Consider the following 56053-nt stretch of genomic DNA (forward strand, 5'->3'; position numbering starts at 1 on the left):
GCAAGATATATAAGCAGTACGATCATCGTCATTACTATCGTTACATAATGCTTAAAATTATTGAACTGTATTGATTTTAATAAATGTGCACAGTAATTTCTTATTGGTGAGTATATTAAAATAATAGTAAGAAATGTTAAAGGCGGAATAAGATAATCTACATACCATGGATATAAGGAAGAGTCATATATAATGTTCAAAAAATCAATTCCATACATGACTCCAAAAATAATTATTATCATACTAATTACTTCGCGCATACTCATTTGTACATTCTTTTCTTCATATGTAGCTAATTCTGTATTCATCCTATCCCTCCAGTATAATTAAACCTTTTAATCCATTATATACCATATCCTAACACAAAAACAGACGATACAATCTAATGTATCATCTGTTTTTTTCCTACCATTTCTCTCTACATGTTTCAATTAAATGCAGTAAGTACTTCCTCGTCATATCTGCCCTTCTCCACCTTGAGAGCATTCGCTTTTCTTTTGGATTCTGCCGTATTCTCGCTACTTCTTTTAATAAAAGCCCCCATTCTTCCGCTGAACGTTCTAACAAGTATTGCAATCCACTATCTTTTGAAACGATTGTTTTATGATCCAGTGTATATAAAATACGGCCCATCGTAACGACAGCTGATTCTACCCACTCTTCTACGAAAAATAAATATGGCTGCTTTGCTTTTTCACTCCAGTATTGTTCTACGTTGTATTTCATCGTATTTACTACATCGTCCCACCTTATTTGAAACGAAAGATCTTCAGCTTCTTTCCCAGTAACTGTAATACCTTGATTTTTTAACGTCCACCATGTGACCGCATTAATATCCCAATGACCTATATTTGCTTTACCATCTGCACAATACACGTACTCATTCATTTCATCATTGTATTTTCCTAAATCAGCAAGCGGAATATACATACCATCCATTCTCTTACCTAACGTACTACCACTAATTTTCTTATGAAGTTCGACAAGTTGCTGTTTTTCAGCTTCATTCACGGAATCACTTATTACTGTAATAAAATCAACATCGCTCGTTTCTCCATGAAATGCACCGAGTGCGATGGATCCGTAAATATATACCCCGACTATTTTCTCATCTAAAAAATTTTCTTTTAATTCTATTGTGTACCGCTCCATTAACTGTTGTACTTCCGTTGGTAACGCATGCTTCACTCCATTTTGCACATCTATCCCTCCAATAAAAAAAGCCTTCGCAAATTCGCAAAGGCTTCCTGTTTTATAAATATTTCTCGATTTCTTCGTAAACATCCTTCAAACGAGGATTTCCTTCTCCAACAATTTCCCCATTTACAAGAACGACCGGATAAAATAAATCTTCTTCCACTACGCGCTCTGCGAATGCTTTTTTATCTTCATCTTCTTGTTCTTCTTGAAAATCAATATACTCGAAATTAAATTTATTTTCTTGTCCTTCATATTTACGACCAATCGCCGCTTGTAGCCACTCAAATGTTTCTGTTGAAGATGGCATTCCAACGCAGCTCGCACAAATTACTTTCGTCCCATACACTTGCACATTAACCATTTCTTCTCCCCCACTTCTTGTTTCAACAGTATATTCAGATGTCTTAGTACATAAGCACATCATTTTACAAACTTATTCCATACCCCTATACTGAAAAAACACGTTGTAAACATGATAAAAAATTTCGACATTAAAACAAGAACAGAAAAAATAGATTTTCCCCTCTATCTTGATTATAATAAAACTGATGAAAGGAGTCGATAAAAATGGAAAACCCACATATGGAAGAACAAGTACTAGAAGTATTAGATAAATTACGTCCATTCTTACTTCGCGATGGCGGAGACGTTGAATTAGTAGACATTGAAGAAGGTATTGTAAAATTACGCCTTATGGGTGCTTGCGGAAGCTGCCCAAGTTCTACAATCACACTAAAAGCTGGTATCGAACGCGCATTACTAGAAGAAGTACCAGGCGTTATTGAAGTAGAACAAGTATTTTAATTAAAAGCGGAAGCGGCTCGTTCAAAACAGGAGGTCATTGGAGCTCCTGACGAAGAGGCGCTTTTTGCCTCACAGGAAGGCGCGAAATGGCCGACTGTTCTAGCCGCTGGAGCTGGATATTAATCTAAAAGCGGAAGCGGCTCGTTCAGAATGTAAGGAGGATGGAGCTTTTGACATAGAGGCGCTTTTTGCCTCGGCGGAAGAAGCGAAGCCACCGAACATTTTAGCCGCTGGAGCTAGATATTAATCTAAAAGCGGAAGCGGCTCGTTCAAAATCGCTTCCTAGAAAGAGACCCATTTGGGTCTCTTTTTTTATTCAAAAAACACTTCTCCTTTAACATCATAAAACAAAATTGGAAATCCTTCTCAAAAAGTGAGATAATTAATACTATAGAATCGTTCACACATATAAAAGTAAAAAACATAGGGGGACGACACATGCCAAAAATGGGGAACACTTTCTTAACAATTCAAGAACTAGAAAAGAAAAAAGAGTATTTATTAGACCTTTCATCCGTTATACCAACATGGAATGCAAGTTATCAATTTTTATTTAAAGAAATTCAGCAAGAATTATTGAGTAAAGTAAATGAAAAAATCGAAAGACATCAATTCATTTTAAATATATGTGCAGATCAACAGGTAGGGGCATAATGTATTACATACAATTGTGATATATAAAAAAGAGACCTTAATCGGTCTCTTTTTTATATTTTAAGATAGCCAATCTAATTTCCTAATCCCTAACTTATCGACTGGTAAACGAAGTGAGCCATAAAAGTGCTTCATAAATTGCTCAGAGCGGTTCACATCGTGTAAAATGGCTTCTAAGCGATCTCTATATATGCTTTTTTGTTCTTCATTTCCTGTTTGGTAATATCGTTCGACTGTTTCAAAGTAGTGAAGCGGAAACAGGAGCCTTGCAAATAATAGGCGCCAACCAAATGAGGATAGCGAATAATTCCGTTCATAATCTGTAACAAATTGAACGATTGTTTGCTCCCAGTCTTTCTTTTTTTCTATCATCATATAGCGAATTAATTCTGCCATATCTCGAGTTGGGTGATCATACACCCAATCGAAAGGAAGTTTGAGACGCTTCGTTTGATGCCATAATAAAGGTGTGAATCGTTCTTGGCAAATTGTTGCTGCATCAGTCAGTTGCGGCGTATCATCCATCTCTGTATCGACAACATACTGAATTGCATTTTCTGCAACTCCTAAGTAATACGGGAAGGATTCAATAAACAATTGATCGAATACGTCTGTAGGGTGGTTCATCACTTGTGATTGCCAAAACTTTTCTAATTGATCGAGCCTTTTTTCCCATAACGCTTTCCATTCGCCTATGCGGCTTAATTGCTCGATTTCTTCTGGAAAGAATGCACCTCGTTTATGGAATATAGAAAGCTCACTTCCTAATGATGTAGCATGTCGTTCTAACGCACGCATACCTTTTAATAAGCAGTAATTTTGTTCTTCTATCTCACTTACATAGTACCCGTGTATAGTCGGAACGAAAGTCGCTACAGTTATATCCCCTTGCTGGTTCATATAATCACTGAGCTTTTTCATCTCTACAAGTACTTCTTCCTCCATTTCTCCAATTGGAACAAGTACATAAATTTTGTTGCGAATCCAAAAGCTTTTATAGGGGCCAAGGGGGATTAATTCTTTAACATGCATATGATAATGCTCATAAATATGATGAATCATCGCAGTCGCCACCTATGGTTTTTCTTTATATATATGAGCTTGTGCTCGCCTTTCATTCCTATGCACATGATAAAGCAACGAAACGTATACAAATACTAAAAAGAAAAAAAGGTGATAAACATGAAAGAATCAAATCAACTACAAGAAAGAGCATTACAACTATTACAAGAACGTGGTGTAACAATTGACGATATTGCTGAGCTTGTTCATTTTCTTCAAAAAAAATATCATCCAAATTTAGAGATGTCAGAATGCCGTTATAACGTTGAGCGTGTATTATCAAAACGTGAAGTACAAAACGCACTGATTACTGGTATCGAACTCGATGTCCTTGCTGAAAAAGGAATGTTAAGTGAGCCGTTACAAGATATCGTAAAACGTGATGAAGGCTTATACGGAATTGATGAAGTGATCGCACTTTCTATCGTTAATGTGTACGGCTCTATCGGTTTCACGAACTTTGGATATATCGATAAATTAAAACCTGGTATTTTAGAATTCTTAAATGATAAATCATCTGGAAAGGTGCACACATTCCTTGATGATATCGTTGGCGGGATCGCTGCCGCTGCTTCAAGCCGTTTAGCACACAGAGCTGAGCATTCGGAATAATAAAACATGAAAGACCGTCAGTTTCATACTGACGGTCTTTCATATTCCATGAGCATAAATTCTCTTCCGCGACTCAAAAAAATAGGACCTTGCTGAAAACCTATGTTTTTATATAGCGTAATCGCTCTTGTATTAAATGTCGCTACACTAAGTCGGAACGTTTTTGGCTTATATTCTTTCGCAGCAAACGCTATCCCAGCTTGAAAAAACATTTTTCCCAGCCCTTTCCCTGTTAACGATGGCTTCATGCCAAGTCCGATATCAATTACATCTTCTCCACCATATAAATGAGCATCTCTTCCACCTGGTACTTGTGCATTTTCCCCAAAACAAAAATAGCCGATAAACTCTCCCTTATCGTCACAACAGCCATAATATGTCCCATCTAATAATTCTTCTATTACTTCTTCCTCTCCTGAAAAACTATATAAATTATAAGGTTCTTCGTACTTCCACGTATTTATATAGTTTGCTTCTGCTACCGTTAACTTGTGTATATTCATCCTTCTCTCCCCTAATCAAATATTCTATATATACTCATTCATTTTTCGCGCCTCATTTCCCTCTAATTGGAATATGCATAATTACATACGCACACCTATGAAACAAATGGTACAATTTATTTGAATCGCTGTTGCTACACTTCTTGATCAAAGAAAAGGCGTTAAAACGGATATTAGCGCCTTATCAAACTCAAGCAATTGGCACATTTTGTCATCATGAAAGACACTCAAAAGAGTGTCTTTTTTTTATACCTCACAAGGACTTACTCATTTCAAAATATACACACATAAAATAATGTAACTCTTACATGCATGAACCCTTTTCTCAAAGTTTTGAAGTAGACTCAAAATAAAAAAAGCACTCTTGGCTAGAGTGCTTTTTACTTTCAAATAAGGAGGTTACATAATATGGATAGTACTCTCGTATTTAATTTCGGCATTGGTATTGTCATCATTTTATTTGTTTTCTTTGTTCTTTGTATGAGTGGGGTATAGAAAGACGATTTTTGCCGTCTTTTTATACATATGTATCATTTGACTTCCGCAAAAGAAGTAACCATAATTGTTACATAAATAAAAAACTATTCACATATCCACAAATAGGAGGCAGAACAATGAAACATGTAATCGTTTATGCACACCCAAATACAGAAAGCTTCAACCATGCGATTTTAGAAACTGTAAAACATGAGTTAGAAGGAAAAGGTCATGAAGTACGCGTTCGCGATCTATACGAATTAAACTTCGATCCAGTATTAGGCGCTTCCGATTTCATCTCATTTTCTCAAGGAAACACACCAGAAGATATTAAAGAAGAACAAGAGCATATCTCTTGGGCTGATAGCATTACATTTATTTACCCAGTTTGGTGGGCGGGTCTTCCTGCTATTTTAAAAGGATACGTTGACCGTGTATTTAGTCACGGCTTCGCTTATGCTTACGGTGAAAACGGTATTGAAAAGTTATTAAGCGGTAAAAAGGGCTTATTATTATCTACAATGGGAAATTCGAAAGAAGCATACACAGCAGGCGGTATGTTTGACGCAATGAAGAAAACAGCGGATGTTGGTATTTTTGAATTTACAGGCATTGAAACAATTGAGCATACATTCTATACGAGTGTTCCGTCTGTGGATGACAGTGTGCGTAAGGAATATCTTGAAGAGGTAAAAGAAGTAGTAAATCGTGCGTTTTAAATAAAATTATATCAGCGATTTTTTAAATATATCGGCGTAACTCAGATTATATCGGCGATTTTTTAAATATATCAGCGCAAATCAGATTATATCAGCGATTTTCTAGATATATCGACTTACCGACAAAAATCGACGCGATTCACAACTGATTATTAGCCCACACAAATCGGGTTGCTCGCAAATAACCAGAAAAAGGCTGTTCCCAAATTTGGAACAGCCTTTCTTCATTACATCTTCTCAATCCACTCCGTCAAGTTATGCACAACTTGCGTTGGTTGTACTTCATATTCTGTTAACTTCTCCACAGTTGTGACTCCAGTGTGGACAAGAAGCGTATGCATGCCAGCATTTATTCCCGCTAAAATGTCTGTATCGTAGTTATCCCCAACCATTAATGCTTCATTTTTTTCTATACCAAGCACTTTTAGAGCTTGTTCCATAATGATTGATTCTGGTTTTCCAATAAAGATTGGATCTACGCCTGTTGATACGGCTACAACTGATGTTAATGAACCGTTACCTGGTAATAATCCGCGCTCAGTCGGAATGGCAATGTCTCCATTTGTAGAAATAAACGTTGCGCCGTTACGTACAGCCAGACAAGCTTTTGCTAATTTTTCATATGTGATGTCACGATCTAAACCAACAACAACGAAATCAGGATTTTCATCCACAAGTTCAAATCCTTTTTCCACAAGTGCATCATGTAAGCCTTCTTCACCAATCATATATACAGTTGCGTCTTGTTTACGTTCATAAATGAAGTTCGCTGTCGCCATACTCGTTGTGAATACTTGCTCTGCTTTCGCTGGAATATCGAAACGAACAAGTTTTTCTGCCACTTGTTCTGGTTTACGCGTTGAGTTATTCGTAACGAATAAATAAGGAATGCCGCGCTCTCCTAATGCTTTTACGAAGTCGCTCGCTTCTTCAATTTGTTCTTCTCCGCGATACATCGTACCGTCTAAGTCAATTAAGTAACCTTTATACATCATTATGTCTCTCCTTCTATGCTAACGTTCTCACCTATCATACCACTCTTATATTACCCGCTTTTCAAAAAGAAAAAAACGCTTTACCTTAAAGCGCCCCATAACGTTCATTTTTTCTCTTTTACTTGGTAAGAACAACTACAATCGCCCTCACACATGTTTGCTAACGTCTTTACATCTGCTCCTGCAAATAAACGATTGTACATCTCTTTTTCATCTTCACATACTTGCGGGAATCTCTCTGCAATTTCTTTTAACGGACAGTTTTGTTTTTCAATTACGAAAGAGTTCTCTCCATCTCTCTTTATTTGAACCATATAACCATTTTTCTCTTGCATAGCTGCTATCTCTTGCACTTTATATGCTAAATTCTTTTGATTACTCACTCGCTTTTGCAACTGTTCTTCCATTCGCTTCGTTCTCTCTGTTAAAACGTAACGAAGTATTTTTTCATCACCCATTCGAGCTAAATCTTCTAGCATATCAATCGCAAATTGCTTATACTCCTTCGGGAATGTATCTTCTCCCTTTTCACTTAATCCATATAAATAAGTTGGTCTTCCGACATGTTGTCTTACCATCTTAGAATAAATGAAACCATCTTTCTCAAGATTACTTAAATGTCTTCGAATCGCCATTTCTGTAATCTCTAAAACGTCAGCTAGTTCCGCTACTGTGTGCTCTCCCTTAACTTTCAACAATTGTACAATTTCATCTTTCGTCGTACGTGCTTCCCCCATGCTTAACCCTTCTCCCTTTTCCCTTTACTTTCTCACATACAATATAAGATCCCCAAAAGGCAGTTCCGGGGATCTTATAAGCATAATTATTCTGGTACAAATGCAGATACAGGTCCTAATTCTTTCTCTAAATAACTGCGAATATTTGCTGGGTATTTCTCTACCACTGCAATATGTTTTTGAATCGTCTTATATAATTCATCATGATTCATTTGAATATAATCTTGCGTAAGCATTTTTCGAAGAAGGATAATTTCTTTCATTCCTTGTCCTTCTTCTGCACTTATCACTCGCTCGTCCATCAAAATATCGATAATATCTTCATAACTTCCTGGATCGCGCATAATAAATCCATCAATCATCGCATTCCCTACATCTAATACACAATCAATAATTAGATGAGCTATACGTTCTAATGCGTAAAATTCAAACTCGGTTTCATATATCTTTTTCTCTTGAAATGTACTTGTTGCTCGTTCTAAACATACTAGCATTTGTTCTATTTTCTTTCTGTCTACAAAATACATGAATGTCACCTACCTGGAAATTAAAGCATTTACATTTTAATTGTAACGCTTTCTTCTGAAAAAATCGACAATTTTTCGAATTCACCTTTTCTCCGTTATTTGTTATAGTTATATTTGTATGATTTTTGAAATTGGAGGAATGGAATCTTGGAACGTGAACTCGCACTAGAAATTGTCCGTGTAACAGAAGCAGCAGCATTAGCATCCGCACAGTGGATGGGCCGCGGAAAGAAAAACGAAGCAGATGATGCAGCAACTACAGCAATGCGTGATATGTTTGATTCGGTAAACATGGCAGGTACAGTTGTAATCGGTGAAGGAGAACTTGATGAAGCACCGATGTTGTATATTGGTGAAGAACTAGGAACAGGTAACGGTCCAGAAGTAGACATCGCCGTTGACCCATTAGAAGGTACAAACATCGTTGCAAAAGGTCTTGCAAATGCAATGGCAGTTATCGCAATCGCAGATAAAGGAAACCTTCTTCATGCTCCTGATATGTACATGGAAAAAATCGCGGTTGGTCCAAAAGCAGCTGGTAAAATTAGCTTAGATGATCCAATTGAAAAAACAATTGAAATTGTAGCAGAAGCTAACAATAAAAAGATTCGTGATCTAACAGTTATCGTGCAAGAACGTGAACGTCATCAAGATATTATTGACCGTGTTCGTGCAAAAGGTGCACGCGTAAAATTATTTGGTGATGGTGATGTTGGTGCGTCAATCGCAACAGCACTACCTGGAACGGGTATTGATTTATTCGTTGGTATTGGCGGAGCTCCAGAAGGTGTTATTTCTGCAGCAGCATTAAAATGCCTTGAAGGTGAAATGCAAGCTCGCTTAGTTCCAATGAACGAAGAAGAAGAAGCTCGTTGTCGTGAAATGGGATTAGAAGATCCTCGTCAACTTCTTATGTTAGATGACTTAGTATCTGGGGATGATGCAATCTTCTCAGCAACTGGTGTATCTGCTGGTGAGTTATTAGACGGTGTTAAATTCCTTGGCGGAGATTTAGCTGAAACATATTCTATCGTTATGCGTTACAAAACAAGAACGGTACGATTCATTAAAACGCATCACCATTTAGATCATAAACCACACTTAAACTTAGATATTTAATAAAGGAGCCATGTGTATGGAAGAACGTTTCTTTCTGTACGACGATACAGTCGCTACAAGAACTCGTTTCGTTAGCTTTATGGGAGAAAATGAGCGTCATGATTTAGCGCTTTTATACTCCGATCGTCATTACGGTAAAACAATTGTCCTTGATATACAGCGCAATAGATTTGCAATCATCGGTCCTGACGATTTAAACGAACCAGGCTACTTAGAGCATGCATTTTCTATGACTGAAGAAATTGCAGAAGAATTACGCTCATTTTTATTTGAACTTATATAATTTATCGTATACACCAGCTATTTTAGCTGGTGTTTTTCACTTCAAGAGTTTTGAATTTTCAATCTTCTGTGTTATTATTAAGAATAAATCTATTTGGATAGAAAGGACGTTATCTACGTATGCCAACAACTACTTTGTAATGGACCAGCAATTGGATAGCATTACTCTCAAAAAAGCACCATGCTTTTTCAAGGGAGTAATCTGCCCATTCCCATTACAAAGGAACGTAACGCATCTGTAGTATGATGTTTACGGAGGTTCCTCTTTGGGGAACCTCCTTTTATTTTTGTCTATTTCTCATGTCTTCATACTACAAGACATCCAAATAGCTGTATTACGTTTCTTTGCCACTACTATAAGAGGTGAAGAAAAATGCAGAAAGTACAACTTTCTTGGAGTTTATATGAAAATGAACAAAACACAATCGAAAAGTATTGTAAAAATTGCAGACGCACTACCCTATTTACTGACACGAATATTCGTAGGCATAACGCCAACGGAAAAAATATATATCGTTTTGCCATTTATAAATGTCCGAAAGATCATACGTGGAACCAAAAACTTCGTATTTATAAATCATTTACTGATCATGTGGAAACAGTCGACATGAATACGCAAGATCAAACAGAAACAACTACTACCATTTCCATTACACATCATAAAGAAAGTGGCGTAGCTGAAATTACAATCGTATTAGATATCGTTTTCGGTTCCCGCCGAATCGATAAAGCTTTATCCACATATATTTCTGACTGGAGCCGTACACGCATTGTGGATAAAATTAAAAATGGGGATATTCAATTGAACGGACAACAAATGAAACCAAATGCAATACTTTCTGAAGGTGATCATATCTCGATTTGTTTATAAGCGAAAATATGCAAAAAATCCTCTTACAATCGTAAGAGGATTTTTTTATTTCTTCACTTTTCGTAATACGAAGTGTGCACAACCAAAGTTACAGTACTCGTATAAATACTCCGTTAACGTACTAATTTTCGTATCATATGTCGAACGTTGATTACTATCATCAAAGAAACCGCGCAATCTAAGTTGCTCATAACCCCAGTCCCCAACGATATAATCATATTTATTTAAAATTTCTGCATAACGCTCTTTAAATGCTTCTTCACTAAAACCGTCACGAAAGTTTTTAATTACTTCGTACTGCACATTATTAATGCTCACCGTAGCATGCATCTCTTGCTCTTGCTTTTGCTCCATCATTAACTTCCTCTCTAAGCATTCTTCTTTTTATCGTATCACAAAGCATACCAACCAACAATTTCAAATACAAAAAATTGAAAATTAGTGCATGCTATGGAGAAGGAGGTGATACATCGTGAAAAAACAAATTATACTCTCTCTCCTCACTCTTTCCTTATTTGCAGGCTGTCAATCATCTAATAAAGCCGAAATGGAACGTGAAGAAGGAAGTCGTGTTCTTGTTTCCAATAAAAACGACATGTATCATACGGAAAATACAAACACAAGATTAACGAGAGTCGGTTATTCATCTAAACAAAAACATGAAGTATCTAACAAACAAGTAGGAGCCATTAACCGTGAGAAAGTCGCTGAAATGATTACAAGCATGACAGTCAAACTTCCTGACGTTACAAACGCTGCTACGCTCGTTACCGATGATGAAGTATTTGTTGTATACCGTGCAAACACAACGGATCCAAAACTCGTAGCGGATCAAGTATATAAAGCTGCTTTGTCCATCGTCCCTCGCTATTATAAAGCATATGTATCAACAGACCAAAAGTTGATTTCTCAAATTCAAGGGCTTCAATCTGGCGCGTTAAATGATACAGAATATACACAAAGCCTTGATATGCTAAAGCGAGAAATGAGCAAAAATCCTCATTTGAACAATACGGGGGATCAAACTTTGAATGATATGATAAAAAAATAAAGAAGGTGGAGAAAACCTCCACCTTTTTTACTATTTCTTACGATCCGCATAAACCGCCATCGCATCACACATAAACTGCGCTAACCCCTCACCAAACTTATCGATATTTTTCGTGAAGCGCTCATCAGCGACGTACATTTGACCGAGTCCTTTAAAAGCATCTAATGAATATTCTCCGAAGTTTTGCAAGTAATCGTACCATACCCCGATTGCTTCTTGTGCCTCTTTAGAATCTGGTGCGCCGTGTCTAAGCGCCGCCAAATTTCTATAAATCGTATTAAACTCTTCTTGATTGTCTTTTGACATACCTTTCGCGTATTCATTCGCTTTATCTACAGCTGCGTCTCCCCATCGTTCACGCGCTTCTTCTTCGTACGGATTATGGCTGAAATCGAAGCCTTCAAATTTCTCTTTATTCGTCATTTCAATCTCTCCTTTTGTATGCTGAATTGTTTTATCAATCGTCGCAATCACTTTATCTAACCTAGCACGCTTTTCAAGAAGCATTTTCTTGTGAAGCTGTAGTGCTTCTTCGTGGTCAAATGATGGACTCATAATAATTTCTTTAATTTTCTTTAAAGGGAAGCCTAGTTCTTTAAAAAATAAAATTTGCTGCAATGTCTCTAAATTTTCATTGGAATACAGACGATATCCAGACTCTGTCGTCTCGTCTGGGGTTAATAACCCAATTTCATCGTAATGATGCAGTGTGCGCACACTAATTCCAACTAAATTAGCTACTTCTTTTACCTTCATTGTCATGTGTATCTCCCCCTTAATACATACGATAAAGTATGACGCAACGTTAGAGTCAATAAGTAAATTCATTTTTTGTTAAAAGTTTCATCTCCACTATATTTCATGCATAATAGATATGTACATATATTAGAAAGCGGTGAAAGTATGGTTTCAAGTACGGTAATTGCCAGTATCACAATTCAACTTGTGATTTCGATTCTGGTACCTATTATTGCGTTTGTTTATTTCCGTAAAAAATATAATATTAATTGGAAAGTGGTCGGCGTTGGTGTTCTTATCTTTATTGGATTTACCCAAATTCTCGAAACACCGTTCCACCTATTTATGCGTGGTAATCCAGCAATCGCTCCATTTTTAGAAAATCCGTTTGTCTTTGCAATTTATGGCGGACTAACTGCTGGTATTTTTGAAGAATTAGGACGCTTCGTTGCCTTCTTCTTCCTACTAAAAAAATATCTAGAATATAAAGATGGCCTCGCTTATGGAATTGGTCACGGCGGGATTGAATCCATTTTAGTTGGCGGATTCTCTGCATTACAGACACTTATATTCGCTAATGCTATTAACAATGGTAGCTTCGCTCAAATGGCAGAAAAACTACCACAATTAAATCTTGTAAAGGATATGTTAATAGAACAACCTGCTTATTTATACTTCCTTGGCAGCTTGGAAAGAATTATGGCTCTTGTATTGCAAATTGCCTTTACAATGCTTGTCTTATACGCAGTAAAACAGAAGAAATATATCTTCCTTGTTTACGCTATATTATTCCACGCATTTGTAGACTTTTTCGCGGCACTTTATCAAACAAAAACAATTAACATCTTTGTTGCAGAAGGAATTACCCTTCTCTTCACAATTGGTGCTGTTATTCTTATTCGTAAAATGAAAGAGAAATTAATGAATGTACCGGCGTAAAAATAACCCACCAGTTGGTGGGTTATTTTTTATATGGATTATCATAATGATGATAGCTTTTTCCCCCTTGCAACTCCCTCCTTGTTTCTGCATCTATAACAATGTACTTATAAACCTCTTCTACTTCATTTTGAGAAAAGGAAGCAAAAAAATAAACTTGGCGATCAGGGTGAATAAAAAAATCTTGAAGCACCACTTCACCCCGGCAACCCACGGCTGTTTTTTGCCTGAAAGAAAATTCTTCATCGGGCACTTCTTTAAATAAAATCTTTTTCCGAACGCTATATGTTGCATTGTTGTATTCTTTATAGATTTTCTTATCTAACTGTTCGTAAAACACATCCTCACTCACAAACGATTTATTTCGATTGCTTGGATAATTTAATTTTTGATTGGATTCTGCATATGTTGTGGACAAGTGTATAAAAAAACAAAGACCGAATATAATACATATCATTTTTTTCATCATTACACCTCAATTATTCATTTATCCACATTACTTTTCCACATATTTAGATCAATATGCCGTTTCCAATAAAAAGGAATTTTTTCCACATTTGTCGAAGTATATAGCGTCAACTTGAAAGATGGGGATGAATTATGAAGAAATTGATTGTAATACGACATTGTTCAGCAACTGGACAAGAACGTGATGCCGAATTAACGATTGCAGGAAAAAATCAAGCAAACACTCTTGCTACATTCATCTTAGAAAACCAACCACAAATAGATCATATTATTTCAAGCCCATTTGTGCGAGCTATCGATTCTATTCGGCCCTATGCGCTTCAAGCTAACTTGTCTATCCAAGAAGATGAACGATTAGCTGAACGCATATTAAGCGACGTTCCAATGGATGATTGGTTGCAAAAACTAGAATCTACTTTTACAAATATAGATATTGCCTTTTCAGGCGGAGAGTCAACAAAACAAGCGACGGATCGAGCTATATCACTTATCCAAGACGTTTTAAAGTTAAACCATACTACAACACTACTCGTTACACACGGCAACTTACTTACGCTCATTTTAAAGCACTTTGATCATACGATTGGCTTTAATGAATGGAGAGCTTTAACGAATCCTGATATTTACGAAATTACACTCGATACACAATGCATCCTAAAACGATTATGGGGAGCACCGTCCAAGTAATATCTCTTTCCAACACATTCAGTTGACGCCACGAGAAGAAACTGTACTAACAATAGAAAGGGGTATCACTCCATATGTACGAAGATGTACTTGCTTTACTACATAAAACAAATGCTTCTTACGAAAAGTTTGAACACGAACCAGTACTCGATTATGAAACAGATCGTATCGTACGTGAAAGGCTTGGCTTACACGGCACTCCAAGTAAAAGCTTATTTTTAAAATCAAAGTCTGGAGATTATTACGTATTTTTCACGTTAGAGGGCACAAGGCTCAACCGAGGAGAGATGAAAGAAATAACAGGAGAAAGCTTATCTCTCTGTTCTCCTGATGAGCTAAGAGAAGAAACAGGCTGTACTCCAGGATGTGTAGCTCCTTTCGGTTATTCACAACATGTAACGATTATTGTGGATAGCGCTATTTATGCTTACGATAAAATTTTAATTACACCTGGTGTACCTGAATTTACAATTGAATTATCCACAGAGGAATTAAAGAAAATCTTATTAACATGCCCAAATACTGTTTTAGAATATAAACAAAAAGAGAGCCAATGATTAGCTCTCTTTTTTCATTATTTTGCTTCTGCTACTTTTTCTTTTGCAGAACGTACTTGCTCGTCCGCATGGTAAGAAGAACGCACAAGTGGGCCAGCTTCACAGTGGCTAAAGCCTTTGCTAAGTGCAATTTCTTTAAGCTCTGCAAATTCTGCTGGTGGGTAATATTTAAGAACTGGTAAATGCTTCTTAGATGGTTGTAGGTATTGTCCAAGAGTTAAAATATCCACATTGTTTGCACGTAAGTCATCCATTGCTTCAATTAAATCTTCTCTCGTTTCACCTAAGCCCACCATAATGCTCGATTTAGTTGGAATATCAGGCTGCATTTCTTTCGCTCGACGTAAAAACTCTAATGAACGGTCATATTTTGCTCTAGCGCGAACTCGGTTAGATAATCGACGTACTGTTTCAATGTTATGGTTTAAAATATCTGGTTTTGCATCCATTAACATTTTTAAGTTTTCTTCTACTCCACCCATGTCAGATGGTAATACTTCGATTGACGTAAATGGATTTTTGCGACGAACAGCGCGTACTGTTTCAGCAAAAACAGCTGCTCCCCCGTCTTTTAAATCATCACGTGCAACCGCTGTTATAACAACGTGCTTTAAGCCCATTTGTACTACAGAATCTGCTACGCGTTCTGGCTCTTGTAAATCAAGCTCAGTTGGTAAGCCTGTTTTAACCGCACAAAAACGACAAGCACGTGTACAAACCGCACCTAAAATCATAAATGTTGCTGTTTTCCTTACAGCCCAGCATTCATGAATATTCGGACATTTTGCTTCTTCACAAACTGTATGAAGATTCTTAGAACGCATCATTTTCTTCAAGCCTGTATAGTTTTCATTCGTGTTTAACTTAATTTTCAACCATTCGGGCTTGCGCTTATATTCTGTTTGTTTTGTCATGGTTATCAACTCCGCACAATATGAAATAGTTTACCGTGTTCGCTTCTTTCAATGTAACATATCTATTCTAACGTATGAAAGCGATTTGCTCAAATGAAGATTCTAAGATTTTTTCCAATCGTTCCCTATAATGAAATACTCCGTATATCCCACACTAAAAAGAGTGATGTTGTGAAAGGAGTCTATTTCATGCTTCGAAAAATTTCTCTTTTGCTTTCGATTTGCTTTCTTCTCCACCAAAACATCGCTTACGGTGAAGATAATCAGCAAAGCATATACGAAAAGCGCATGGCACTATATAAAGAAACAGAGCAATCTTCAGGCATTCCGTGGTATTACTTAGCTGCAATGGATCAATACGAAAGAAATATACGGAGCGTAAGAAAAGACATTCCGAAAAAACCAGATGCCATCATTTCCCTTTATTTCAAACCAGAAATATGGGCTGGACCCGTTAATGGTAACGACACTCTCCCTCATACAATTTCTTTATTTGGCGGATTGGGTTTAGATGGTGACAAAGATGGATTTGCAAACGCAAATAACGATCGTGATCTTCTGCATACAGCAGCAACGATTTTAAAGAAACAAGGAACGTCCGAAGACCGTATTCACATTATGCTTTGGGAATATTATAGACGTGCGAAAACAGTTGATTTAATTACCGAATACGCCGGAATTTATAAACATTATGGGCGTATTAATTTAGAAGGAAATGCTTTTCCTCTTCCGATTCGTAGTGACCATAGCTACCGTAGTACTTTCGGTGCTGGAAGAAGTTTCGGGGGAAGAAGAGTTCATGAAGGAACCGATATTTTTGCTGGCTATGGCGTACCAGTAAGATCCACTTGCTATGGCATTATTGAAACAAAAGGTTGGAATCGTCTTGGCGGATGGCGCATCGGCATTCGTGACCTTCATAATAATTACCATTATTACGCTCATTTAGGTGGATTCTCAAAAGAAATACAGCTTGGACAAATTGTCGAGCCTGGAAAAGTAATCGGATTTGTCGGTAGCACCGGTTACGGCCCTCCCGGCACAGCTGGAAAATTCCCGCCCCACCTACATTTCGGCATGTATAAAGACAATGGTTATACAGAATGGGCTTTCGATCCATACATGCATTTAAGTCTTTGGGAGCGAAAAGAACGCACGAATACAAAGCGATAACCGTAGCAATATGCTACGGTTATTTTTTTAATTCGGCTAACTATCCGTTTTCTTTTTATCAGGTACAACAACACTCCCGCTTCCATAATAAGTAGGTACTTCCCCTTGAACAATGCGCGTTGCAATCGGAACGTCTTGTTTTACCTTTATTTCTTTCGTATGAAATGGAATAATTACTTGCAACGTAACTTCCATCTCCATAATAATTTGAATCGCTGTCGTATTGATCCCGTGCGGTTCAATTTTTTGTTTAATATCCGTATTCACATGACCAATCGTCGTGAAATCAATTGGAATATCGGGACCTATATTTCCAAGAAGCGCATTATCCGTTACACGACCAAAAGGAACTGCCATCGTTGCTCCATTTTTTTCAGAAATACCTAGCCCCTTCAAATCACCTTGTTCTACTTGCTGTAAATATTTTTCTATGTATGTGGTCGTTGACGTTACGATTTCATTTACTTGCTTCGTATTTAAATTAATTGTGGATACTTTTCCGTTTTTATCATTTTGTACTTTCATTAATGAATCGACATCAAACCCTTCATTAATTCTATCTTTTACCGCCTTCGTCATAACCGCTGTCGCCATTTTATGTGTCTCTACTTCCCCATATTTAAGTAATGTCGGCTGAATGCTTTTATTCACAATCCATAATCCTTGCACGAGTAATATGACAAAAAGAATAAACGACATAAGCAGTATGTGCCGAAAGGAAATTGGTCCCCTTCGAAACCGCGAATTTTTCGAACGAAATATACTCATAAAAAACCCTCCTTCTTATATCATTTCTATGCAAGAAGGAGGGACGATATATGCTTATCTCATTTTTAATAATGCTTCTTTTCCGATTGTGCCTGCCGTAATACCTAATGCTTCGGCTTCAATCGTTACTGATTCTAGCGGTGCTTCAAGAAGTTGTTCAATCGTTCTTACACCAACCGCACGGCCAGCAATAATACCTCGATCACCTAACTTCTCATTTAAAAGACCTACATCTAATGCACCGCACATAATATATCCTTTATCGCTCATTACAGCTAGCAAATTTGTCTTTGGAAGTTTGACGCTAACCGCAATAAACGTATAATTATCGATTATAATTGGCTCCACATTAACCATAGTTCACACTCCTCTCTTTCTTATCTGTATGACAAGAGAAAAATGAGTGTTACAAGTTAACTAGCCTATAGTTTGACAGAAGATGTATGAGTTATCAACACGTCTGTTAACACATCTCTGAGTAACTCTGGCATATAATATTGTTTGTCAGAAAGTGTGGATAGCTCTGGGTATAAGTATCCGAATGTAAACATATCAATCGTTCCTACCGTATATATACGATCTAATTCCAGCGATTCCCCGTTAATCAATACATCTTCCAGTAAAATTTTATTCCCAGGAATCGTATCTGGAACGACTTCTACACCAGCATAAATCATTTTTCCCATCACTTTTCCGCGAAATCCGAATCCTTTTACCTCAAGGTTCTCCATATTCGGGCGACGCGCTTTCAAAATAACTTCTCGTAACGTTTTTCCTGGCACTTTTAATAAACATGGATTAATTGGATGTGGACAAATTCTGTGAATATCTCCGCGCGTCACAACACCTTCATTTAATCCCTCTAATAGCACACCAGCGTTCACCATTCCAATTTCTGCATCGCACCACGTTTTCAGCGCACTTGCTAACATGTGCGAAAATACCGTCTCATGAAACCAATTGACCGGTAATGATTCCTTTAAATGAACGACAGGCTCTGCCATAATATGTTTACTTTCTTCCTGTAGCAATTCAATTGTGGATAACGGTTTGCTATAAGCACCTAAACGTTCTGTCTTAATCGCTCTACCGTCCTTTTTCAACAGCTTCTTCGTCTCTTTATCCACAGTAAGCTGAACGTGCCCAACGTAACGTCCCCACTTTTCACAACAACAAAGTAAAGTATTATTCATAAGAATGCCACGCTCAAATAAATGGTGCGTATGTGCACCTAAAATAACATCTATATCATAATGCTCTGCCATATACTCATCCATGCTTTTTCCAAGATGAGAAAGGACAACGGTAATATGAGCCTCATCTCGCACTTCTTCTAAAATAGACTCTAAATGGATAAGCGGATCTTCAATATGCCAATCGAGCATATGATAAAACTCTGGGTACGCTACTGTTAATCCGATAAAGGCAATCGTAATTCCATCTGTTGTTGTATGTAATTTATAAGGCTTTGCCCACTCCGGACGTACACCTTCTTTTTCAAATAAATTCGCAACGAGCACCTCAAATCCAGCATCATCATATAGACGATTCAAATGCTCCTTCGCTAACGTAATTCCTTCATTATTTCCAATCGTTACATAATCATATAACGCCTCATTCAAAAGCTTCGTATTGCCAAGTCCATTCGTCGCTTCCGAAATACTATGAAAACGATCCACATGATCGCCGATATCAACCGTCAAAACGGTCTCTCCCGCTTCCTGTCTTCGCTTTTTCTCCCCTTGTACAAACCGAGAAATTTGCGGCCAATTTTCAAAATGACTATGTATATCGTTTGTATGATAAAGGTGGATGATTGTTTCTTTATTTATATTCAGAGAAAAAACCTCCTCTCAGTTCCTTACTGCCATTTACGCTACACGTACGCAATAATCCTGTAAATACTTTTCGTCTTTTCTTGCTATTTTACATTGTACTCGCATTATAAGAAAAAGCCAAAGGTTGCCCTTTTAATATGAGAAATTTTATTTTTTCAAATCTGTGGATTAGTCAGAGGGGCGACATTTGTCAGTAAGTTTGTTGGGCGGCTTGGCGAAGAGTGTTTTACCAACTCCTATATGGAGGATTATTCTACATATATACCTTGTAATACGACATATGTCGTGTTACAATTTCCTCATAAGGTGGTGAACCATAAAATGGATAAAGAGATATTAAAAGGAAGTATTGATATTTTACTTCTCTCCATCATTAAACAACACGATACGTACGGATATGAAATTATTCAAAAGCTAAAAGAAAACAGCAACGATCTATACACGATGAGCCAAGGTACACTCTATCCAGCACTCAAACGTATGGAACAAAAGGATTTAATTAATTCCTACTGGGGTGAATCTGAAACTGGTATGAAACGAAAGTTTTATCGCATTACTACGAGCGGAAAGAAAATTTTAGAAGAAAAACTAACAGCGTGGGATTCAGTTACAGCTCTTATTAAAACTTGTCAGAAAGGAGCTTTAAATTAATGACGATTGAAGAATACATAACGAGTATTGTTCAAAAAACAAACCTAGCGCAATCTGATAGAGACGAACTATACTTCGAAATTTATGATCATCTTACAAGTTTAAAACAAGAATTTCTCGATCAAGGAAAATCTGAAGAAGAAGCTATTACATTAGCCATTCAAAACTTCGGAGAAGCCTCTACTTTAGGAACTGAAATTGAAAAAGCGATGCAATCTTCTACGCAAAAATATGTACAGTGGATTGGTTGGGGATTATTTTTACCGTATTCATTTGTTTTATTATTTAAACTGTTGCTCGGGAGGCCAGCTTTTTACTTTGGTAATCTGAAGTACTTCTTTGAAACAGGTGACTGGCATTCTATACACGGTGGGTTAATAAACTTAATTCCGCTCAAAAGTACAATCCGCTATTTAAGTGGATTCGATCCTACTCATTTACTAGATCCTTATAATATAGAAATCATACTTATGAATACATTAGGGAACGTCATCATATTTATCCCATTTGGATTCCTTCTGCCGTTATTATTTAAACAAATAAACAATGTAAAAATGGCATCAAAAATTTTCATTAAGTTTATTTTATTAATTGAATCATTACAACTCCTTACTTTTACTGGTGTTTTCGATATTGATGACATCATATTGAATATGTTAGGTGCTTTAATTGGGTATGGTTCTTTCATTGGGATGAAACATATTTGGGAGCGTATTAAATCTGTGGATAAGGTGGATACGATATAGGTTCGGGGTATACAGCCTGTTCTTCCTGTCGTAATTTGTTGATAAGTCGATATATTTAATTAAACACCGACTGGATAGCCCAGCCTGCCCTGAACTGACCTAAACTGAACCCAATCAAGCACAACATAAAAAAGCGCCCTGCATAGCAGGGCGCTTTCTTCATACATATATTATCCAGTTCCAGCGGCTAGAATGTTCGGTGGCTTCACTTCTTCCTATGAGGCAAAAAGCGCCTCTACGTCAGAAGCTCCATCCCCCTCACATTCTGAACGAGCCGCTTCCACTTTAAATATTAACCGATAGAACCTTCCATCTCAAACTTGATTAGGCGGTTCATTTCAACTGCGTATTCCATTGGAAGTTCGCGAGTGAATGGCTCGATGAAGCCCATTACGATCATTTCTGTAGCTTCTTGCTCAGAAATACCGCGGCTCATTAGGTAGAATAATTGTTCTTCTGATACTTTCGATACTTTCGCTTCGTGTTCAAGTGAAACGTAATCGTTTTTGATTTCGTTGTAAGGAATTGTATCAGATGTAGATTGGTTATCCATGATTAACGTGTCACACTCGATGTTAGAGCGAGAGTTTTTCGCTTTTGGTCCGAATTGTACGATACCACGGTAAGTTACTTTACCACCATGCTTCGCAATCGATTTAGAAACGATTGTTGAAGACGTGTTTGGTGCTAAGTGAATCATTTTCGCACCAGCATCTTGATGTTGGCCTTTACCAGCAATCGCGATAGATAATGTTAAACCACGAGCGCCTTCGCCTTTTAAGATAACTGCTGGGTATTTCATCGTTAATTTAGATCCGATATTACCGTCAATCCATTCCATCGTTGCGTTTTCTTCACAAACCGCACGTTTTGTAACTAGGTTGTATACGTTGTTCGCCCAGTTTTGGATTGTTGTATAACGGCAATATGCATCTTTCTTAATGATGATTTCTACTACCGCACTGTGAAGTGAGTTAGTCGTATAAACAGGTGCTGTACAACCTTCTACGTAGTGTACGTGTGCGCCTTCGTCTACGATGATAAGCGTACGCTCGAATTGTCCCATATTTTCAGAGTTAATACGGAAGTACGCTTGAAGTGGTGTATCCACTTTAATACCTTTTGGAACGTAGATGAATGATCCACCAGACCAAACTGCAGAGTTTAATGCAGAGAATTTGTTGTCTGTTGGTGGGATTACTTTTCCGAAATGCTCACGGAAAATATCTTCGTTCTCTTTTAATGCGCTATCTGTATCTTTGAAGACGATTCCTAGAGCTTCTAGGTCTTCTTTCATGTTGTGATATACAACTTCAGATTCGTACTGTGCAGATACACCAGCTAAATATTTTTGCTCAGCTTCAGGAATACCTAATTTATCAAATGTCGCTTTAATTTCCTCAGGTACTTCATCCCAAGACTTCTCAGATTTCTCAGATGGTTTTACGTAGTACGTAATTTCATCGAAATCTAAGTCGTTTAAGTCGCCGCCCCATTGTGGCATTGGCATTTCATAGAACTTATCCAGTGATTTTAAACGGAAGTCTAACATCCACTGTGGTTCTTCTTTCATACGTGAAATCTCTTCAACGATTTCTTTTGTTAAACCGCGTCCAGCACGGAAAATCGAAACGTCTTTGTCTTTGAAACCATATTTATAATCGCCGATATCTGGCAGTTGCTTCGCCATGTTGGTGTGTCCCTCCTTAGATAACCTCGTTTTTAGGAACCTTTAACATTACTTATCTTCGTTTAAGCCCTTTTCTAACGCTTTCCACGCTAATGTTGCACATTTAATACGTGCAGGGAACTTGCATACGCCTTGTAATGCTTCAATATCTCCTAAATCAATGCTGTCATCGTACTCTTTTCCTAGCATCATGTCAGAGAAAATTTTAGAAAGCTGAAGTGCCTCTTCAATTTTCTTACCTTTTACTGCTTGTGTCATCATCGAAGCTGAAGACATTGAGATAGAACACCCTTCTCCTTCAAACTTCGCCTCTTGTACAATACCTTCTTCTACTTTCATCGTAAGTTGAATACGATCGCCGCAAGTTGGATTGTTCAAGTTAACAGTAACACTATCTTCTAACACGCCATTGTTACGAGGATTCTTATAATGATCCATAATAACTTGACGGTATAACGTATCTAAATTATTAAATGACATTTGTGAAATACTCCTTTGTCTTGATTAGTGATTCAACAAATGTATCAATTTCTTCTTTTGTATTATATAAATAGAAGCTCGCACGTGCTGTAGAAGAAGCTTTCAGCCACTTCATAAGCGGTTGTGCACAGTGGTGTCCTGCGCGAACCGCAATGCCTTCTACATCTAATACAGTTGCTACATCATGAGGATGTACGTCTTCAATATTAAATGTAACAAGACCAGCGCGATGCTTTGGACCATAAATTGTAACGCCATCTACTTCTGATAGTCTTTCTAAAGCATATTGCGCTAATTCATGTTCATGCTTTTCAATATTATGAAGACCGATTTCTTCTAGGAAATCAATTGCCGCACCAAGTCCGATTGCATTACCGATAATCGGTGTACCTGCTTCAAACTTCCACGGAAGCTCTTTCCAAGTAGATTCTTGTAAATCTACGAAATCAATCATTTCACCGCCAAATTCAATTGGCTCCATATTGTTCAGCAATTCTTTTTTACCATATAATACGCCGATACCTGTAGGTCCGCACATCTTATGAGCAGATAATGCGTAGAAATCACAGTTTAAATCTTGTACATCCACTTTCATATGAGGTGCACTTTGTGCTCCATCAACGATCATGATTGCACCGTTTTCATGTGCAATTGCTCCGATTTCTTTTACAGGGTTAATCGTTCCAAGTACGTTTGATACTTGCATAATAGAAACGATTTTTGTATTCGGTGTAACTGTTTGACGAACATCTTCTAAAGAAATTGTACCGTCTGGTTGAAGCGGAAGGTATTTTAAAGTTGCACCAGTTTTCTTCGCAACTTGTTGCCACGGAATGATGTTACTATGGTGTTCCATGTAAGAAATAACGATTTCATCGCCTTCTTTTACATTTTCAAGACCATAGCTAGCCGCTACTGTATTTAATGCAGTTGTCGTTCCGCGCGTGAAAATAATCTCTTCCATTGATTTCGCGTTAATAAACTTGCGAACTTTCTCGCGTGCACCTTCATACGCGTCGGTAGCTTTCGTACCGAGCGTATGAACACCGCGATGCACGTTAGAATTATATTCTTTATAGTAACGTTCTAACGTTTCAATGACTTGAATTGGTTTTTGAGAAGTTGCTGCACTATCGAAATATACAAGTTGTTTGCCGTTCACTTTTTGATCAAGAATTGGAAACTGTTTGCGTATTTCATGAATATTCATTAGCGAACTTTCCTTTCAATTACCTCAACAAGCTGTGATTTTACTCCTTCAATTGGAAGCTCATTTACTACAGGTGCTAAGAATCCATGGATGACTAAACGTTCTGCTTCGCGTTTTGGAATACCACGGCTCATCAAGTAGTATAATTGGTACGGATCTACGCGGCCTACTGAAGCTGCGTGACCTGCCATTACATCATCTTCGTCGATTAAAAGAATTGGGTTTGCATCACCGCGAGCTTTTTCATCTAACATAAGAACGCGAGAAGATTGTTGTGCATTTGATTTAGATGCACCGTGTTCAATCTTACCAATTCCGTTAAAGATAGATGTTGCACTATCTTTTTGTACACCGTGTTTTAAAATCCAACCTTCAGAGTGTTTACCGAAGTGAACAACTTTAGTTGTAAAGTTTTGTGTTTGGTTACCACGACCAATTGTTACTGTTTTCGTATCAGCATATGATCCGTCGCCCATTAAATTCGTAACGTTCTCTGAAATTGTGTTTCCGTCATTCATAAGGCCTAAAGCCCAATCAATGCGGCCGTCGCGTCCAACAATTCCGCGGCGGTTAACGTAAGTTGTTACGTCTTTTGCTAATAGATCAACCGCACCAAATTTAACTTGTGCGCCTTGTTCCACGATTACTTCTGCTACGATATTTGCAATACCTTTAGCATTTTCATTTGCAACGTAGTTTTCTACATAAGTTGCAGTACTGTTCGCATCAGCTACGAATAATACGTGGTTATATACGTTAGCTTCTTCGCCGTCTACTAAGAATACAGCTTGAAGTGGAGTTTCAAGAACAACGTTTTTCGGAACATATACAAATGCACCGCCGTTGATTAATGCAGCATGAAGTGCAGTTAAACGATGCTCGTCTACCTTCACGCCGTCTTTCATTAAATACTTTTGTAATAGTTCAGCATGCTCTGTTGCAGCTGTTACGATGTCTGTAAAAATAACACCTTTTTCTTTTGCTTCGTCTGCTAAAGAAACGAATGCAGTTGTACCAGTACGTTGTACTAATACGCTGTTATTTTCATCGATTAAGTTTTTCACTGCTTCTGGAAGCTCTGTTAAAGAACTTACAGGCTCTTGCTTAGCAGCGTCGCCTTTTCCGATAAAGTCCCATTTTTCAATTTTCGTTTTATCAGGCGTTGGCATTGGAAGTTCAGTTGCTTGTGCAAGAGCTTGTAAGCGGAACTCAGTCAACCAAGCAGCTTCGTTTACTTCGCTTGCGCGTTGACGGATTGTTTCTTGATCGAAAGGTAATGTACCGATTGTCATGTTTATGCTCCTCTCTTACGCTTCTTGCTCTGTTGTTTCGTCTTCAATACCTAATTCTTTTTTAATCCAGTCATAACCTTCAGCTTCTAGACGTTGTGCAAGCTCAGGACCACCAGATTTAACGATACGACCGTTCATCATAACGTGAACGAAGTCTGGAGTGATGTAGTTTAATAAACGTTGGTAATGCGTAATCATTAGGCAACCGAACTCTTCGCCGCGCATTTGGTTAATACCTTTAGATACAACTTTTAATGCATCGATATCAAGACCTGAGTCGATTTCATCTAAGATTGCGATTTTTGGCTCAATCATCATTAATTGAAGGATTTCGTTACGCTTTTTCTCTCCACCAGAGAAACCTTCGTTTAAGTAACGTTGTGCCATTTCTGGATCCATTTCTAGGAATTCCATGTTTTTATCTAATGTACGGATAAATTTCATAAGAGAAATTTCATCGCCCTCTTCACGACGTGCATTAATTGCAGAACGTAAGAAGTCAGCGTTTGTTACTCCGCTAATTTCACTTGGATATTGCATTGCTAGAAATAGACCTGCTTGTGCGCGCTCGTCTACTTCCATTTCTAATACATCTTCACCGTCGATGATGATGCTACCTTCTGTTACTTCATACTTTGGGTGACCCATAATCGCAGAAGATAAAGTTGATTTACCTGTTCCGTTAGGTCCCATAATTGCGTGGATTTCTCCACCTTTTACTTCAAGGTTTACACCTTTTAAAATTTCTTTGCCATCAATTGATACGTGTAAGTCTTTAACCGTTAATGTAGAACCAGCCATCTCAATACCTCCATTAATCCTATATATACATTTTAAAAATTCCTAAAACGTTCATATTCTCATTTTATTCTCATTCTAATCTTATATCAAATAAAATGATATCGCAAACGACGAAAAAAAGTAACAATTTTTTCACAAATGTATATAAGTATTTCCCTTGCATCCTTATATAATACACCTTTCTTCTTATTTATATAAAGAAAAAAGGACTGTAAATTTCCCAGTCCTTTCCTTGTGTTTATTCACTTACCGGAAGTACAGCACCTTTATATTCTTTATTAATAAAGTCTTGAATTTCTTTTGAATGCAATACTTCTACTAATTCTTTAATTTCTTTTTTCTTCTCGTCACCTTTACGAACTGCAATAATATTTGCATACGGAGAGTCTGATCCTTCAATCGCAATTGCATCCTTTGCTGGATTTAATTTCGCATCAATTGCATAGTTTGAATTAATGAATAAAGCATCACCTTCATTATTTTCATACAGCTTTGGTGACAATCCAGGCTCTACATCTGTTTTAAACTTTAAGTTTTTCGGATTTTCTACAACATCTTTTACTGTCGCTTTAACAACATCTACACCGTCTTTTAATTTAATAACGCCGCCTTTTTGTAACAATGCGAGCATACGGCCACGCTCCGCTACGTTATTACTCATAATAACTGTTCCGCCATCTGGCAATTCTTTTAAACTTTTATATTTCTTAGAATAAATGCCCATTGGCTCTAAATGGATTTTTCCTGCGTTTACAATTTTATATCCCTTTTCTTGAATTTCTTTATCTAAGTAAGGAATGTGTTGGAAGTAGTTCGCATCAATTTCCTTATCCGCTAACGCTTTATTCGGCAAAACATAATCCTGGAACTTTTTAATCTCTAATTTAATGCCCTTTTTCTCTAGTATCGGCTGTGCCTTTTCTAAAATAACAGCGTGCGGCACGTTAGAAGCTCCCACAACAAGCTTATTCTCTTCTTTCCCTCCGCAAGCAGCTAATGTAAATACAGACAGTGCTGTAACAACTGACAGTAGAATCTTTTTCATATGATGTCCCCTTCTCCCCTATAGTTATGTAGTTATAAAAAAGGGCCGGCATACACCAGCCCTTTTCAGCAATTATTCTTTTACAGGAACAACCGCTCCTTTATATTCTTTATTAATAAAGTCTTCAATTTCTTTAGAATGCAATACTTCTACAAGCTCTTTAATCGCTTTTTTATCTTTATCACCTTTGCGAACCACTAATACGTTTGCGTACGGAGAATCATCGCCTTCAATTGCAATTGCATCTTTTTCTGGATTTAATTTCGCATCAATTGCATAGTTCGAGTTAATTAAAACAGCGTCGCCTTCTTTATTGTTATACACTTGTGGTAATAAACCAGGCTCAATATCCGTTTTAAACTTTAAGTTTTTCGGATTATCTGCAATATCTTTTGGAGTTGCACTAACTGGATCTACTCCGTCTTTAATTTTTAAAATGCCTTCTTTTTGTAAAATTGCTAAACCACGTCCATGGTCAGTAACGGAATTACTCATAATAATTGTCGCCCCGTCCGGAAGTTCTTTTAAGCTCTTATATTTTTGAGAGTATACACCAATTGGCTCTAAATGAATTTTCCCTGCTATTTCAAAATCATATTTTTTATCTTTAATTTCTTTTTCTAAATATGGAATGTGCTGGAAGTAGTTTGCATCTAAATCCTTATCCGCTAACGATTTATTTGGTAATACGTAGTCTTGGAATTTTTTAATTTCTAATTCAATTCCTTTTTTCTCTAATAAAGGTTTAGCCTTTTCTAAAATTTCAGCGTGCGGTACGTTAGAAGCCCCCACAACTAGTTTTGTTTCATCTTTATCTTTCCCGCCACAAGCAGCTAACCCAAAAATTGAAGTTGAAATAAGTGCTGTAAGTAATAATTTTTTCATTTGAAACATCCTCCCGTTTTTTATTATCGTTTATCTATTCGAGTCGTTAAACTATCACCAATCCACTGAATGAAAAATACAACTAGTAATACACAAATTGTCGCAACGATTGTTACATCGTTATTTCCTCGCTGGAATCCTTCTAAATAAGCAAGTGTTCCAAGGCCACCAGCACCAACAACTCCCGCCATCGCTGTATAGCCTACTAAAGCAATTGTCGTAACAGTAATACCAGATACTAATGCTGGTAACGATTCTGGAATTAACACTTTCAAAATAATTGTGCTTGTTTTTGCTCCCATTGCTTTCGAAGCTTCAATTACACCTTTATCAATTTCACGAAGCGCAATTTCAACCATTCTCGCGTAAAATGGTGCCGCTCCAATAATTAAAGCTGGAAGTGCTGCACTCGCTCCAAGAATTGTTCCAAGCAGAATCTTTGTGAATGGGATTAATAAAATGATTAAAATGATGAACGGTATCGAGCGGAAAATGTTTACGAACGCTCCAATCCCCGTGTTAACCGCTTTGTTTTCCCATAAATTATCTTTCGCTGTCATAAAGAGTAACAATCCTAAAATTAGTCCTAATACAAATGTGGCAAGAGCTGCGATTGCCGTCATATATAACGTTTCACCAGTTGCTTCTAACATTTGATTCCAATCAACATTTGCGATTAACTTATCCATGTGCAATCACCTCCAGCTCTACTTGATCTTGATGTATTCCCTCTATTGCTTGCTGAATCGCTGTTTCCTCACCATTTAAATGAACAACTAAACTACCGTAAGAGCCGTTATTTGTTTGGGCGATGTTTCCTTGCAAAATGCTAACTTCTATATCACTGCGTTGCATTAATCTTTGAAGTACTGGTCTTTCTACAGCTTCACCGATAAACTGCAAACGAACTACTTTACCATCTGGATACTTTTCAATTAAACTTTCAATCGTTTCATTTGTATCTTCAGAATCCGTTAACTGCTGTACAAATCGCTTTGTAATGTCTTTCTGCGGATTGCGGAATACATCAAGTACTGGACCCGTTTCTACAATCTTCCCTTTCTCCATTACCGCCACTCGATTACAAATCTTTCGAATCACGTGCATCTCGTGTGTAATGAGTACAATTGTTAAACCGAGACGCTTATTAATATCTAATAATAAATCTAAAATTTGATCTGTCGTTTCTGGATCAAGAGCTGACGTTGCTTCATCACATAAAAGCACTTGCGGGTTGTTAGCTAACGCTCTTGCAATCCCAACACGTTGCTTTTGTCCTCCGCTTAACTGAGATGGATACGCGTCCCCTCTTCCTTCTAATCCAACAAGATGAATTAACTCGTCGACGCGTTTTCTTCTCTTCGCCTTATCGACACCTGCAATTTCAAGTGGGAACTCGATATTTTCGCGTACAGTTCGTGACCAAAGTAAATTGAAGTGCTGAAAAATCATTCCAATTTCTTGCCTTGCCTTACGAAGTTCACTCCCTGTAATTGCTGAAATCACACGATTTGCAATTGTAATTTGGCCAGAAGTTGGTTTCTCTAACTGATTGAATAATCTGATTAAAGAACTTTTCCCAGCGCCACTATATCCGATAACACCAAATATTTCACCTTTGTCTATTTTTAAATTGGCATTATCTACAGCAGTGACATCACCGCTTTTTGCTTTATATATTTTCTTTACATTTTCTAACAAGATCATGATGTTCACCCCTTTTTTTGTTTAAAAAGCGTAAGCGGCTCGTTTAGAACAAGAGGACGCCCGAATCCCTGACGTAGAGGCGCTTTTTGCCTCATAGGAAGGGATGAAACGACCGACTGTTCTAGCCGCTGAAGCTAGATTTTTGGTCGACTCCGCAATTTTTTATGTTTAATGCGTGTAGTCCACCGTTATCACTACTTTTATTATTTGAATGTCCTCCACATTCAAACAATAAAAAAACCTTTCCGCTTTAGAGAAGCAGAAAGGTTTATATGCGTATATAACAACATTATCCCTCTCTCTCATCTCTCAAAGCATTTGCTTTGCAGGAATTGGCACCATTTCAACATAAGTTGACGGTTGCCGGGCTTCACAGGGCACAGTCCCTCCACCTCTCTTGATAAGAGAAATCAGATTACATTTTCGTCTGATTTGTAATTTATGAAATTGTCTATATTTTATGAATTGAATTGTATCAATATCCACACACCATGTCAACAGAAATTTTCATAAAAAATGAAACTTCAGAATTTTAAGCACCTACTGACATCGGTTTACATATATGGAACATCGATTCAACTAATAGCATCGTTCGATACGTTCCCGAATATTGTACACGTCCATCGTTCATTAGTGTTTGCAATCGTACATTTCCGTTCACCAATTGTTTTACATCTTCCTCATCTACACAAACGATTTGCTCCGTTCCTCTTTCCTCATGTAGCAGCTCTATATAATCTCTTGAAATTTGTAACGAACAACTTTCATCTCCAAAGCGGAAATTAACAGTTTTTTCTCCTTGTCTTAAAAGCGGCTCTAAATGATATTGACCATTAGCGTAATTTACAAATGATTGCAGCAAAGAATATAATTTCACCCTAAATCACATCCTTCATATCACTTTCTATTACACATACCATTCCCTCTCACTAAAGAGCAATCCTGTTACTTTCGCTCGACAAATACTGTAACCACCCTGCATCTCGACATATTTCCCGAGAAATATGTCGAGGCGGCAAAAACTTTGCCGCCTACTTTAATTCCGTATATAAATATTCAACCGAATGAAATGCATATATCTTCTTCATGAGTGTCCCATTTTCAAAAACAAGTAAACACGGTACACTTTCGATTCCATACTCTTTCGCTAAATGCGGAGCATAATTTAAATCTAACATTCCAATTTTCAAGTCTTCAATTGTCATCTCAACAACTGTTAACATCTTTTTTGCTAATTGGCATGTTCCACACATTGGAGTATATACATATAACACTGTTTTTTCTTCGTTCTCTATTAGGGCTGTAGCTTCGGCTCCTGTCCAATCAATCACTTCTATCATTCCTTACCGTAAATATTCTGTATAAACGTCAATGTCAGCTCCCCATAATACATTTGCTAAGTGTGAAGATGGCGCAGTTGCCACTTCTCGGTACGAGCGATCAATGTAAATATGCTCTGCTTGCGGAAATTCTTTTCGAAATTGCTTCCTTAACTTTTCTCCAGCATCATCAGCATCCACTAGTACATACACTTCCTTATCAAAAAACTGATCAATGAGCTCATCCATTTTCGATAAACCAATTGTACCATTTGTACAAACAATTTCCACCGGTTCACGAATAATAGATTCAATCTTTCTTCTATCTGATTTACCTTCTACAATAATGACTTTTTCTACATAAATCATATGTCATCACCCGATCACCATATACTATACAACCTTTAACTTAGTATATAGTATATTCGTTATTTTCATGTTGTTTCCTGTTTATTTTTGCAAAAGAAAAGCAGAAGCGGCTTGCTTAGAACAAGAGGGCATTGGAGCTTCTGACGTAAAGGCGCTTTTTGCCTTGCAGGAAGCAGCGAAGCCACCGAGCAATCTAGCCGCTGGAGCTGGATCACAAAGAAAAGCGCAAGCGGCTCGTTCAGATTGTGAGGGGGATGGAGCTTCTGACGTAAAGGCGCTTTTTGCCTTGTAGGAAGAAGCGAAGCCACCGAACAATCTAGCCGCTGGAGCTGAACAATAAAAAATTAAACGAAATCGTTTTTTCAAAAACACTCTCCTACACGATAATTAGTATATGATTCTACGTTCATTATTTTACACAAAATAAAAAAGGACAGCACAAAGGCTGTCCTTTAGTCGACTATAATTAGTCTTGGTTTGTCATTTCTGCATATTTTTCTGCAGTTAATAACTTCTCAACTTGGCTTGCATCAGAAAGTTCAACTTTAACCATCCATGCACCCTCGTATGGAGATTCGTTAACAAGTTCTGGTTGGTCACTTAATTCTTCGTTTACTGCTACAACTTTACCACTTACAGGTGCGTATAACTCAGAAACTGTTTTAACAGATTCTACGCTTCCGAATGGCTCGTCAGCTTCGATTGTTGCACCTACTTCAGGAAGTTCAACGAATACGATATCGCCTAGCTCACCTTGTGCAAAGTGAGTAATACCGATAACAACTTCATTACCTTCAGTTTTTACCCATTCGTGTTCTTCAGAGTAACGTAAATTATTTGGAATGCTCATGACTGTACCTCCAGTGAATGTATTAATTATGTAAAAATACCTTATTGGTACTTTTTCCACACACTTTCAAACTGCTCTTCGTTAAAACCAAGTGTTACATTCGTTCCATTTGTTACGATTGGACGTTTAATCAACATGCCATCAGATGCTAAAAGTTCGTACATTTCGTCTTCACTTGCATCCTTTAACTTATCTTTCAGACCAAGTTCGCGGTAACGCATTCCACTTGTATTAAAGAATTTTTTTAATGGTAATTCACTTTTTTCATGTAAATTACGTAAATCTTCTTTTGACGGTGGATTTTCAACAATATGAATCATCTCATATGCTACATCGTTTGCCTCAAACCATTTCTTTGCTTTTTGACATGTGCCACACTTTGGATATGAATAAAATGTTACTGTCATAAATTCACCTACTTTTTTACTAACCTTTACCTTTATCATATAGAAAACGTTTTATTATTTCAAACGATTATTCGCTAAACTTTTACTTATTTCGTGATAAATTTTAATAATCCTGCGAATTTTCCTTATTTTCCCGCCATTTGTTAAGAAAAAAATAAATATATAATTTTTTTAGATTTTTCTCTCATTCTGTACCGAACGTATATATTAAACAAGCGTTTGATTAATTTCTTATTTTTCGTTGTTAACCTTTGAACTGCATTGATCCTTTCTTACCGAACATACATCTTAAACAAACGTTTGATTAATTTCCTATTTCCCTTTGTTCACCCTTGAGCTGCATCGATTTCTTCCTACCGAACATACATCTTAAACAAACGTTTATTTAACCATTTCAGCCTATAGTCACAAAACCTGGAAACAATCTAAATGACAAAAGCTTACAGATAAAAGGAACTAACGATTTTGACCGTAGTAGTGAGCCCGCAAGAAAGTTATTAAACCTATCATCAATAAAGCCAAAGTAACTGCTCCTGAGAATATGAAATTCAAATTACTGACTGAAATATAAAAAGAAGTACCCTTGATTAGAGACAGAGGTAATTCTTTTTTTATCATGAATCTAAAGGTAAACGTATCCTTTATTAAAGTAGAAATGTATACTTTTCTACTTTTTCGTAGTTTATTCAAAATCTTTGCGGAACCGCCACTAGCTCATTTACATAATTATCGTTAGGTGAAGTTAATTATATTTTTCTACGCACTAAATAAAAAGCTAAGGAACCCATAATAATAGGTGCAACTAAACTAGAAGAATATGCACTAGTAATAGTAAAAAGAGAGAGTATAAATATATAGATAAGAGCTAGTCCAATAAATACAGGAATTCCAAATCGAAACTTCCTACATTGTTTTATGTTCCTGTATAACATTTCTCCAATTAGGCAAGCTATAAGATCTAATATGCTACCAAATATAATGAGAATTACCATGAATCCTAATATGTTAGGTAAATCATTCTCGTAAGAATAACTAGGATCAGAAATATACGGTATCAAGAACCATATGATAATAAAAGTAAGCAGGCTTGCAGCATAACTAATTAAAAATTTCCCCAACGTAATCATCCTCATAATTTTCTAATATTATCTTCATTGTATGACATAATGTCCTATTATTAATAGCAAGACTACCATCCACGAAATTGCTAATTGCATGAAATAAAAAAGACGCATTTAAATTGATGCGTCTTTTGGCGATGTTTCTTTTGTGAAATCATATAAAGCAATCGCGCCTAAAATAACCAATATACCTTCAGGAGCATCCAATAAAACAGTTCTCCAAGTTTCTGATATTACCCATTTAATACCTGCTGCTGATTCAAGATATACTTGAAAATAACCAATTGTAAAATCAATTCCCCATAAACATACAAGTAATGTTAGACCAAACCGAATTAATTTCTTGTTTTTAAACATGTAACACCTCTCAAAATTCATTGGATATTTCTGTTTTCAGTTCTTTATATACAAAAATCCCTATATTTAATTTTAACATGCAAAATATCCAAATAAATACAATATGCACATTTGCATATTTCATGAATATTTAGGAATTACTGTTAATAAAAACCCCCTACTAGTGTAGGAGAAAATAGCTTTAGCAATCCCAACAAGTAATCGCATAAACAACGAAATCATTTGAACCACTATATAGACAATCCCAGCCCTTGAAATAAGGGGAAATCCCTGTTCCTGGCTACCTACCATAATGAATAGCCCGCCGCATAACGCTACAGCGGACGTGATAGAACCAACAGGTAAGAAATTACTGCAAAGAAAAAGCCATGTATACACATGACTTTCATAGCATAATCACTTCTATATTCAATAGAAATTAAAGTGAATTAAATTTCTTTACTTTTAAAGGAATAGATATTACATATAAATCTATAGCATAAGTAATAATCAAAATCCTTTTTCCTTCATCAGCAAATTTTGCTTGCAGAAACTTTTCTGAAACTTTCCTTTTTCCCCATCTCTTTGGAAGATATCCGAATCCTAAGAACATAATAATAGCCCGATACTCATTAACTTAACTACTTTTCTTTTTTCCATGATATTTCAAATTCTCCACCATGTTCTTCTGTTATAATTTTAACTTTATATGTATCATCTTTAGACACTTTAATATTATTTTTATTGTTTCCACTAGTAACTTCCAATATTGTATTATCATTTGAATCTAAAACATAAGCCTTTATGGTTCCTTGTTTAGTTTTATCAGTAAAAGAAAAGATCCAATTCTCCCCTTTTTTAACTTTCCTATCTTGAGTTGCATATCCAGTAAATTTCCTATAGTCCCCAGATATACTACCAGATACGCTATCTGAAGAACCATGAACCTTACCACCAACAATCGTTCCCTCTCTTGTAAAACAACCACTAAGAACCACCAAACATAGAACAAATAATAATGTGTTTTTAATAGTTTTCAACATCATTCCCCCTTATCCTCACAATAAATATCCTCTTATTTACATTTTTTCTTTCATAAAGAAAAATGGACCTATGACCCAGTAAATAACATGATGAATGTTGACAATCCCCTTGTTAGAGTATCATATAAAAAATAAAAAGGAGTAATAAGCAATGAATATTAAAATAGTGGATATATCAGACAAATTATTAGATGGATATAAAGTTTTAGTTCAAGTAGATAGCAATCAATTTATCGCTGAGTGGGATGGCGATAAGCCAGAAAAACACGAAGACTATAATGTAGAAATACATATAGATAATGAATTTATATGGAATACAAATATAACCTTTTCAGATAAAAATGCAAATGCAATAATTCAGAATAGTAAAGGCTTTAAAGTAATTGCTAAGCTAGATTATAACAGTGAGGATAGCTTAGCAACACTAAATATCTACGATAGTATAATACTAATTAATGTAGAAGGAATCGAGCAAGATATAGCAAATGAATGGGTAGAAATGCAGTGCACTTCAATTAAGATATTTAATACTAATTTTTAACAGAAACCTATTACATAACTATGGCATAGTCGTTATGATGTAGTGAGATATAGAAAGAGTAAACGAGTATATAAATAAACATGTTTATATGCATATGAATATCCTACTGCAATTCCTGCTCAAGCAGACGCCACTAACCATACCGTAGCCACTCATAACCGCAAGTTCAATCTCAACAGGAACGATTATTGGCCATAATAAAGCTAAAACTGCTTGCATACCTGCCCACAAACCAATACCAATCGCAAAGGGAGATGTGGAACTAACATTATCACCCCTTGATAAAACGAACTAATACTGGATGCACTTCATTAAAACTTTATAATAAAATCCGCAATAGCTGATATAAAATTATAAATCGGTATCATTACATCTCGCATACGTTGTAAAGCTTGCTTGAACTTCTCAATCATATTTTTATCTGTGCTTCTGCATAAAAAATAAGAAGCCTCTTATACAGGCTCCTTCATCATCTATTCAAATAATCTGCGATGGTTTGAAATACGACAATATACATATTACGAATACTTTCTTCTGTATTTCCGCCATTAGACAAACCGACTGCCCATTGTTGTCCTTCACCACTTCCGATATTTGCAAAGCCTTGCGTATACATAGCATTTACATCTTTTCGTGCACTGTTATACTCTATCCCCTTTGTAATAAACGTTGAATATGATTTATCTTGCAAACCGATAAAAAATACTGGTTTCTTTAGCGATGAAAATACATTTTTATACTGCTCTGTTGAGGCTTCTTGAAAGTGATCTTTCATTATTAAAAAACCATCCACTTCCTTAGACTTCTTTTCCAGTTCCTCTAACTTTATTTCCTCAAACTTTATATTCCTAAACGTATCTTTCGGCTTTTCTCCAATAACTCCAATTACGAGTGCTCTTCCGTTATATTCTAATTTCTCTCCTTCTTTATCCTTTGCACACCCAGCACTCACTAGGCATATCAATATAAAAAATAAGAAATACGATAAACGCTTCATATAGCACCCTCCCCTTCTTTTCAGTCAAGTGACAAAAACGTAAGGTGAATTCAAGAAAATGTAAGTAAAATCGATAGCTCAAATGACGTTTCTATATTATAATCAATTGAATTTACTTACATTACTAAACATAGGAGATTATCATGAAGAAATTTAAACTTTCATCTTTTCTTCCGTTAAGTTATATACTTCTACTCGTACTCGTAAGTCCCCTTTACGATGTATTAAATAAATCGGCTGTTCACGCAGTAGATGTCACAACTGTAGTAGATGATTGGATTCCATTTGTGAAAGCATTTATTATTCCTTATTTACTTTGGTTTCCTTACTTATACGGCGCACTTATTTATTATTGCTTTGCGGATCGAAAACAATATTATGTCACTTTAAGTAGTATAATTCTTGGAAAACTTGCTTGTTTTTCTATTTATTATTTTTGGCAAACAACTGTACCACGTCCAACAGTCGTTGGATCCGACGTATTTTCCGAACTAGTCCGCTATATTTATAGTATCGACCAACCGGTAAACTGTTTCCCTAGCATTCACGTTCTTACTACCTTTGTGATTATGCTAGCTGCCTTTAAACGTAGAGAACAACATGCTTTTGAATATTATATTCTTACCTTCTTCGGTACGCTTATTATTTTATCAACGCTATTTACGAAGCAACACGCATTTGTAGACGCCATTTCTGGAATGACGCTTGCAAGCATACTTTACTTCGGCGTTCAGCTTTTATTAGCAAAAGAAACTGTACGTGTTCCAGTAAAGCAAAATTACAAAATGTAAAAAGCAGACTGTGGCTTCCAGTCTGCTTTTCTCTATATAAAAGGAGATTTTCAATTTAAGATTGCGGTACAGTCATATCACCAGAGTGAATACGACCTGCTTTTTTAAGAGCAATGTAAAGTATATAAGAAACAGCTACTGGAATGATGATATAAGTGATGACCATCGCCGGGACAACTTCCCATCCTTCGCTAGAAATTAAATTAATTGGTGCGATAAGAGAACTTAATCCAAGACCTGCAATTTCTTTTCCTGCTTCTAGTTGAAAAATTAATGCGGATACTGGACCAACTATAGCACTGGCGACGACAGTTGGGACGAGAATCATTGGATTTTTAGTGATATTTGGCAACTGCACTTTCGGAGTACAAAGCGCTTGAGCTAATATGCCGCCTAAATTATTTTCTTTCGCTGAGATTACAGAGAATCCGATAAACTGAGCAACGCAGCCTGCAAGAGCAGCACCACCTGCAACACCGTCTAAGCTAAGTGCGATCGCTAACGCAGCTGATGAAGCGGGAGAGATAAGTAATAGTCCCCAAACGACTGCAATGACGATAGAAGCGATGAACGGGCTACCAGCTGAGCTATCTTTAATGAATGCTCCAACTGTATTTAACACAGGAGTAATATTATGAGACAACCAAATACCAACTAAACCAGAACCTAATATTGCCGCAAATGGAACGAGCATCATATCTAACGCAGTTTTTCCACTTAAACGTTTACCAATATATACAGCTAAAGTCGCTGTTAATAATGCACCGATTGGCTCACCTGTTTTAATAATTAGACCTGCTTCAGTAATTGAAATGGATCCGGCACCAATCGCTCCAGCTACCATAGCCGAGAAGATTACAAGACCATTTGCACCGAGCATAAAGGCAATTCCGGCACCAATGGCTGGTGCCATAAGTGATTTTGCAACAACTCCGATTGTAATCAGCAATGGAATATCAACAATTCTTCCTATATTTTCGATTAGTAAACCAATTCCAAGGGATACGAAAATACCTTGTGCGATTCCAGCAGATGCTTTAAATACACGAGACATTATATATTCCTTCATTTGTTTCACCTTCTCCTATAAGTTAGTAACCAATTGTTTTCATATAATCACGTAAAATATCGTTTGATTTTGCGAATCGAGATTCTTCATCCTCTGTTAAATTGAGTTCTACAATTTCTCTTATACCGTCTCTAGTAATAATAGCTGGTACTCCTGTACAAATATCATATTCACCGTACTCACCATCTAAAATGGCTGATACAGCAATGACACGGTGATCATCATTAAAGATTGAGCTTGCAATATATGCTAGAGAATTTCCGATTCCGTAATAAGTAGTTCCTTTACGTTTATAAATTTCCCAGCCAGCTTTTGCAGTCTTCTCAACAATCTCATCTAAATCTATTTCACCAAATTTGTCTTTTTTCTCTTCTAAAATTTGCAGAATTGGCTTTCCACCAACAGTTACGTGAGACCAAGCAACCATTTGAGAATCACCATGTTCTCCTAATGAATACCCATGAATACTACGAGGATCTACATGTAACATTTCAGATAAAATTGTTCTTAAGCGAGAAGAATCTAGTGATGTACCAGTACCGATTACGCGATTTCTAGGTAATCCAGATAATTTCCACACCTCATATGTAATAATATCAACTGGGTTCGATGCAAGTAAGAAAATACCATCAAATCCACTTTCCATTACACCACTAACAACACTTTCCATAATCTTCGCACTCGCTCCTAAAGTATCTAAGCGACTTTGCCCTGGTTTTGGTGCTGGCCCTGCTGTAATAATAACAATGTCCATATCTTTGCATTCTTCATAGCTTCCTGCATATACTTTTGTTCTTGTATTTGTAAAGTTAATGCAATGTGATAAATCCATTGCTTCCCCAACTGCACGTTCATGATTTATATCAATTAATAATAGCTCTTCGCAAATTCCTTGATTTACAATGGAATACGCACAACTTGATCCAACTAATCCAGTACCGATAATTGCAATTTTTCTTGTATTTCTTTTCATAGCAATCTCTCCTAATTGATCATATAATCTATTTCTTTTGTTCTTTACACTCCTCATTATATAGATTCCCACGATATAAACCATGGATACTTTGTGAAATGTTGAGCAAACCTTTGTCCTTTTTGTGAATTGTTATATTCCATTTTCGTCATATTTGTTACAACTGGAAAAATATTTATTATATATTTATTGACATATATAAAGTGAAGCATTAATCAGTGGGGTTTTACCGCCCAGTAAATAGCGGGACAAAACAAAAAACGAGCGACTTCATTCGCTCGTTTTTTCATCCCATTATTCCGCACTTAATTGACCTTTTAATTGCTGTACAATCATTGGGTTAGCAGGTGCTGCCGGTTTGTAATAACTCTTTTGCTTTGCGTACTCATACATATTACGTTGGCGCATTTCATCTTGATTACGAATTTGAATTAACGTTTGGTGTAACTGTTCATTATCAGACTGAGCAATATAATTTGCATAGCTTGTTAAACTTGCATTTAATCCTGCTAAATAATCATTTACCATATCTTTTTCATTCATCTTTCTCTTCCTCCTATCCTAGGAAAGTCATTAATTGCTGTTTCGTATTTCGTGCATCTTGTGCATCTTTTTGTAGCATTTGTTTCAGTTGTGGATCCGTACACGTCTGTGCATACTGCTCCAACTTGTTAATAATTGTTGCGTGTCCACCAATTAAATGACGTAAGTTTTCTACTTCAAGCTCTGTTAAATTTTGCATAGAATACTCCTACCTTTCTTTATTCGTTCACTGTTAGTATTTAGCTATTTTTTGATTGTATACATAAATTAACTTTTTCACGTGCATACAAAATAAAAGATGAATAGCTAAGCCATTCATCTTTTATACTAGTTATGTATTCATTTTTATAGAGATACGATCATACTTATACTCACAAGTAAGTTCCATACAATGTGTAAAATAATACTAGGTATAATAGATTGCGTCTTTTTGTATAACATTGCAAATACCATTCCCATAATCGTTGCCGTAATTAGAAGACCTCCATGAAGAATTCCAAAAATGAAGGAAGAAATAATGATACCAACTAAAAAATTATATTTCTTTTCTAAAAATCGATATAAAATACCTCGAAATAGAATTTCTTCTTTAATCGGTGTAATGATAGCAACACTTAACACATATATAATACTTTGTATGCTATTTTGAAGCCCTAAACTCCCTAATTGTTTCTTTTGTTCTGCTGCACTTTCAAAACTAAACACATGTAACATTAAATATTGTGATAACGCAATGACAATAAAACCAATTAATAGATATAAATATGTCTTCCCATTCTTCAAAACGGATAAATCCCAAATATATTTAATAAAATGAAGAACTGGTTTATAAGCTAATAAAACGATGGCAACAACAGCTGCATCAAATAAGAGTAAATAATATCCTTCTAAATTGGTACTTAATACTTCTTCTCCATAAATCTCAAAGGCTAAACCAAGGAATAATCCTCCTAGGAGTGAAATCCCTATAATCATTGCTATCGTTACAAATAGATTTTTATATGTTATATTCTCTATTTTTCTTTCCACACTATACGCTTCTAACACTGTTTTACTCACAGTATCCCTCCAGTTATTCTCATTTATCTTAATAAAACCCTTTAATTGAAATATAAAGATAATATAACAAAATTTCCAAAAAGAATAATATGCAATTTTACATATTATGAAAACTTTATATTTTATAGTTTTAGGAATAGGATTGCTATGCAATAATTATTATATGAAATTTCAAAAAACACTTCCTATCCACCATAACCCTCGCATCATATAAAATTTATTAGTTAAAGGAGCAATAAACATGAAAACACATGACTTCCTTACAGAAATCCAGAAGGGCTCTGAGCCTAGCCCATATCAAGATCCTATTGCATTTATTTTCGTTTTCCTTTCCGTAGCCATATACACATTTTTCAAACCTGCAAAATAATATCATTTAATGAGAAAAAAACTACCATTCTTTTGGAATCATATGCACTAAAAAACCTTAGAATCGCTTCTAAGGTTTTTAGTTGCCTCGCTTCTTATTTAATTTCTCATTACATGTAATCCTTTAATAAACGTTTCCAATAATACATGTAAACTTGTATCTAAATCTATTGGCAAACCAAATCCACCCTGCTGTTCAATCGACGCAAATCCATGACAAATACTTCTGAATCCGCGTGTCGCATGAAGTGCATTCTCTCCTTCTAATCCGTACTGTTGTAAAACCTGAAGACAAAGCTTTACAATTTCGTCACCTGCTTTTCTTACTTCTTCATCTCGTAAAAAGGTTGCTTCATACAGCCCAGGATGTTTTCGGACAAATGCTACATATGCTTCTCCTAATGCATGAATTGCTTCATCCATATGTTTATCCTCAGCCGCTTCTTCCAGTTTGTTATGCAGCTGTTTTATTCCGTAAATACCGAGATTTTTCCGTACATCTTGTAACCCTTTCACATGATTGTATAGCGAAGGTGAACGTATCCCTAACCTTTGCGCTAATGAAGCTAACGTTACTTCTTGTATTCCATTTGTATCTGCAATTTCTGCCGCTGTTTCTACAATTTTCGGTAATGTAAGTCCGATTCTCGGTGACATAAATTAACCCTCTTTCCTACTTTCTATATTCCGCTTCGCTTCCTTAATAGCAAGCTCTATGACAGCCCCTGGATCCTTTATCATTTTCCCATGTCCTGCCGCAAGCAAGGAAGGCTCATATTCGCTTAACTTCTCTGCACTTTGTAATGATATTTCTTTGCTCCACGTTGCCATCGCAGGAAACGGAAACCAAAATTTCATTTGTCCCGAAACAGCTATACCTCCTCTTGTTTGGAAGGCATCCCCGACAATAAGAGCTTTATTTCGTACATCAAGAAGCGACATGGACCCTGGCGTATGTCCCGGTGTCATAATCGCAAGAAGCGATCCAACTCGGTCGCCATCTTCCAATAAAACATCAGGTACCGTTTTTACCTTTTTAGGTACACCGCCTTTTATCGGTATATTCGGTTCATCCTTTTGTAACGTCGTATCTCCTTCTAAAAGCTTTGCGTCCCGTTTAGAAATATAGACTGGAACATGCGGAAGTACTTCCTTTAATGCGTCTAATGCACCGATGTGATCATCATGCGCATGTGTTAATACAATCTTAGTAATTGGTTTTCCTATTTTCTCAGCCGCCTGTAAAATCCCTTTTGCGCTATATGGCAAAGCCGCATCAATTAAAGTTAAACCATCTTCTTCCTCGACAAAGTAACAATTCACAGGAAACACTCTTGGCAAAAATGACAATTGATATACCGTTTTTTCATGTATCACTCTCATATTTCCAGCTCCCTTTTCACGAAAACTAATACCGTTAGTTTCATTATACTAATGGCATTAGTTTTATGTCACTAAAAATTTCTTTTTTTCAAAAAAAAAAAGAACAGTAGCCGTATAAACGACTACTGTTCTTTAAAGATATTAAACTGTGTAACGCTCATCTTCTAAAATTTTCGCAGCGATTTCACGTTTCTTCGGAATTACGTTAAGTGGTGTGTGGCGAGTTAATTTACGTAATGATGATAACATCATGCGCAGCATGTCGCCGTTTTCAACTGCAATAAGTGTTTCTTTCGCATCTGCTTCGATTTCGTTGAATGCTTCTTGGCAGAATACTTCAGTGTATAACACTTTTTGTTTATTCTTTTCAAGACCAGTTGCTTTAATTGCTTTTTCTGTACGAAGAACAGCTGACTCCATTGCGTATAGGTTGCTTACGATGTCAGCGATATTCACAAGAATTTCTTGCTCTTTATCTAATGCTTTACCGTATTTTTGAGCTGCTAATCCAGCTACCATTAAACCAATTTTCTTCGCGTTAGTTACTAAATATTTTTGAAGTGCTAATGGCTCATCGCCTACTTCTTCTGGCATCATCATCATTAACTCTTCTTGTAATTTTTGTGCTTTTTGAAGAAGTGGTAATTCACCTTTCATCGCTTTACGTAAGAACGTACCTGGTACGATTAGGCGGTTAATTTCGTTCGTTCCTTCGAAAATACGGTTGATACGAGAATCGCGGTACATTCTTTCAATCTCGTACTCTGCCATAAATCCGTAACCACCGTGAATTTGAACACCTTCATCTACTGTATAATCTAGTACTTCAGAACCGAATACTTTGTTTAAAGAGCACTCGATTGCATATTCAGCGATAGAAGCTGCTACTGCTTTACCGTCCTTTACTTCTTCTTCAGATAATGTGCTCATGCGGCTTTCGAATAAACCTACTGTACGGTATACAGAGCTTTCAGCTGCATATGTTTTCGCTGCCATATTCGCAAGTTTCTCTTGAATTAATGGGAAGCGAGCGATTGGTTGTTTGAACTGTTGACGTTGGTTTGCATATTGTGCTGAAATTTCTACTGCACGTTTTGCAGATCCAACTGTACCAACACCTAATTTATAACGACCGATATTTAAAATGTTGAATGCGATAATATGACCTTTACCGATTTCACCAAGTAAGTTTTCTTTCGGTACTAATGCATCTTCTAAAATTAACGTACGCGTTGAAGAACATTTAATACCCATTTTCTTTTCTTCTGGGCTTGTAGATACGCCAGCATATTCTTTCTCTACGATAAATGCTGAGAAGTGCTCTCCATCAATTTTTGCGTATACGATAAATACGTCAGCGAATGCAGAGTTTGTAATCCATTGTTTTTCACCATTTAATACGTAATGTGTACCTTCTGCATTTAAACGTGCAGTTGTTTTTGCACCTAATGCATCAGAACCTGAACCTGGCTCTGTTAATGCGTATGCAGCCAATTTTTCACCAGTTGCAAGTAATGGTAAATACTTTTTCTTTTGCTCTTCGTTACCGAATAACACGATTGGTAATGATCCGATACCTACGTGAGCACCGTGAGTAATTGCAAAACCACCAGCGCGCGAGAATTTCTCTGCGATTAACGCTGAGCTTACTTTATCAAGGCCAATTCCGCCGTACTCTTCTGGTACGTCAGCGCCTAATAAACCAAGTTCCCCAGCTTCTTTTAAAAGACGAACAGAACGATCAAACTCGTGTTGCTCTAAATATTCAAGCTCTGGAAGAACTTCATTTACGATAAAGTCCTCTGTCGTTTTTGCAATCATTTTATGCTCAGATGAAAAATCCTCTGGCGTAAACACTTGATCAATCGTAATCTCATCAACTAAAAAGCTACCGCCTTTAACCGCATTTCCTACTGTTTTTTCCATAAAAATTTCCTCCTTCATATTTTCATGAGCCGCTCCTTTCTTTTTGAAAGAAGCTGGCTCTCAATTTTATTTTTTATAAACCTTTGCTGCTTCCATTCTTTGCTTTAGTGTCCTCTCGTTCTGAGCAAGCCACTTCCACTTTTTTTAATCTAGTTCCAGCGGCTAGAATGTTCGGTGGCTTCGCTTCTTCCTGCGAGGCAAAGAGCGCCTCTACGTCTGAAGCTCCATCCCCCTCACATTCTGAGCGAGCCGCTTCCACTTTTTTTCATAATCCAGTTCCAGTGGCTAGAACAATCGGTCGTTTCATCCCTTCCTGTGAGGCAAAAAGCGCCTCTTCGTCAGGGCTTCCAACGCCCTCTCGTTCTAAGCAAGCCACTTCCACTTTTTATAGTAATTCAAACACTCCTGCTGCTCCCATTCCGCCGCCGATACACATTGTTACGATACCGAATTGTTGGTTGCGGCGTTTCATTTCGTGAATAAGAGATAGTGTTAGTTTTGCTCCTGTACAGCCAAGTGGATGTCCAAGTGCGATTGCACCGCCGTTTACGTTTACTTTTTCTTCATCTAAACCAAGCTCACGAATAACTTGGATTGATTGAGAAGCGAATGCTTCATTTAGTTCGAATAGGCCGATATCAGATAGCTCTAAACCAGCTAATTTTAACGCCTTTGGAATTGCAGCGATTGGACCAATTCCCATTACTTCTGGTGGTACGCCAGCTACTGCAAATGAACGGAATTTCGCAAGTGGTTTCATGCCATCACTCACTGCTTTTTCACGATCCATTAATAGTACAGCTGCTGCACCGTCACTCATTTGTGAAGAGTTACCAGCTGTTACAGAACCACGAACGTTAAATGCTGGACGTAATTTACCTAAAATGTCTAGCGACGTTTCTGCTCTTACACCTTCGTCTTGCGCGAAAATGATTGTTTCTTCTTGCAGTTTATTGTTTGATCCAACAGTACGTAACGTTACATCTACAGATACTGTTTCATCAGCAAAGTTCCCTACAGCTAATGCTTTCGCAGCACGTTGATGACTTCTTACTGCAAATGCATCTTGTTCTTCACGAGAAATTCCATATTTCACAGCAACTTGCTCTGCTGTATGTCCCATACCCATATAATATTCTGGAGCTGCTTCAACAAGGCGACTATTTGGACGAACAACGTGTCCCATCATCGGAACTAAACTCATTGATTCCGCTCCGCCTGATAATACAGCTTCCGAGTGACCAAGCATAATACGCTCCGCTCCGTAAGCAATACTTTGTAACCCTGAAGAACAGTAACGGTTAATTGTAATAGCTGGAACATCGTAAGAAAGTCCTGCTAGTCCGCCGATATTACGAGCCATATTTAACCCTTGCTCTGCTTCTGGCATCGCACAACCGAAAATTAAATCATCGATTGGTCCTTCATAATTCGCACGCTTTAATGTTTCCTTTACTACTAACGCCCCTAGATCGTCAGGACGAACTGTTTTTAATGAACCCCTCTTTGCTTTTCCAATTGGTGTTCTTGCTCCCGCAACAATGACAGCTTCTCTCATGAACGATATCTCCCCTCGTTATTAGTTACGTAATGGCTTTCCTTTTACAAGCATGTGCTGCATTCTTGCTTGTGATTTCATCTCACTTACTAAGCTAATAAATGCTTCACGTTCTACATCTAATAAATACTGCTCATCAACTTCTGTTCCGTACGGCACTTTTCCGCCCGCAATGACATATGCAAGTTTCTTCGCAATGTGAAGATCATGTTCAGAAATGTAACCTGATAAATGCATTGCTTCTGCACCAAGTACAAGCGTTGCATAGCCTGTTTCACCAACAACTGGTATCTTTTTGCGAATCGGCGCTTTATAACCTGCTTCATATAAAGAAAGTGCTTTTTGTTTCGCATCATATAGTAAGTGATCACCATTCACACTAATACCGTCTTTATCGCCTAAGAAGTTGTTCGATACAGCTTCTTGTGCTGATGTAGAAACTTTCGCCATCGCTACAGATTCGAATACTTTATTCGCAACTTTTTGCAGATCAAACTCTACACCATTTGGCATTTTATTTAAGTGTTTAATGTATAGCTCTTTATTACCGCCTCCGCCAGGGATTAAGCCAACACCAACTTCTACTAAGCCCATATACGTTTCGCTAGAAGCTTGAATGCTAGCTGCTGGTAAACAAACTTCTGTACCTCCGCCAAGCGTCATACCATATGGTGCTGCTACAACTGGCTTAGAAGAATATTTAATTTTCGTCATTGCATCTTGGAAGTTTTTCACAACCAACTCAATTTCAAAGTAGTTGTCATCTTGTGCTTCCATTAAGATCATTGCTAAGTTCGCACCAACGCAGAAGTTCTTCGATTGGTTACCGATAACAAGACCTTTATAATTCTTTTCTACTTCATCAACAGCGTAGTTAATCATTTGCGTAATATCCATACCGATTGCATTGCTCTTCGAATGGAATTCTAAGCAAAGGATACCGTCGCCTAAATCGATTAAGCTCGCTCCGCTATTTTTCTTTAATACGCCATTTTTCGCTTTTAATTGTTTAAGAGAAATTGCCTTTTTATTACGTTCGATTAGCTTATATTCGCCATTATCGTAATAGTAGCTATCTCCGTTATCATGTTTGTAGAAAGTAGTGAAACCTTTCTCTATCATTTCTTTCACCCAAGTCGGAACAACTACGCCGTCTTCTTCCATCTTTTGAACGGACTTTTCAACGCCGATTGCATCCCAAACTTCAAATGGCCCTTGCTCCCAGCCGAAGCCCCACTTCATCGCTTGGTCAATTGCAACGATATCGTCAGCAATTTCTTTATGAAGTTTTGCAGAGTATAAAAGAGTTGGTGTGATGATGTTCCATAACAACTCTCCTGCGCGGTCTTTCGCGTATACAAGCGCTTTCAATTTATTCGATAAACCTTTTTCTTGTTTACTTAACTCGATAGATGTAGCTTTTAATTTTTTGCGAGCTTCGTACTCCATCGTTTCAGGATTTAATTCTAAAATTTCTTTTCCTTGTTTTAAGAAGAATCCTTGACCTGTTTTGCTTCCAAGCCATTTTTTATCAAGCATGTCATGCATAAATGCTGGTACTTTAAATACATCACGCTCTTCTTCTTGTACGTTTTCATATACGTTATTTGCAACGTGTACGAATGTATCTAACCCAACAACATCTAATGTACGGAACGTTGCGCTCTTCGGACGACCAATAAGTGGGCCTGTTACAGAATCAACTTCCCCAATGCTATAGCCGCGTTTTATCATCTCTTGAAGAGTTACTAATAAACCGTACGTACCGATGCGGTTTCCAATAAAGTTTGGTGTGTCTTTTGCGATAACAACGCCTTTTCCAAGAACGTCTTCGCCAAATAGTTTCATGAAGCTTAATACTTGTGGATCTGTTTCTTTCGTCGGTATTACCTCTAGAAGTTTTAAATATCGTGGTGGGTTAAAAAAGTGTGTGCCTAAGAAGTGCTTCTGGAAGTCGTCTGAACGACCTTCTGCCATTTTTTCTACTGAAATGCCTGACGTATTCGAGCTTACAATAGAACCCGGTTTACGAACAGCATCTACTTTTTCAAATAGTTTCTTTTTAATATCTAAGTTTTCAACTACTACTTCAATAATCCAATCTACATCAGCTAGACGCTCAAGATCATCTTCTAAGTTACCTGCTTCAATCAGTGCTAAATTTCCTTTCACTGTCAGAGGAGCTGGTTTTTGCTTTAATAGTTTTTGCACAGCCGTATTACTAAAACGATTTCTTACACTTTTATGTTCTAATGTAAGTCCCTTCGCTTCCTCTTCTTTTGTTAGCGCAGGTGATACAATATCAAGCAATAATGTCGGAATACCAATATTAGCTAAGTGTGCCGCAATTCCTGAACCCATTACGCCTGAACCTAGAACAGCAGCCTTTTTAATTTGGAACATCCATTTCTCCCCCTATTCTTGAATGAATGCTCATTCAATTTTTCGACATAAGTCGCAATCAATGAGTGAGCCTCTACTAATAAATATATGATACAGTTTGAATTTTCGCAATATATTTATTGATAAAATTTTCTGAAATAAATATTTTTCTTTCATTTGGCTATGCTATACATGTGTATTTTCTTCATTAAAATGCACTTTTCCTTTTTATAATCTGACGAAACTGGAGGAATATATATGGCAAAACTTAAGAAGAACCCTTCAAAGGCTGGAATTAGCGCAGCAAGCGTAACCGGAAATGCAGGTCCTCATAATCACGGTGTGGAAAAGGGCCGTCAAGGTAATAACCAACAATATAAGAAGCATAATATGGGCGAAAAATAACGGTATATTTTTGGGCAGAAAACGTGGCATAATGGGTAATGGCTGCTTTTTCTGCCCAATTTATTTGTACATATGGAAAACAAAAGAGGGAACGATGATGAAACGAACAATAGTTATGATTGTAATGATTGCTACACTATTTACAGGGATGATTTTCTTCTCTTATGCACAAAGGCAACAAGCTGTAAGAGCGGATCAACCTAACATTACTGGGCAATATGGCATTACAATCGATGCAGACACAGGTGAAATTTTGTATGGGAAACGGGAAGACGAACGCTCTTATCCGGCTAGTATAGGGAAAATGATGACTACCTTACTCTTACTAGAGAATGTAAAAGAAAATGAAGAAATTACAGTTACAGAGAACGCAATTAAAACAGAAAGTCAAAGTAAGAAAATTAAACTTCGTGCCGGGGAAAAGTTAAAGCGGGATGAGGCATTAAAGCTTATGCTTATCATTAGTGCAGACCCGATAGCTGAATCCATTGCAGAACATATCGCAGGATCAAAAAATGAATTTGTAAAAATGATGAATGCTAGAGCGAAGGAACTTGGTACAAAGCATGCGACTTTCAAAAACGCAAGTGGTGCTGATGCACTTGGAAATAAAGTATCGCCATATGACATTGCTATGATTACGAAAGAAGCATTAAAGTACCCAGTTGTTTTAGAATATATGAATTCAACACGTACAACTCTACATACTTCAGAACGATCTCCAAACATCGCAAACTATGGACGAGAAGAACTATATGACGATCCATATGCAATTGGAAGTAAAAGCGGTCTATCCGCACTCGGAAAATATACGGTCGTAACAGTGGATGAAAAAGACGGTAAACGCGTCATTAATGTTGTATTATCTTCTACTCGCACGCAGCTATATCCTGATACAAAGAAAATGGCACATTACGCATTTCAGCAATTAAAATAACCAAGGAGTATTTTCTCCTTGGTTATTTTTTAACCATACCTTTTAACACGAACGCAACGTTTGCTGGACGCTCTGCTAGACGACGCATGAAGTAGCCATACCAGTCATTTCCATAAGGCACATAAACACGCATTTTGTAACCTTCTTTTACTAGCTCAAGTTGACGCTCATTACGAATACCATATAACATCTGGAATTCAAATTGGTCTCTTGGAATGTTGTGTTCTTCAGCAAGTTTTTTTGTATATTCAATAATCGCTTCATCATGTGAAGCAATCGCAGTATAATTTCCATTTAATAAGTGCATTTTAATAATTTTTTTATAGTTATCATCTACATCTTTCTTCTCCGGGAACGCTACCTCTTCAGGTTCTTTATAAGCTCCTTTTACAAGACGTAAATTAGGACTATAAGCATTTAATTCTTCCATATCTTTTTCTGTACGATATAAGTAAGCTTGAATAACTGTACCAATATTATCGTACTCAGATTTTAACTGTTTAAAGATATCAATTGTCTTTCCGCAGCGTGTATAGTCTTCCATATCAATGGTAACAAACACACCATTTTCTTTTGCAGCTTCTAAAATACGGCGCATGTTGTTCATTACGATTTCATCAGAGATATCTAATCCCATAGAAGTCATTTTTAAAGAAAGCTGCGAATCAAGACCTTCTCTTCCAATTGCACGGATTGCTTCAATCGATTGGTTAGCCATTTCATTTGCTTCCGCTTCATTATCAACGAATTCCCCTAAATAATCGATTGTTACACAAAGTCCTTGCTTGTTCAATTGTTTAATAGCTGCTGTCGCTAATTCAATTGTCTCCCCTGCGACAAAGCGACCTGCACCAAAGCGTAAACCGTACTTTTTAGCCAGTTTTGTTAGCGCTTTATTTTTTGACAAGAAAAGAAACGAATTTCGCATTAATTGTTCCATGTAATTCACCCCTATGACTGTAATTTATCTGTTTTTTACCCCTCTTCAAAATTATATCATTGTTTAAAATTATTGGATACAAATAATTATTTAGATAATTTATAAAATACTATAAAAACATTTAAAAACCTATATTCTCGCTTATAAATATGCAGGGAATATTTTTCGACATTTAGAAAAAACGAATTTACTAGGCACAAAATAAGCATGTCGAAAATATTCGACATGCTTATAAAACCCTTTATATTCCATGTAAATTATATAAGGATATTAATACAGAAAACTTGAGATTATATTTACCTCAAGTTTTTTATTGCTCATTTCTCTTCTCTTCATTCAACTTTTTAATATCTGTAATTAACTGTACCATCTCTTCTTTCGCATCAGGATATGTCTCATTCCAATGCTTCACTAAAGCCGGCATCGTCTTCGCTATGTAAGAATACAGTGCCCACTTCTGCACCTGTTCTTTTCTCTCTTCATTGCTCTCTCCAAGTAATAGTTCCGTGTATTTTTCTAGTAACCCGTCAAATTGTTCATTAAACTTTTCACTCATCTTATCTACCTCCTATATGAAAAAAGCAGCGAAAATCGCTGCTTTTCCTTATAATTTTGATCGAACAGAGTTTAATTTCTTTTCCATCGTGCTTACTTTATCACGACGATCATCGATACGAATTGTTGTTGCAACGCGCTGTGCACCTTTCGTATATGGAACTTCATGCATTTGTTGAATTACTTCTAGAATGACAGGAAGATCTCCTTCAATTACTGTATTCATTGGTGTTAATTGATACTTCACGCGATCTGCATTTTTCTCTAGCACCTTTTGTACTTCTGCTACATATTCACTAACACTTGGATTACCAGTTCCTACTGGAATAATCGATACGTCAACAATTGCCATAGTAGTCTTCCTCCTATAATTGCTTCTTATATATCCATTGTCTATTTTACCGAAATACTCATCATTTTACTAATTTGTTATTCCTCTATTTTAAACTGCTCAACCAATCTTTCTAAGTCTCTCATATGCTCCGTCAAATTTTCCATCGTATGAGCTACCTTTTCTAGATGACTCACTTGAGATTCAGTTGCAGCATTTACTTCTTCCGAAACAGCTGCGCTTTCTTGACTTGTACTAGCAATTGTATGCATTACCGTTGTAATTTCTCCTTGCTCGTAACCGATGTTATGTACCTCTTCTACAATTTGTTCGACTGAAGTACTAATTGTATTTACAACTGACATAATTGTGCGGAATTCCGTTTCTGCCTCTGTCGTAACTTTATTTTGTATATCTGCAATATCTTTTAATTTACTTACAACCTCTACAACTCGTTTTACCTCTACTTGTACATCGCCAATCATCGTTGCGATTTCTCCTGTCGCCTCTTTCGATTGTTCCGCTAACTTTCGAACTTCTTCGGCAACAACAGCAAAGCCTTTACCTTGTTCCCCTGCACGCGCCGCCTCAATCGAAGCATTTAAAGCAAGTAAATTCGTTTGATCCGAAATACCTTTTATAAGCTCTACAACATTTTGAATCGATCCAACTCTTTGCTCTAACTTTCCGGATGCCTCTTCTGTATGAACAACAATCGAAGATGATTGGCCCCTTGTACGAACTAAATTACGCATCGTATTTAATCCTTGCTTAGATGCCTCTTCAGCTTTGCCAGCCACGTCTTTTATGTCACCGACTGAATTATTCATTTGTTCCACTGACTGCGCCATATTCTCGAGTTGCTCTGAAACTTCATCTACACTATTAGCAAGAGTGGACGCTCCTCCGCTCACATCATCCATTGCACCTGATACTTCTCTACTAGCTTCTACAGTTTCATTCGTTAAATAATGTAGATTATTCGTTGATTGTTGCACTGTTGATACACTATTTTTAATTTTACTTACCATTTCATTCATTTGCTCAACCATATGATTAAAATGGTTCGTCAACTCTCCAACTTCATCCTTACTTGTCACTTTCATTTGCAACGTTAAATCACCTTCTGCTACTTTTTGAACGTGATTCGTTAATAGTTGCAACGGTCTTGCTAATCTTCTTGAGAACAAGTATGAAGCTATGATTCCAACTAATAAGCTAATACAAGCCATTATAATGACTGTATTTCTCGTACTATTTAATAGCCCATCAATCGTTTCTTTCGGATAAAAAATTCCTATTTTCCATTTCATCAAATCAAATGACTGACTATAAACAACTACATCTTCACCTTTTAATGTAGTGACAGCATATTTTGTTACCTCTTTATTTAAACTCTTCACAAGTGGCTCTTTCGAAACATCTTTCCCTATTTTCTCTGGATAAACGAGAGCCATATTTTTATCATTTATAATAAACATTTCTCCGCCATTATTGTATTGAATATTATGAAGTAACTTCTGAATTGTTCCGAGCGATACATCCATCGCAACAACACCTAATACAGATCCATCTTGAGCTGTAATTGCTTTAGAAACTCCCACACTTAACTTACCTGTTGCAATTTCATACATAGGTTGTCCCCAATGAACCTTTTTCACATCAGCTTCTGAGTCTTTATACCATTGTCTTGTCGTTGGATCATATCCTTCTGGCACTTGTCCACCTTCAGCAAGATTGGCACTTAATGTTTTTTTATCTTTCGTACCAATATATAAGTCTAAAATGCCAGGATGATTCTTTTTGTACTCCGAAAACTCTTTCGTCAAAAAGGCTTCTTCTTCTGGAGTAACTCCGTCTTGAAGTATATTACGAACCATCTCACTGTTCGCATAATATCCCATATCTTCATCCGTTCTTTGAACAAATGTCGTAAGTTGCTCTGTCACAAGATCCATCGTATTTTGAGAATACTGGTCTAAGGAGCGCACTTCCTTCTCTTTCTGTAATTGATACATAGCTGTACCTAATATTACGAACATCATAGAAATAAGTACCGAAAATACTACCGCAATTTTTAAACGTAAACTTCTTAACATCTTCCCCCAAGCATTCCCTTCTCGTTGTATTATAATCGTATTAATCACTATATTAAGTATAATGGATAAAATTAAAAAATTGAAACTAATTCTCATTTCAATCTGATTAGACAACTGACTACCACTTGTGCAAAAACAAATAGTTCATTATCCTTAAAATATAATCTCATTCGTTCGGAGGGAACTATGTTACAAAAATTCGGTTTCTCACAATATGAAAGCCAAGCTTACGAAGTTGTCGTATCAAGCAACGAACCATTAGATGCTACAACGATCGTGAAGCATTCTGGTGTCCCAAAAGCAAAAATATATGAAGTGCTTGCACGCCTAATCGATAAAGGAATGGTAATGGATTCCGTTTCAGAGAAGAAAAAGATGTATACAGCATTACCACTCAAGCTGGCAATTGAAAAATTAACGACAGAATTTCAATCCAATATTAAAGAATTAGAGACAACTATATCGAAAAAATCATTTACAGATGACCGTGTGTGGAGCTTAAAAATGCAATCTTCTATTCGAGTTCAAAGTAAAGACCTCATCGAAAGTGCAAAAGAATCAATTCGCATTTCAGCTTGGAATGATACTCTTTTAGAATATCTTCCGTTATTAGAAGAAAAGGCAAAACAAGGGGTCAAAACCGAGTCCCTTATAGTTGGAAACGTAGAAACAAACTTAGAAAACATGCATTTTCTAATCCCAGCTGAAGAGCCTAATGCGCTAGAGCGCTACTTACTACTCATCGTTGACGACCGTGAAATTTTATTTGCTGGTGTAGAGCAAGAGTCATGGCAAGCAATGAAAACAATGTCACAACCTTTCGTAAAGTTCTTTACAGAATTTTTCTATCATGACGTTGCACTTGCGAAGATTACCCAGAAACACCATGATCTCTTTATGGAAGATGAGGAAATTAAGAGTTTGTTGATGAAGTTGAGATACTAAAAAACGCCTCTATTACAAGGCGTTTTTTTCTACATTTCTTTTCTATTTTTCATCCTTAACACATAAGCACCCGCAATAATAAAACCAATTCCTAAAACGAATAAAGCGGTAAATTCATTGCCGACGCCGCCAGTAGCTGGTAAACGCACTTCATTATGAGTATTATGTTGTTGCATCGGCTTCACATCAGCGGAAGGTTTCACTTCTCCACTCGGTGTTGGCTTATTTGGCTTAGAAGGAAGTGATGCCTTTTCTTCTTTCTTATTTTTCACAATATGTTTAATAATTTGTCCATCCTCTTTTATTTCAAATGCGAATGTCTCTTCATTTATTACATATCCATTTGGTGCTATTGTTTCTTTATACGTGTACTTACCGTATGGTAGTTTAAATTTCGCTACACCTTTTTCATCCGTTTTCCCTTTTACTACTTCTTTCCCTTGTTCGTTGTAGATTGTAAACTCTGCATTTGGCAGTTTCGTATTCCCATCCGCTACATCTACTTTCGTTATTTCTAAATCACCTTCTACTTTCTTATCTTGAACGATATGTTTAATAATTTTGCCATTCTCTTTTATTTCAAATGCAAATGTCTCTTCATTT

General features: G+C 36.7%; 69 protein-coding genes, 1 pseudogene and 1 riboswitch (2 of these 71 only partly in view). Of the genes and pseudogenes, 20 read left to right on the top strand and 50 right to left on the bottom strand.

Going from position 1 to position 56053, the window contains the following annotated elements; translation table 11 throughout:
- From ABH961_RS24870 to ABH961_RS24880, 3 genes are all read right to left on the bottom strand, one after another.
- On the bottom strand, window positions 1-308 hold the 5' end (the start) of the coding sequence (locus tag ABH961_RS24870) for a CPBP family intramembrane glutamic endopeptidase (protein ID WP_404520211.1). It extends 370 nt beyond the left edge of the window; 308 of the gene's 678 nt are visible here — the first part of the coding sequence; it begins with the start codon at window positions 306-308; its stop codon lies beyond the left edge, outside the window.
- 97 nt (window positions 309-405) lie between these two features.
- Complete coding sequence (locus ABH961_RS24875) at window positions 406-1284, bottom strand: nucleotidyltransferase domain-containing protein (RefSeq protein ID WP_404520213.1); 879 nt, start codon at window positions 1282-1284, stop codon at window positions 406-408.
- Window positions 1253-1561: a YuzD family protein gene (locus ABH961_RS24880; protein WP_000248590.1), complete on the bottom strand. Its 309-nt coding sequence runs from the start codon at window positions 1559-1561 to the stop codon at window positions 1253-1255. The genes ABH961_RS24875 and ABH961_RS24880 overlap by 32 nt, the downstream gene beginning before the upstream one ends.
- A 206-nt stretch (window positions 1562-1767) precedes the next feature.
- Here ABH961_RS24880 and ABH961_RS24885 point away from each other — a divergent pair, with 206 nt between their 5' ends.
- Both ABH961_RS24885 and ABH961_RS24890 read left to right on the top strand, forming a co-directional pair.
- Window positions 1768-2004, top strand: coding sequence for a NifU family protein (locus tag ABH961_RS24885; protein WP_000431158.1), 237 nt, complete (start codon window positions 1768-1770; stop codon window positions 2002-2004).
- Window positions 2005-2442: 438 nt separating this feature from the next.
- On the top strand, window positions 2443-2658 hold the full coding sequence (locus ABH961_RS24890) for a hypothetical protein (RefSeq protein WP_001125489.1): 216 nt from the start codon (window positions 2443-2445) through the stop codon (window positions 2656-2658).
- 60 nt (window positions 2659-2718) lie between these two features.
- Here ABH961_RS24890 and yutH read toward each other — a convergent pair whose 3' ends face one another.
- Window positions 2719-3720 carry a spore coat putative kinase YutH gene (gene yutH, locus ABH961_RS24895; RefSeq protein ID WP_048528362.1) on the bottom strand — a complete coding sequence of 334 codons (1002 nt, stop codon included), beginning with the start codon at window positions 3718-3720 and terminating at the stop codon, window positions 2719-2721.
- A gap of 120 nt (window positions 3721-3840) precedes the next feature.
- Here yutH and ABH961_RS24900 point away from each other — a divergent pair, with 120 nt between their 5' ends.
- Window positions 3841-4332 carry a phosphatidylglycerophosphatase A family protein gene (locus tag ABH961_RS24900; protein ID WP_000665100.1) on the top strand — a complete coding sequence of 164 codons (492 nt, stop codon included), beginning with the start codon at window positions 3841-3843 and terminating at the stop codon, window positions 4330-4332.
- Window positions 4333-4355: 23 nt separating this feature from the next.
- Here ABH961_RS24900 and ABH961_RS24905 read toward each other — a convergent pair whose 3' ends face one another.
- Window positions 4356-4835, bottom strand: a complete 480-nt coding sequence (locus ABH961_RS24905; RefSeq protein WP_404520216.1) for a GNAT family N-acetyltransferase — start codon at window positions 4833-4835, stop codon at window positions 4356-4358.
- Between the two features lie 614 nt (window positions 4836-5449).
- On the opposite strand from ABH961_RS24905, the gene ABH961_RS24910 reads away from it, so the two are divergent.
- Window positions 5450-6031 carry an NAD(P)H-dependent oxidoreductase gene (locus ABH961_RS24910; protein ID WP_098078296.1) on the top strand — a complete coding sequence of 194 codons (582 nt, stop codon included), beginning with the start codon at window positions 5450-5452 and terminating at the stop codon, window positions 6029-6031.
- 227 nt (window positions 6032-6258) lie between these two features.
- Here ABH961_RS24910 and ABH961_RS24915 read toward each other — a convergent pair whose 3' ends face one another.
- The 3 genes from ABH961_RS24915 to ABH961_RS24925 form a co-directional block, all read right to left on the bottom strand.
- Window positions 6259-7023: a TIGR01457 family HAD-type hydrolase gene (locus ABH961_RS24915; RefSeq protein ID WP_000276467.1), complete on the bottom strand. Its 765-nt coding sequence runs from the start codon at window positions 7021-7023 to the stop codon at window positions 6259-6261.
- Between the two features lie 107 nt (window positions 7024-7130).
- Entirely contained in the window at window positions 7131-7763 is a 633-nt protein-coding gene (locus tag ABH961_RS24920) for a helix-turn-helix transcriptional regulator (RefSeq protein ID WP_000503338.1), read from the bottom strand.
- Window positions 7764-7849: 86 nt separating this feature from the next.
- Window positions 7850-8290: a DUF86 domain-containing protein gene (locus ABH961_RS24925; protein ID WP_000274003.1), complete on the bottom strand. Its 441-nt coding sequence runs from the start codon at window positions 8288-8290 to the stop codon at window positions 7850-7852.
- A gap of 147 nt (window positions 8291-8437) precedes the next feature.
- Here ABH961_RS24925 and glpX point away from each other — a divergent pair, with 147 nt between their 5' ends.
- From glpX to ABH961_RS24940, 3 genes are all read left to right on the top strand, one after another.
- A complete protein-coding gene (gene glpX, locus ABH961_RS24930) occupies window positions 8438-9409 on the top strand; it encodes a class II fructose-bisphosphatase (RefSeq protein WP_000439090.1) in 972 nt (323 codons plus the stop codon).
- A 16-nt stretch (window positions 9410-9425) separates the two neighbouring features.
- Window positions 9426-9692, top strand: a complete 267-nt coding sequence (locus ABH961_RS24935) for a DUF3055 domain-containing protein (protein ID WP_000392614.1) — start codon at window positions 9426-9428, stop codon at window positions 9690-9692.
- 372 nt (window positions 9693-10064) lie between these two features.
- Window positions 10065-10562, top strand: a complete 498-nt coding sequence (locus ABH961_RS24940; protein ID WP_404520219.1) for a cytoplasmic protein — start codon at window positions 10065-10067, stop codon at window positions 10560-10562.
- Between the two features lie 45 nt (window positions 10563-10607).
- Here the strand turns inward: ABH961_RS24940 and ABH961_RS24945 are convergent, their stop codons facing one another.
- Window positions 10608-10919, bottom strand: coding sequence for a YutD family protein (locus ABH961_RS24945; RefSeq protein WP_002008894.1), 312 nt, complete (start codon window positions 10917-10919; stop codon window positions 10608-10610).
- A 115-nt stretch (window positions 10920-11034) separates the two neighbouring features.
- Here ABH961_RS24945 and ABH961_RS24950 point away from each other — a divergent pair, with 115 nt between their 5' ends.
- Window positions 11035-11613: a YhcN/YlaJ family sporulation lipoprotein gene (locus ABH961_RS24950; RefSeq protein ID WP_000744033.1), complete on the top strand. Its 579-nt coding sequence runs from the start codon at window positions 11035-11037 to the stop codon at window positions 11611-11613.
- A 30-nt stretch (window positions 11614-11643) separates the two neighbouring features.
- On the opposite strand, the gene ABH961_RS24955 is transcribed toward ABH961_RS24950, so the two are convergent.
- Window positions 11644-12375 carry a MerR family transcriptional regulator gene (locus tag ABH961_RS24955; protein WP_087986023.1) on the bottom strand — a complete coding sequence of 244 codons (732 nt, stop codon included), beginning with the start codon at window positions 12373-12375 and terminating at the stop codon, window positions 11644-11646.
- A gap of 99 nt (window positions 12376-12474) precedes the next feature.
- Here ABH961_RS24955 and ABH961_RS24960 point away from each other — a divergent pair, with 99 nt between their 5' ends.
- Window positions 12475-13290, top strand: a complete 816-nt coding sequence (locus tag ABH961_RS24960) for a YhfC family intramembrane metalloprotease (RefSeq protein WP_404520238.1) — start codon at window positions 12475-12477, stop codon at window positions 13288-13290.
- 22 nt (window positions 13291-13312) lie between these two features.
- On the opposite strand, the gene ABH961_RS24965 is transcribed toward ABH961_RS24960, so the two are convergent.
- Window positions 13313-13756 carry a hypothetical protein gene (locus tag ABH961_RS24965; RefSeq protein WP_141520004.1) on the bottom strand — a complete coding sequence of 148 codons (444 nt, stop codon included), beginning with the start codon at window positions 13754-13756 and terminating at the stop codon, window positions 13313-13315.
- A 134-nt stretch (window positions 13757-13890) separates the two neighbouring features.
- On the opposite strand from ABH961_RS24965, the gene ABH961_RS24970 reads away from it, so the two are divergent.
- Window positions 13891-14445 carry a histidine phosphatase family protein gene (locus ABH961_RS24970; protein ID WP_098078307.1) on the top strand — a complete coding sequence of 185 codons (555 nt, stop codon included), beginning with the start codon at window positions 13891-13893 and terminating at the stop codon, window positions 14443-14445.
- Window positions 14446-14519: 74 nt separating this feature from the next.
- On the top strand, window positions 14520-15002 hold the full coding sequence (locus ABH961_RS24975) for a YbaK/EbsC family protein (RefSeq protein WP_098078309.1): 483 nt from the start codon (window positions 14520-14522) through the stop codon (window positions 15000-15002).
- Between the two features lie 17 nt (window positions 15003-15019).
- On the opposite strand, the gene lipA is transcribed toward ABH961_RS24975, so the two are convergent.
- Window positions 15020-15916: a lipoyl synthase gene (lipA, locus tag ABH961_RS24980; RefSeq protein ID WP_000166376.1), complete on the bottom strand. Its 897-nt coding sequence runs from the start codon at window positions 15914-15916 to the stop codon at window positions 15020-15022.
- Between the two features lie 189 nt (window positions 15917-16105).
- Here lipA and ABH961_RS24985 point away from each other — a divergent pair, with 189 nt between their 5' ends.
- Window positions 16106-17089, top strand: coding sequence for a M23 family metallopeptidase (locus ABH961_RS24985; RefSeq protein ID WP_048542310.1), 984 nt, complete (start codon window positions 16106-16108; stop codon window positions 17087-17089).
- Between the two features lie 36 nt (window positions 17090-17125).
- Here ABH961_RS24985 and yunB read toward each other — a convergent pair whose 3' ends face one another.
- The 3 genes from yunB to ABH961_RS25000 all read right to left on the bottom strand — a co-directional run bounded on the left by yunB (window position 17126) and on the right by ABH961_RS25000 (window position 19695).
- Window positions 17126-17857, bottom strand: coding sequence for a sporulation protein YunB (yunB, locus tag ABH961_RS24990; RefSeq protein ID WP_046954393.1), 732 nt, complete (start codon window positions 17855-17857; stop codon window positions 17126-17128).
- Window positions 17858-17911: 54 nt separating this feature from the next.
- A complete protein-coding gene (locus ABH961_RS24995) occupies window positions 17912-18214 on the bottom strand; it encodes a YunC family protein (RefSeq protein ID WP_000248463.1) in 303 nt (100 codons plus the stop codon).
- A gap of 65 nt (window positions 18215-18279) precedes the next feature.
- Window positions 18280-19695 carry a bifunctional metallophosphatase/5'-nucleotidase gene (locus ABH961_RS25000; protein WP_404520240.1) on the bottom strand — a complete coding sequence of 472 codons (1416 nt, stop codon included), beginning with the start codon at window positions 19693-19695 and terminating at the stop codon, window positions 18280-18282.
- Window positions 19696-20016: 321 nt separating this feature from the next.
- On the opposite strand from ABH961_RS25000, the gene ABH961_RS25005 reads away from it, so the two are divergent.
- Complete coding sequence (locus ABH961_RS25005; protein ID WP_048542314.1) at window positions 20017-20346, top strand: PadR family transcriptional regulator; 330 nt, start codon at window positions 20017-20019, stop codon at window positions 20344-20346.
- Window positions 20346-21092, top strand: a complete 747-nt coding sequence (locus ABH961_RS25010) for a VanZ family protein (RefSeq protein ID WP_098847363.1) — start codon at window positions 20346-20348, stop codon at window positions 21090-21092. Before ABH961_RS25005 ends, ABH961_RS25010 begins: the two co-directional genes overlap by 1 nt.
- 292 nt (window positions 21093-21384) lie before the next feature.
- Here ABH961_RS25010 and sufB read toward each other — a convergent pair whose 3' ends face one another.
- From sufB to ABH961_RS25070, 12 genes are all read right to left on the bottom strand, one after another.
- Window positions 21385-22782, bottom strand: coding sequence for a Fe-S cluster assembly protein SufB (sufB, locus tag ABH961_RS25015; protein WP_001118829.1), 1398 nt, complete (start codon window positions 22780-22782; stop codon window positions 21385-21387).
- Window positions 22783-22830: 48 nt separating this feature from the next.
- Entirely contained in the window at window positions 22831-23262 is a 432-nt protein-coding gene (sufU, locus tag ABH961_RS25020; protein ID WP_000009525.1) for a Fe-S cluster assembly sulfur transfer protein SufU, read from the bottom strand.
- Complete coding sequence (gene sufS, locus ABH961_RS25025) at window positions 23252-24472, bottom strand: cysteine desulfurase SufS (RefSeq protein ID WP_001020765.1); 1221 nt, start codon at window positions 24470-24472, stop codon at window positions 23252-23254. The genes sufU and sufS overlap by 11 nt, the downstream gene beginning before the upstream one ends.
- Window positions 24472-25764: a Fe-S cluster assembly protein SufD gene (sufD, locus tag ABH961_RS25030; protein WP_048542318.1), complete on the bottom strand. Its 1293-nt coding sequence runs from the start codon at window positions 25762-25764 to the stop codon at window positions 24472-24474. The genes sufS and sufD overlap by 1 nt, the downstream gene beginning before the upstream one ends.
- Window positions 25765-25779: 15 nt before the next feature.
- Window positions 25780-26565, bottom strand: coding sequence for a Fe-S cluster assembly ATPase SufC (gene sufC, locus ABH961_RS25035; protein WP_000929163.1), 786 nt, complete (start codon window positions 26563-26565; stop codon window positions 25780-25782).
- 238 nt (window positions 26566-26803) lie between these two features.
- Window positions 26804-27610 (bottom strand): methionine ABC transporter substrate-binding lipoprotein MetQ, encoded by an 807-nt coding sequence (gene metQ / locus ABH961_RS25040; protein WP_048542320.1) that lies wholly within the window; start codon window positions 27608-27610, stop codon window positions 26804-26806.
- 72 nt (window positions 27611-27682) lie between these two features.
- Window positions 27683-28495 carry a methionine ABC transporter substrate-binding lipoprotein MetQ gene (metQ, locus tag ABH961_RS25045; RefSeq protein WP_048542322.1) on the bottom strand — a complete coding sequence of 271 codons (813 nt, stop codon included), beginning with the start codon at window positions 28493-28495 and terminating at the stop codon, window positions 27683-27685.
- 23 nt (window positions 28496-28518) lie between these two features.
- A complete protein-coding gene (locus tag ABH961_RS25050; RefSeq protein WP_000359328.1) occupies window positions 28519-29184 on the bottom strand; it encodes a methionine ABC transporter permease in 666 nt (221 codons plus the stop codon).
- The gene (locus ABH961_RS25055) at window positions 29177-30202 is read right to left on the bottom strand and encodes a methionine ABC transporter ATP-binding protein (RefSeq protein WP_000601756.1); all 1026 of its coding nucleotides are present in this window, start codon (window positions 30200-30202) and stop codon (window positions 29177-29179) included. Before ABH961_RS25055 ends, ABH961_RS25050 begins: the two co-directional genes overlap by 8 nt.
- A gap of 299 nt (window positions 30203-30501) precedes the next feature.
- Window positions 30502-30609: riboswitch (SAM riboswitch) on the bottom strand.
- A gap of 125 nt (window positions 30610-30734) precedes the next feature.
- A complete protein-coding gene (locus ABH961_RS25060) occupies window positions 30735-31079 on the bottom strand; it encodes a hypothetical protein (RefSeq protein WP_048542324.1) in 345 nt (114 codons plus the stop codon).
- Between the two features lie 154 nt (window positions 31080-31233).
- A complete protein-coding gene (locus ABH961_RS25065; protein ID WP_002008881.1) occupies window positions 31234-31542 on the bottom strand; it encodes a thioredoxin family protein in 309 nt (102 codons plus the stop codon).
- Between the two features lie 3 nt (window positions 31543-31545).
- Complete coding sequence (locus tag ABH961_RS25070) at window positions 31546-31890, bottom strand: toprim domain-containing protein (protein ID WP_000640866.1); 345 nt, start codon at window positions 31888-31890, stop codon at window positions 31546-31548.
- Window positions 31891-31957: 67 nt separating this feature from the next.
- On the opposite strand from ABH961_RS25070, the gene ABH961_RS25075 reads away from it, so the two are divergent.
- On the top strand, window positions 31958-32182 hold the full coding sequence (locus tag ABH961_RS25075; RefSeq protein ID WP_048542326.1) for a hypothetical protein: 225 nt from the start codon (window positions 31958-31960) through the stop codon (window positions 32180-32182).
- A 174-nt stretch (window positions 32183-32356) separates the two neighbouring features.
- Here ABH961_RS25075 and gcvH read toward each other — a convergent pair whose 3' ends face one another.
- The 6 genes and pseudogenes from gcvH to ABH961_RS25105 all read right to left on the bottom strand — a co-directional run bounded on the left by gcvH (window position 32357) and on the right by ABH961_RS25105 (window position 35647).
- A complete protein-coding gene (gene gcvH, locus ABH961_RS25080; protein ID WP_000026896.1) occupies window positions 32357-32740 on the bottom strand; it encodes a glycine cleavage system protein GcvH in 384 nt (127 codons plus the stop codon).
- Between the two features lie 41 nt (window positions 32741-32781).
- Window positions 32782-33147, bottom strand: a complete 366-nt coding sequence (locus ABH961_RS25085; RefSeq protein WP_000218969.1) for an arsenate reductase family protein — start codon at window positions 33145-33147, stop codon at window positions 32782-32784.
- Window positions 33148-33893: 746 nt separating this feature from the next.
- A complete protein-coding gene (locus ABH961_RS25090) occupies window positions 33894-34280 on the bottom strand; it encodes a hypothetical protein (RefSeq protein WP_170955594.1) in 387 nt (128 codons plus the stop codon).
- Window positions 34281-34382: 102 nt separating this feature from the next.
- A complete protein-coding gene (locus tag ABH961_RS25095) occupies window positions 34383-34646 on the bottom strand; it encodes a DUF3937 family protein (RefSeq protein ID WP_080345555.1) in 264 nt (87 codons plus the stop codon).
- A 99-nt stretch (window positions 34647-34745) separates the two neighbouring features.
- Window positions 34746-34955, bottom strand: a pseudogene (locus tag ABH961_RS25100) (hypothetical protein); the annotation flags it as partial.
- Window positions 34956-35245: 290 nt separating this feature from the next.
- Window positions 35246-35647: a hypothetical protein gene (locus ABH961_RS25105; protein WP_000920744.1), complete on the bottom strand. Its 402-nt coding sequence runs from the start codon at window positions 35645-35647 to the stop codon at window positions 35246-35248.
- Window positions 35648-35798: 151 nt separating this feature from the next.
- Between ABH961_RS25105 and ABH961_RS25110 the strand changes: the two genes are divergently transcribed.
- Window positions 35799-36188, top strand: a complete 390-nt coding sequence (locus ABH961_RS25110; RefSeq protein WP_098847361.1) for a hypothetical protein — start codon at window positions 35799-35801, stop codon at window positions 36186-36188.
- Window positions 36189-36657: 469 nt separating this feature from the next.
- On the opposite strand, the gene ABH961_RS25115 is transcribed toward ABH961_RS25110, so the two are convergent.
- Complete coding sequence (locus ABH961_RS25115) at window positions 36658-37185, bottom strand: hypothetical protein (RefSeq protein ID WP_098847359.1); 528 nt, start codon at window positions 37183-37185, stop codon at window positions 36658-36660.
- Between the two features lie 143 nt (window positions 37186-37328).
- Between ABH961_RS25115 and ABH961_RS25120 the strand changes: the two genes are divergently transcribed.
- Complete coding sequence (locus ABH961_RS25120; protein WP_098078327.1) at window positions 37329-37976, top strand: phosphatase PAP2 family protein; 648 nt, start codon at window positions 37329-37331, stop codon at window positions 37974-37976.
- Between the two features lie 55 nt (window positions 37977-38031).
- Here the strand turns inward: ABH961_RS25120 and ABH961_RS25125 are convergent, their stop codons facing one another.
- The 11 genes from ABH961_RS25125 to ABH961_RS25175 all read right to left on the bottom strand — a co-directional run bounded on the left by ABH961_RS25125 (window position 38032) and on the right by ABH961_RS25175 (window position 49259).
- A complete protein-coding gene (locus ABH961_RS25125; protein ID WP_000666176.1) occupies window positions 38032-39045 on the bottom strand; it encodes a PTS sugar transporter subunit IIC in 1014 nt (337 codons plus the stop codon).
- 22 nt (window positions 39046-39067) lie between these two features.
- The gene (locus ABH961_RS25130; RefSeq protein WP_446893922.1) at window positions 39068-40018 is read right to left on the bottom strand and encodes an L-lactate dehydrogenase; all 951 of its coding nucleotides are present in this window, start codon (window positions 40016-40018) and stop codon (window positions 39068-39070) included.
- A 294-nt stretch (window positions 40019-40312) separates the two neighbouring features.
- Complete coding sequence (locus ABH961_RS25135; RefSeq protein WP_001002985.1) at window positions 40313-40561, bottom strand: spore coat protein; 249 nt, start codon at window positions 40559-40561, stop codon at window positions 40313-40315.
- A gap of 13 nt (window positions 40562-40574) precedes the next feature.
- Entirely contained in the window at window positions 40575-40760 is a 186-nt protein-coding gene (locus ABH961_RS25140) for a hypothetical protein (RefSeq protein WP_001180555.1), read from the bottom strand.
- Window positions 40761-40906: 146 nt separating this feature from the next.
- The gene (locus ABH961_RS25145) at window positions 40907-41620 is read right to left on the bottom strand and encodes a CPBP family intramembrane glutamic endopeptidase (protein ID WP_048542341.1); all 714 of its coding nucleotides are present in this window, start codon (window positions 41618-41620) and stop codon (window positions 40907-40909) included.
- A 468-nt stretch (window positions 41621-42088) separates the two neighbouring features.
- On the bottom strand, window positions 42089-42646 hold the full coding sequence (locus ABH961_RS25150; protein WP_098078336.1) for a TetR/AcrR family transcriptional regulator: 558 nt from the start codon (window positions 42644-42646) through the stop codon (window positions 42089-42091).
- A gap of 3 nt (window positions 42647-42649) precedes the next feature.
- A complete protein-coding gene (locus tag ABH961_RS25155) occupies window positions 42650-43372 on the bottom strand; it encodes an MBL fold metallo-hydrolase (protein ID WP_404520223.1) in 723 nt (240 codons plus the stop codon).
- Between the two features lie 141 nt (window positions 43373-43513).
- Entirely contained in the window at window positions 43514-45298 is a 1785-nt protein-coding gene (locus ABH961_RS25160; RefSeq protein ID WP_098048602.1) for an acyl-CoA dehydrogenase family protein, read from the bottom strand.
- Window positions 45299-45371: 73 nt separating this feature from the next.
- Entirely contained in the window at window positions 45372-45557 is a 186-nt protein-coding gene (locus ABH961_RS25165) for a hypothetical protein (protein WP_404520225.1), read from the bottom strand.
- Window positions 45558-45683: 126 nt separating this feature from the next.
- Entirely contained in the window at window positions 45684-46856 is a 1173-nt protein-coding gene (locus tag ABH961_RS25170) for an acetyl-CoA C-acetyltransferase (protein ID WP_098078341.1), read from the bottom strand.
- A 21-nt stretch (window positions 46857-46877) separates the two neighbouring features.
- Entirely contained in the window at window positions 46878-49259 is a 2382-nt protein-coding gene (locus ABH961_RS25175; RefSeq protein WP_404520226.1) for a 3-hydroxyacyl-CoA dehydrogenase/enoyl-CoA hydratase family protein, read from the bottom strand.
- A 237-nt stretch (window positions 49260-49496) separates the two neighbouring features.
- Between ABH961_RS25175 and ABH961_RS25180 the strand changes: the two genes are divergently transcribed.
- Both ABH961_RS25180 and ABH961_RS25185 read left to right on the top strand, forming a co-directional pair.
- Complete coding sequence (locus ABH961_RS25180; protein ID WP_001096344.1) at window positions 49497-49643, top strand: YuzL family protein; 147 nt, start codon at window positions 49497-49499, stop codon at window positions 49641-49643.
- A gap of 97 nt (window positions 49644-49740) precedes the next feature.
- On the top strand, window positions 49741-50580 hold the full coding sequence (locus ABH961_RS25185; protein ID WP_000831460.1) for a D-alanyl-D-alanine carboxypeptidase family protein: 840 nt from the start codon (window positions 49741-49743) through the stop codon (window positions 50578-50580).
- A 22-nt stretch (window positions 50581-50602) separates the two neighbouring features.
- Here ABH961_RS25185 and ABH961_RS25190 read toward each other — a convergent pair whose 3' ends face one another.
- From ABH961_RS25190 to ABH961_RS30105, 4 genes are all read right to left on the bottom strand, one after another.
- Entirely contained in the window at window positions 50603-51520 is a 918-nt protein-coding gene (locus ABH961_RS25190) for a proline dehydrogenase family protein (RefSeq protein ID WP_046955846.1), read from the bottom strand.
- A gap of 310 nt (window positions 51521-51830) precedes the next feature.
- A complete protein-coding gene (locus ABH961_RS25195) occupies window positions 51831-52076 on the bottom strand; it encodes a YusU family protein (protein WP_001290592.1) in 246 nt (81 codons plus the stop codon).
- Between the two features lie 48 nt (window positions 52077-52124).
- Window positions 52125-52427: an MTH1187 family thiamine-binding protein gene (locus tag ABH961_RS25200; RefSeq protein ID WP_001018862.1), complete on the bottom strand. Its 303-nt coding sequence runs from the start codon at window positions 52425-52427 to the stop codon at window positions 52125-52127.
- 77 nt (window positions 52428-52504) lie between these two features.
- The gene (locus tag ABH961_RS30105; protein ID WP_098642722.1) at window positions 52505-54505 is read right to left on the bottom strand and encodes a methyl-accepting chemotaxis protein; all 2001 of its coding nucleotides are present in this window, start codon (window positions 54503-54505) and stop codon (window positions 52505-52507) included.
- 186 nt (window positions 54506-54691) lie between these two features.
- Between ABH961_RS30105 and ABH961_RS25215 the strand changes: the two genes are divergently transcribed.
- Complete coding sequence (locus ABH961_RS25215; protein ID WP_098078346.1) at window positions 54692-55450, top strand: TrmB family transcriptional regulator; 759 nt, start codon at window positions 54692-54694, stop codon at window positions 55448-55450.
- A 29-nt stretch (window positions 55451-55479) separates the two neighbouring features.
- On the opposite strand, the gene ABH961_RS25220 is transcribed toward ABH961_RS25215, so the two are convergent.
- Window positions 55480-56053, bottom strand: the end of a protein-coding gene (locus ABH961_RS25220; protein ID WP_098631564.1) for a SpaA isopeptide-forming pilin-related protein. It continues 1583 nt past the right edge of the window; only the last 574 of its 2157 coding nucleotides appear in the window; the start codon falls outside the window, past its right edge — the gene reads right to left on this strand; it ends in the stop codon at window positions 55480-55482.

The sequence above is a fragment of the Bacillus sp. RC251 genome, from assembly GCF_044908765.1.
Lineage (GTDB): Bacteria > Bacillota > Bacilli > Bacillales > Bacillaceae_G > Bacillus_A > Bacillus_A wiedmannii.

Coding starts and splice junctions, on each gene's coding strand:
- ABH961_RS24875 (WP_404520213.1), bottom strand. CDS start 1,284: ATGTTTACGAAGAAATCGAGAAATATTTATAAAACAGGAAGCCTTTGC.
- ABH961_RS24880 (WP_000248590.1), bottom strand. CDS start 1,561: ATGGTTAATGTGCAAGTGTATGGGACGAAAGTAATTTGTGCGAGCTGC.
- ABH961_RS24885 (WP_000431158.1), top strand. CDS start 1,768: ATGGAAAACCCACATATGGAAGAACAAGTACTAGAAGTATTAGATAAA.
- ABH961_RS24890 (WP_001125489.1), top strand. CDS start 2,443: ATGCCAAAAATGGGGAACACTTTCTTAACAATTCAAGAACTAGAAAAG.
- yutH (WP_048528362.1), bottom strand. CDS start 3,720: ATGATTCATCATATTTATGAGCATTATCATATGCATGTTAAAGAATTA.
- ABH961_RS24900 (WP_000665100.1), top strand. CDS start 3,841: ATGAAAGAATCAAATCAACTACAAGAAAGAGCATTACAACTATTACAA.
- ABH961_RS24905 (WP_404520216.1), bottom strand. CDS start 4,835: ATGAATATACACAAGTTAACGGTAGCAGAAGCAAACTATATAAATACG.
- ABH961_RS24910 (WP_098078296.1), top strand. CDS start 5,450: ATGAAACATGTAATCGTTTATGCACACCCAAATACAGAAAGCTTCAAC.
- ABH961_RS24915 (WP_000276467.1), bottom strand. CDS start 7,023: ATGTATAAAGGTTACTTAATTGACTTAGACGGTACGATGTATCGCGGA.
- ABH961_RS24920 (WP_000503338.1), bottom strand. CDS start 7,763: ATGGGGGAAGCACGTACGACGAAAGATGAAATTGTACAATTGTTGAAA.
- ABH961_RS24925 (WP_000274003.1), bottom strand. CDS start 8,290: ATGTATTTTGTAGACAGAAAGAAAATAGAACAAATGCTAGTATGTTTA.
- ABH961_RS24935 (WP_000392614.1), top strand. CDS start 9,426: ATGGAAGAACGTTTCTTTCTGTACGACGATACAGTCGCTACAAGAACT.
- ABH961_RS24940 (WP_404520219.1), top strand. CDS start 10,065: ATGCAGAAAGTACAACTTTCTTGGAGTTTATATGAAAATGAACAAAAC.
- ABH961_RS24945 (WP_002008894.1), bottom strand. CDS start 10,919: ATGATGGAGCAAAAGCAAGAGCAAGAGATGCATGCTACGGTGAGCATT.
- ABH961_RS24955 (WP_087986023.1), bottom strand. CDS start 12,375: ATGACAATGAAGGTAAAAGAAGTAGCTAATTTAGTTGGAATTAGTGTG.
- ABH961_RS24960 (WP_404520238.1), top strand. CDS start 12,475: ATGCATAATAGATATGTACATATATTAGAAAGCGGTGAAAGTATGGTT.
- ABH961_RS24965 (WP_141520004.1), bottom strand. CDS start 13,756: ATGAAAAAAATGATATGTATTATATTCGGTCTTTGTTTTTTTATACAC.
- ABH961_RS24970 (WP_098078307.1), top strand. CDS start 13,891: ATGAAGAAATTGATTGTAATACGACATTGTTCAGCAACTGGACAAGAA.
- ABH961_RS24975 (WP_098078309.1), top strand. CDS start 14,520: ATGTACGAAGATGTACTTGCTTTACTACATAAAACAAATGCTTCTTAC.
- lipA (WP_000166376.1), bottom strand. CDS start 15,916: ATGACAAAACAAACAGAATATAAGCGCAAGCCCGAATGGTTGAAAATT.
- ABH961_RS24985 (WP_048542310.1), top strand. CDS start 16,106: ATGCTTCGAAAAATTTCTCTTTTGCTTTCGATTTGCTTTCTTCTCCAC.
- yunB (WP_046954393.1), bottom strand. CDS start 17,857: ATGAGTATATTTCGTTCGAAAAATTCGCGGTTTCGAAGGGGACCAATT.
- ABH961_RS24995 (WP_000248463.1), bottom strand. CDS start 18,214: ATGGTTAATGTGGAGCCAATTATAATCGATAATTATACGTTTATTGCG.
- ABH961_RS25005 (WP_048542314.1), top strand. CDS start 20,017: ATGGATAAAGAGATATTAAAAGGAAGTATTGATATTTTACTTCTCTCC.
- ABH961_RS25010 (WP_098847363.1), top strand. CDS start 20,346: ATGACGATTGAAGAATACATAACGAGTATTGTTCAAAAAACAAACCTA.
- sufB (WP_001118829.1), bottom strand. CDS start 22,782: ATGGCGAAGCAACTGCCAGATATCGGCGATTATAAATATGGTTTCAAA.
- sufU (WP_000009525.1), bottom strand. CDS start 23,262: ATGTCATTTAATAATTTAGATACGTTATACCGTCAAGTTATTATGGAT.
- sufS (WP_001020765.1), bottom strand. CDS start 24,472: ATGAATATTCATGAAATACGCAAACAGTTTCCAATTCTTGATCAAAAA.
- sufD (WP_048542318.1), bottom strand. CDS start 25,764: ATGACAATCGGTACATTACCTTTCGATCAAGAAACAATCCGTCAACGC.
- sufC (WP_000929163.1), bottom strand. CDS start 26,565: ATGGCTGGTTCTACATTAACGGTTAAAGACTTACACGTATCAATTGAT.
- metQ (WP_048542320.1), bottom strand. CDS start 27,610: ATGAAAAAGATTCTACTGTCAGTTGTTACAGCACTGTCTGTATTTACA.
- metQ (WP_048542322.1), bottom strand. CDS start 28,495: ATGAAAAAATTATTACTTACAGCACTTATTTCAACTTCAATTTTTGGG.
- ABH961_RS25050 (WP_000359328.1), bottom strand. CDS start 29,184: ATGGATAAGTTAATCGCAAATGTTGATTGGAATCAAATGTTAGAAGCA.
- ABH961_RS25055 (WP_000601756.1), bottom strand. CDS start 30,202: ATGATCTTGTTAGAAAATGTAAAGAAAATATATAAAGCAAAAAGCGGT.
- ABH961_RS25065 (WP_002008881.1), bottom strand. CDS start 31,542: ATGATAGAAGTGATTGATTGGACAGGAGCCGAAGCTACAGCCCTAATA.
- ABH961_RS25070 (WP_000640866.1), bottom strand. CDS start 31,890: ATGATTTATGTAGAAAAAGTCATTATTGTAGAAGGTAAATCAGATAGA.
- ABH961_RS25075 (WP_048542326.1), top strand. CDS start 31,958: ATGTTGTTTCCTGTTTATTTTTGCAAAAGAAAAGCAGAAGCGGCTTGC.
- gcvH (WP_000026896.1), bottom strand. CDS start 32,740: ATGAGCATTCCAAATAATTTACGTTACTCTGAAGAACACGAATGGGTA.
- ABH961_RS25085 (WP_000218969.1), bottom strand. CDS start 33,147: ATGACAGTAACATTTTATTCATATCCAAAGTGTGGCACATGTCAAAAA.
- ABH961_RS25090 (WP_170955594.1), bottom strand. CDS start 34,280: ATGAGGATGATTACGTTGGGGAAATTTTTAATTAGTTATGCTGCAAGC.
- ABH961_RS25095 (WP_080345555.1), bottom strand. CDS start 34,646: ATGAATTTTGAGAGGTGTTACATGTTTAAAAACAAGAAATTAATTCGG.
- ABH961_RS25105 (WP_000920744.1), bottom strand. CDS start 35,647: ATGTTGAAAACTATTAAAAACACATTATTATTTGTTCTATGTTTGGTG.
- ABH961_RS25110 (WP_098847361.1), top strand. CDS start 35,799: ATGAATATTAAAATAGTGGATATATCAGACAAATTATTAGATGGATAT.
- ABH961_RS25115 (WP_098847359.1), bottom strand. CDS start 37,185: ATGAAGCGTTTATCGTATTTCTTATTTTTTATATTGATATGCCTAGTG.
- ABH961_RS25120 (WP_098078327.1), top strand. CDS start 37,329: ATGAAGAAATTTAAACTTTCATCTTTTCTTCCGTTAAGTTATATACTT.
- ABH961_RS25125 (WP_000666176.1), bottom strand. CDS start 39,045: ATGAAGGAATATATAATGTCTCGTGTATTTAAAGCATCTGCTGGAATC.
- ABH961_RS25130 (WP_446893922.1), bottom strand. CDS start 40,018: ATGAAAAGAAATACAAGAAAAATTGCAATTATCGGTACTGGATTAGTT.
- ABH961_RS25135 (WP_001002985.1), bottom strand. CDS start 40,561: ATGAATGAAAAAGATATGGTAAATGATTATTTAGCAGGATTAAATGCA.
- ABH961_RS25140 (WP_001180555.1), bottom strand. CDS start 40,760: ATGCAAAATTTAACAGAGCTTGAAGTAGAAAACTTACGTCATTTAATT.
- ABH961_RS25150 (WP_098078336.1), bottom strand. CDS start 42,646: ATGTCACCGAGAATCGGACTTACATTACCGAAAATTGTAGAAACAGCG.
- ABH961_RS25155 (WP_404520223.1), bottom strand. CDS start 43,372: ATGAGAGTGATACATGAAAAAACGGTATATCAATTGTCATTTTTGCCA.
- ABH961_RS25160 (WP_098048602.1), bottom strand. CDS start 45,298: ATGGAAAAAACAGTAGGAAATGCGGTTAAAGGCGGTAGCTTTTTAGTT.
- ABH961_RS25170 (WP_098078341.1), bottom strand. CDS start 46,856: ATGAGAGAAGCTGTCATTGTTGCGGGAGCAAGAACACCAATTGGAAAA.
- ABH961_RS25175 (WP_404520226.1), bottom strand. CDS start 49,259: ATGTTCCAAATTAAAAAGGCTGCTGTTCTAGGTTCAGGCGTAATGGGT.
- ABH961_RS25180 (WP_001096344.1), top strand. CDS start 49,497: ATGGCAAAACTTAAGAAGAACCCTTCAAAGGCTGGAATTAGCGCAGCA.
- ABH961_RS25185 (WP_000831460.1), top strand. CDS start 49,741: ATGAAACGAACAATAGTTATGATTGTAATGATTGCTACACTATTTACA.
- ABH961_RS25190 (WP_046955846.1), bottom strand. CDS start 51,520: ATGGAACAATTAATGCGAAATTCGTTTCTTTTCTTGTCAAAAAATAAA.
- ABH961_RS25195 (WP_001290592.1), bottom strand. CDS start 52,076: ATGAGTGAAAAGTTTAATGAACAATTTGACGGGTTACTAGAAAAATAC.
- ABH961_RS25200 (WP_001018862.1), bottom strand. CDS start 52,427: ATGGCAATTGTTGACGTATCGATTATTCCAGTAGGAACTGGTAATCCA.
- ABH961_RS30105 (WP_098642722.1), bottom strand. CDS start 54,505: ATGTTAAGAAGTTTACGTTTAAAAATTGCGGTAGTATTTTCGGTACTT.
- ABH961_RS25215 (WP_098078346.1), top strand. CDS start 54,692: ATGTTACAAAAATTCGGTTTCTCACAATATGAAAGCCAAGCTTACGAA.